Annotated in this window: 46 protein-coding genes and 1 tRNA gene; 20 read left to right on the top strand and 27 right to left on the bottom strand. The window is 58.1% G+C overall.

The features are described from left to right. A partial coding sequence (crtC, locus tag ACFDSS_RS01885) for a carotenoid 1,2-hydratase (protein ID WP_375254059.1) occupies window positions 1–787 on the top strand: 787 nt, incomplete at its 5' end. Here crtC and ACFDSS_RS01890 read toward each other — a convergent pair. The 5 genes from ACFDSS_RS01890 to ACFDSS_RS01910 all read right to left on the bottom strand — a co-directional run bounded on the left by ACFDSS_RS01890 (window position 771) and on the right by ACFDSS_RS01910 (window position 7089). Then, a complete protein-coding gene (locus ACFDSS_RS01890; RefSeq protein ID WP_375254060.1) occupies window positions 771–1403 on the bottom strand; it encodes an ATP-binding cassette domain-containing protein in 633 nt (210 codons plus the stop codon). The two genes, crtC and ACFDSS_RS01890, sit on opposite strands and share 17 nt — an antisense overlap. Further along, a complete protein-coding gene (locus ACFDSS_RS01895) occupies window positions 1396–3090 on the bottom strand; it encodes an ABC transporter permease (protein ID WP_375254061.1) in 1695 nt (564 codons plus the stop codon). Before ACFDSS_RS01895 ends, ACFDSS_RS01890 begins: the two co-directional genes overlap by 8 nt. Before the next feature lie 51 nt (window positions 3091–3141). Continuing rightward, window positions 3142–4341 carry an ABC transporter substrate-binding protein gene (locus ACFDSS_RS01900; protein WP_375254062.1) on the bottom strand — a complete coding sequence of 400 codons (1200 nt, stop codon included), beginning with the start codon at window positions 4339–4341 and terminating at the stop codon, window positions 3142–3144. A 12-nt stretch (window positions 4342–4353) separates the two neighbouring features. Next, window positions 4354–4962, bottom strand: a complete 609-nt coding sequence (locus ACFDSS_RS01905) for a CDP-alcohol phosphatidyltransferase family protein (protein ID WP_375254063.1) — start codon at window positions 4960–4962, stop codon at window positions 4354–4356. Window positions 4963–5082: 120 nt separating this feature from the next. Continuing rightward, window positions 5083–7089: a hydantoinase/oxoprolinase N-terminal domain-containing protein gene (locus tag ACFDSS_RS01910; protein ID WP_375254064.1), complete on the bottom strand. Its 2007-nt coding sequence runs from the start codon at window positions 7087–7089 to the stop codon at window positions 5083–5085. Window positions 7090–7259: 170 nt separating this feature from the next. On the opposite strand from ACFDSS_RS01910, the gene ACFDSS_RS01915 reads away from it, so the two are divergent. After that, the gene (locus tag ACFDSS_RS01915) at window positions 7260–7868 is read left to right on the top strand and encodes a class I SAM-dependent methyltransferase (protein ID WP_375254065.1); all 609 of its coding nucleotides are present in this window, start codon (window positions 7260–7262) and stop codon (window positions 7866–7868) included. Here the strand turns inward: ACFDSS_RS01915 and ACFDSS_RS01920 are convergent. Further along, window positions 7861–8244: a GtrA family protein gene (locus ACFDSS_RS01920; protein WP_375254066.1), complete on the bottom strand. Its 384-nt coding sequence runs from the start codon at window positions 8242–8244 to the stop codon at window positions 7861–7863. The genes ACFDSS_RS01915 and ACFDSS_RS01920 overlap by 8 nt on opposite strands. Continuing rightward, on the bottom strand, window positions 8241–10016 hold the full coding sequence (locus tag ACFDSS_RS01925; RefSeq protein ID WP_375254067.1) for a hypothetical protein: 1776 nt from the start codon (window positions 10014–10016) through the stop codon (window positions 8241–8243). Before ACFDSS_RS01925 ends, ACFDSS_RS01920 begins: the two co-directional genes overlap by 4 nt. A gap of 202 nt (window positions 10017–10218) precedes the next feature. Between ACFDSS_RS01925 and ACFDSS_RS01930 the strand changes: the two genes are divergently transcribed. From ACFDSS_RS01930 to ACFDSS_RS01940, 3 genes are read left to right on the top strand one after another with little or no spacing between them, the layout of a single operon-like run. Next, entirely contained in the window at window positions 10219–11385 is a 1167-nt protein-coding gene (locus tag ACFDSS_RS01930; RefSeq protein WP_375254068.1) for a glycosyltransferase family 2 protein, read from the top strand. 22 nt (window positions 11386–11407) lie between these two features. Then, a complete protein-coding gene (locus tag ACFDSS_RS01935; RefSeq protein WP_375254069.1) occupies window positions 11408–12715 on the top strand; it encodes an acetylornithine deacetylase/succinyl-diaminopimelate desuccinylase family protein in 1308 nt (435 codons plus the stop codon). A gap of 1 nt (window position 12716) precedes the next feature. Further along, on the top strand, window positions 12717–12914 hold the full coding sequence (locus ACFDSS_RS01940; protein ID WP_375254070.1) for a hypothetical protein: 198 nt from the start codon (window positions 12717–12719) through the stop codon (window positions 12912–12914). A gap of 7 nt (window positions 12915–12921) precedes the next feature. Here the strand turns inward: ACFDSS_RS01940 and panC are convergent, their stop codons facing one another. Further along, window positions 12922–13764, bottom strand: a complete 843-nt coding sequence (panC, locus tag ACFDSS_RS01945; protein WP_375254071.1) for a pantoate--beta-alanine ligase — start codon at window positions 13762–13764, stop codon at window positions 12922–12924. 191 nt (window positions 13765–13955) lie between these two features. Here panC and ACFDSS_RS01950 point away from each other — a divergent pair, with 191 nt between their 5' ends. The 7 genes from ACFDSS_RS01950 (at window position 13956) to ACFDSS_RS01980 (ending at window position 20855) form a co-directional block, all read left to right on the top strand. Next, entirely contained in the window at window positions 13956–15413 is a 1458-nt protein-coding gene (locus ACFDSS_RS01950) for an ABC transporter substrate-binding protein (protein ID WP_375254104.1), read from the top strand. Between the two features lie 85 nt (window positions 15414–15498). Then, on the top strand, window positions 15499–15759 hold the full coding sequence (locus ACFDSS_RS01955) for a hypothetical protein (protein ID WP_375254072.1): 261 nt from the start codon (window positions 15499–15501) through the stop codon (window positions 15757–15759). Then, complete coding sequence (locus ACFDSS_RS01960) at window positions 15756–16700, top strand: ABC transporter permease (protein WP_375254073.1); 945 nt, start codon at window positions 15756–15758, stop codon at window positions 16698–16700. Before ACFDSS_RS01955 ends, ACFDSS_RS01960 begins: the two co-directional genes overlap by 4 nt. Then, window positions 16697–17512 carry an ABC transporter permease gene (locus ACFDSS_RS01965; protein ID WP_375254074.1) on the top strand — a complete coding sequence of 272 codons (816 nt, stop codon included), beginning with the start codon at window positions 16697–16699 and terminating at the stop codon, window positions 17510–17512. Before ACFDSS_RS01960 ends, ACFDSS_RS01965 begins: the two co-directional genes overlap by 4 nt. Next, window positions 17509–19089 carry an ABC transporter ATP-binding protein gene (locus ACFDSS_RS01970; RefSeq protein WP_375254075.1) on the top strand — a complete coding sequence of 527 codons (1581 nt, stop codon included), beginning with the start codon at window positions 17509–17511 and terminating at the stop codon, window positions 19087–19089. The genes ACFDSS_RS01965 and ACFDSS_RS01970 overlap by 4 nt, the downstream gene beginning before the upstream one ends. A 16-nt stretch (window positions 19090–19105) precedes the next feature. After that, entirely contained in the window at window positions 19106–19843 is a 738-nt protein-coding gene (locus tag ACFDSS_RS01975) for a glucose 1-dehydrogenase (RefSeq protein ID WP_375254076.1), read from the top strand. Continuing rightward, window positions 19827–20855 (top strand): P1 family peptidase, encoded by a 1029-nt coding sequence (locus tag ACFDSS_RS01980; RefSeq protein ID WP_375254077.1) that lies wholly within the window; start codon window positions 19827–19829, stop codon window positions 20853–20855. Before ACFDSS_RS01975 ends, ACFDSS_RS01980 begins: the two co-directional genes overlap by 17 nt. Here ACFDSS_RS01980 and ACFDSS_RS01985 read toward each other — a convergent pair. From ACFDSS_RS01985 to araD, 3 genes are read right to left on the bottom strand one after another with little or no spacing between them, the layout of a single operon-like run. Then, entirely contained in the window at window positions 20852–22024 is a 1173-nt protein-coding gene (locus tag ACFDSS_RS01985) for an FAD-dependent oxidoreductase (RefSeq protein WP_375254078.1), read from the bottom strand. The genes ACFDSS_RS01980 and ACFDSS_RS01985 overlap by 4 nt on opposite strands. Next, a complete protein-coding gene (locus ACFDSS_RS01990) occupies window positions 22021–22929 on the bottom strand; it encodes a Gfo/Idh/MocA family protein (RefSeq protein WP_375254079.1) in 909 nt (302 codons plus the stop codon). Before ACFDSS_RS01990 ends, ACFDSS_RS01985 begins: the two co-directional genes overlap by 4 nt. Then, window positions 22929–24686 carry an L-arabinonate dehydratase gene (araD, locus tag ACFDSS_RS01995; RefSeq protein WP_375254080.1) on the bottom strand — a complete coding sequence of 586 codons (1758 nt, stop codon included), beginning with the start codon at window positions 24684–24686 and terminating at the stop codon, window positions 22929–22931. The genes ACFDSS_RS01990 and araD overlap by 1 nt, the downstream gene beginning before the upstream one ends. Window positions 24687–24757: 71 nt before the next feature. Between araD and ACFDSS_RS02000 the strand changes: the two genes are divergently transcribed. The 3 genes from ACFDSS_RS02000 (at window position 24758) to ACFDSS_RS02010 (ending at window position 27294) form a co-directional block, all read left to right on the top strand. Beyond that, complete coding sequence (locus ACFDSS_RS02000; RefSeq protein ID WP_375254081.1) at window positions 24758–25507, top strand: class II aldolase and adducin N-terminal domain-containing protein; 750 nt, start codon at window positions 24758–24760, stop codon at window positions 25505–25507. A 31-nt stretch (window positions 25508–25538) separates the two neighbouring features. Beyond that, window positions 25539–25991: a hypothetical protein gene (locus ACFDSS_RS02005; protein ID WP_375254082.1), complete on the top strand. Its 453-nt coding sequence runs from the start codon at window positions 25539–25541 to the stop codon at window positions 25989–25991. Between the two features lie 442 nt (window positions 25992–26433). Then, complete coding sequence (locus ACFDSS_RS02010; protein ID WP_375254083.1) at window positions 26434–27294, top strand: SDR family oxidoreductase; 861 nt, start codon at window positions 26434–26436, stop codon at window positions 27292–27294. On the opposite strand, the gene ACFDSS_RS02015 is transcribed toward ACFDSS_RS02010, so the two are convergent. The 7 genes from ACFDSS_RS02015 to ACFDSS_RS02045 all read right to left on the bottom strand — a co-directional run bounded on the left by ACFDSS_RS02015 (window position 27260) and on the right by ACFDSS_RS02045 (window position 33377). Then, window positions 27260–27916 carry a hypothetical protein gene (locus ACFDSS_RS02015; RefSeq protein WP_375254084.1) on the bottom strand — a complete coding sequence of 219 codons (657 nt, stop codon included), beginning with the start codon at window positions 27914–27916 and terminating at the stop codon, window positions 27260–27262. The two genes, ACFDSS_RS02010 and ACFDSS_RS02015, sit on opposite strands and share 35 nt — an antisense overlap. A gap of 187 nt (window positions 27917–28103) precedes the next feature. Next, window positions 28104–30017 carry a 1-deoxy-D-xylulose-5-phosphate synthase gene (dxs, locus tag ACFDSS_RS02020; RefSeq protein ID WP_375254085.1) on the bottom strand — a complete coding sequence of 638 codons (1914 nt, stop codon included), beginning with the start codon at window positions 30015–30017 and terminating at the stop codon, window positions 28104–28106. 12 nt (window positions 30018–30029) lie between these two features. After that, window positions 30030–30935, bottom strand: coding sequence for a polyprenyl synthetase family protein (locus tag ACFDSS_RS02025; protein WP_375254086.1), 906 nt, complete (start codon window positions 30933–30935; stop codon window positions 30030–30032). After that, window positions 30928–31161: an exodeoxyribonuclease VII small subunit gene (locus ACFDSS_RS02030; RefSeq protein WP_375254087.1), complete on the bottom strand. Its 234-nt coding sequence runs from the start codon at window positions 31159–31161 to the stop codon at window positions 30928–30930. The genes ACFDSS_RS02025 and ACFDSS_RS02030 overlap by 8 nt, the downstream gene beginning before the upstream one ends. Continuing rightward, window positions 31158–32081 carry a histone deacetylase family protein gene (locus tag ACFDSS_RS02035; RefSeq protein ID WP_375254088.1) on the bottom strand — a complete coding sequence of 308 codons (924 nt, stop codon included), beginning with the start codon at window positions 32079–32081 and terminating at the stop codon, window positions 31158–31160. Before ACFDSS_RS02035 ends, ACFDSS_RS02030 begins: the two co-directional genes overlap by 4 nt. Before the next feature lie 91 nt (window positions 32082–32172). Further along, a complete protein-coding gene (locus ACFDSS_RS02040) occupies window positions 32173–32874 on the bottom strand; it encodes a response regulator (protein ID WP_375254089.1) in 702 nt (233 codons plus the stop codon). After that, window positions 32871–33377 (bottom strand): MarR family winged helix-turn-helix transcriptional regulator, encoded by a 507-nt coding sequence (locus ACFDSS_RS02045; RefSeq protein WP_375254090.1) that lies wholly within the window; start codon window positions 33375–33377, stop codon window positions 32871–32873. The genes ACFDSS_RS02040 and ACFDSS_RS02045 overlap by 4 nt, the downstream gene beginning before the upstream one ends. Window positions 33378–33525: 148 nt before the next feature. On the opposite strand from ACFDSS_RS02045, the gene ACFDSS_RS02050 reads away from it, so the two are divergent. Beyond that, the gene (locus tag ACFDSS_RS02050; RefSeq protein ID WP_375254091.1) at window positions 33526–34395 is read left to right on the top strand and encodes a branched-chain amino acid aminotransferase; all 870 of its coding nucleotides are present in this window, start codon (window positions 33526–33528) and stop codon (window positions 34393–34395) included. 297 nt (window positions 34396–34692) lie between these two features. Continuing rightward, entirely contained in the window at window positions 34693–35319 is a 627-nt protein-coding gene (locus ACFDSS_RS02055; RefSeq protein WP_375254092.1) for a hypothetical protein, read from the top strand. Here the strand turns inward: ACFDSS_RS02055 and ACFDSS_RS02060 are convergent, their stop codons facing one another. Then, the gene (locus tag ACFDSS_RS02060) at window positions 35320–36240 is read right to left on the bottom strand and encodes a DMT family transporter (RefSeq protein ID WP_375254093.1); all 921 of its coding nucleotides are present in this window, start codon (window positions 36238–36240) and stop codon (window positions 35320–35322) included. It lies immediately after the preceding gene. A gap of 115 nt (window positions 36241–36355) precedes the next feature. On the opposite strand from ACFDSS_RS02060, the gene ACFDSS_RS02065 reads away from it, so the two are divergent. Further along, window positions 36356–37375, top strand: coding sequence for a fatty acid desaturase (locus ACFDSS_RS02065; protein WP_375254094.1), 1020 nt, complete (start codon window positions 36356–36358; stop codon window positions 37373–37375). Here ACFDSS_RS02065 and ACFDSS_RS02070 read toward each other — a convergent pair. From ACFDSS_RS02070 to ACFDSS_RS02100, 7 genes are all read right to left on the bottom strand, one after another. Next, entirely contained in the window at window positions 37372–38520 is a 1149-nt protein-coding gene (locus ACFDSS_RS02070; RefSeq protein ID WP_375254095.1) for a PQQ-dependent sugar dehydrogenase, read from the bottom strand. The genes ACFDSS_RS02065 and ACFDSS_RS02070 overlap by 4 nt on opposite strands. Window positions 38521–38524: 4 nt before the next feature. Then, a complete protein-coding gene (queG, locus tag ACFDSS_RS02075) occupies window positions 38525–39553 on the bottom strand; it encodes a tRNA epoxyqueuosine(34) reductase QueG (RefSeq protein WP_375254096.1) in 1029 nt (342 codons plus the stop codon). Window positions 39554–39610: 57 nt separating this feature from the next. Beyond that, window positions 39611–40276 (bottom strand): glutathione S-transferase family protein, encoded by a 666-nt coding sequence (locus ACFDSS_RS02080; RefSeq protein ID WP_375254097.1) that lies wholly within the window; start codon window positions 40274–40276, stop codon window positions 39611–39613. Window positions 40277–40338: 62 nt separating this feature from the next. Next, a complete protein-coding gene (mtgA, locus tag ACFDSS_RS02085; protein ID WP_375254098.1) occupies window positions 40339–41103 on the bottom strand; it encodes a monofunctional biosynthetic peptidoglycan transglycosylase in 765 nt (254 codons plus the stop codon). Between the two features lie 83 nt (window positions 41104–41186). After that, window positions 41187–45719: a glutamate synthase large subunit gene (gene gltB, locus ACFDSS_RS02090; RefSeq protein WP_375254099.1), complete on the bottom strand. Its 4533-nt coding sequence runs from the start codon at window positions 45717–45719 to the stop codon at window positions 41187–41189. Between the two features lie 78 nt (window positions 45720–45797). Further along, window positions 45798–46469, bottom strand: coding sequence for a hypothetical protein (locus ACFDSS_RS02095; protein ID WP_375254100.1), 672 nt, complete (start codon window positions 46467–46469; stop codon window positions 45798–45800). A 45-nt stretch (window positions 46470–46514) separates the two neighbouring features. Further along, entirely contained in the window at window positions 46515–47942 is a 1428-nt protein-coding gene (locus ACFDSS_RS02100; RefSeq protein ID WP_375254101.1) for an NAD(P)-dependent oxidoreductase, read from the bottom strand. A 218-nt stretch (window positions 47943–48160) separates the two neighbouring features. Between ACFDSS_RS02100 and ACFDSS_RS02105 the strand changes: the two genes are divergently transcribed. Next, entirely contained in the window at window positions 48161–48964 is an 804-nt protein-coding gene (locus ACFDSS_RS02105) for an undecaprenyl-diphosphate phosphatase (protein WP_375254102.1), read from the top strand. On the opposite strand, the gene ACFDSS_RS02110 is transcribed toward ACFDSS_RS02105, so the two are convergent. Next, window positions 48961–49941 (bottom strand): complex I NDUFA9 subunit family protein, encoded by a 981-nt coding sequence (locus ACFDSS_RS02110; RefSeq protein WP_375254103.1) that lies wholly within the window; start codon window positions 49939–49941, stop codon window positions 48961–48963. The genes ACFDSS_RS02105 and ACFDSS_RS02110 overlap by 4 nt on opposite strands. A gap of 150 nt (window positions 49942–50091) precedes the next feature. On the opposite strand from ACFDSS_RS02110, the gene ACFDSS_RS02115 reads away from it, so the two are divergent. After that, a tRNA-Leu gene (locus ACFDSS_RS02115) sits at window positions 50092–50178 on the top strand. Window positions 50179–50188 lie beyond the last annotated feature (10 nt).

Raw genomic sequence — 50188 nt, forward strand, 5'->3', positions numbered from 1 at the left:
GGCCAATCACTGCTGCATCAATGTCGCGACCTACGGCAATGGCGGGCGGTTCACAATGACGGACCGCGGTCGCGAAGCGCTGAACACGACCGCAGATACGTTCAACGTCGGCCCATCATCCATGCATTGGACTGGCCGTGAACTGGTCATCGACATCAATGAGATCAGCAGCCCGCCCCTCATCAGCCGTGTGCGCGGGCAAATCACGTTGACGCCACGAGCGATGACATCGGTTGAATTGCCGCTCACCCCGGATGGCGCGCATATCTGGCGGCCCTTCGCGCCTTCCTCGGACATCAAAGTCGATCTTGAGGCCAAGGGCTGGCAATGGTCCGGCCACGGGTACTTCGATAGCAATTTTGGAACACGATCGCTGGAGGAGGACTTCAGTTTCTGGACATGGGGCCGCTACCCGACCAAGGCGGGGGCGACCTGCATTTACGACGCCGTCAGACGCGATGGATCAACCTTGGATACGGCGATTGCCTTTGACAGCAATGGCAACGCCCAAACGGTTGATGCGCCGCCACGCACTCGGTTCAAGCGGTCGCTTTGGCAAGTGATGCGGGAAACGCGCGCTGACCCAGGCGTGACGCCCAGGCAAGTCCTTCCAATGCTCGATGCGCCGTTCTATTCACGCTCTGCGGTGCAAACCCAGATTGACGGGGAAGTCGTGACAGGGGTGCATGAGGCGCTTGATCTGGACAGGTTCCGCTCACCGCTGCTGAAACCGATGCTGGCGGTGCGTGTCCCCCGACGCAAAGGCTGGCCTAGCGCAGCTGAATAATCTCGCCGCCCGCCGCCTGCGCGTCGTCCGCGTCATGCGTGACCATCAGCACAGGCAAACCACGGGCCTTTGCACGGTCAAAGACCATGTCACGAACCTGCGCGCGCCGGGCGGCATCAAGCCGCGAAAACGGCTCATCCAGCAACAACGCGCAAGGCTCTGACAAAAGCATCCGCATCAGCGCGATCCGTGTCTTTTGTCCGCCCGAAAGCGTTGCGGGATCACGATCCTCAAAGCCTTCAAGACCGACCTCCGCCATTGCCTCTTTAATCTTGGCCTTCCGTTCGGCCATATTGCCACCGGCTTTCAAACCAAAGGCAAGGTTGGCCCCAACCGACAGATGCGGGAACAACAGATCATCCTGAAACAGAATGCCGACACGCCGCTGATGCGCCGGCGCGTGGGTGATGTCCTGCCCATCCAATGTCACCTGACCGGTCGCCTTGAAATCTGCCGCCAACGTGCCCGTCACAAAAGCAAGAAGCGTCGATTTCCCGACCCCCGACGGTCCCATGACCGTGAGAACCTCACCCGCCGCAATCGCGTGCGAAACCGATAGCAACGGCGCGCCGTCTTTGCTGATTGCAACGTCACGCAGGATCAATCCCCTATCCATGCCGCAGACCTCTTCTATTGCGCCAGACCAATGCCGGGATCAGCAACGCCAAGGCGAAGGGCACCAAGGCCGCCCCCGTCTGCATCAACCCATACACGCCAATCGCGCGCCGGTCACCGCCGGACGCGAGTGCGACCGCCTCCGTCGTGAGGGTCTCGACACGCCCGCCGCCGATCAGAAGTGTCGGCAGATACTGTCCCACAGAGACCGCAAAGCCAACAGCCAGTGCCGTCAACACAGGGCGCAACAACATCGGCAGGCGTACCCGCCACAAAATCCCGTCGGGGCCAGAGCCAAGGGCCGCCGCGACGACAGCCATCCGCCCATCCCATGCACGGAACGGATCCGCCAACGACAAGAATACATATGGCAGTACAAACACCAGATGCGCCATCATAACAGGCAACCGCCCGACATCCGCACCAAGCGTCAACATCAGGGTTTGCAAGCCCGGCAGGAACGCGGTTTGTGGGATCAAAAGCGGCAGATACAACAACCAGACCGCACGTTGGCTGAACGACAGCCCAAAGCGGTATTCGGCTTCCAGACACCCGATCGTCAGGATCAGGGCGACCAATGCTGCGGTGATCGCAATCAGCGCAGTTTCATAGAGCGCCTCAAGTGTGCCGGGGCCAAACCGCATCCAGTTGCGCAATGTAAAGCTGTCCGGCAAGGCATCAGGAAATCCCCAGAACCCTGCAAACGACCAGATCGTCAATACGGCAATCCCGACCAACACCATCAAAGCACAGGCACCACCCGCAAGAAGGGCTCCGGCGGCGACAACCCTATCGGCCTTTCCGCGCCCACCCCCCGCAATCCATTTGCGCGCCAACCGCGCCACGACAACCTCACCCAGTCGCCAAAAGATGAGCGCGGCGACAACGAGCCACAATTGCAAAAGCGCACCTGCCGCACCTTCCAGCCGCATCGCCAGATCAGGGTCAGACATCCACTTCACAATCTGAACCGAGAGAGGCGGCGGCGTATTCGGTCCCAAGATCACGGCCACATCAACTACGGACATGGAGTAAGCCAGCACGACATAGATCGGCGGCCTGACCTGGGCATAGACGCGCGGAAACACGGTCTTGAGCCACCCTGTCACCCGCCCGTAGCCCAGCGCTTGCGCGATCGTCACACTGCGCCGCGCGTCTGCTTGCCCAAGCGCTGCAAGCGTAATCAGCAACAAAAACGGAACTTCCTTGACGATCAGCCCCAGCGTCATCGTCAGTCCCCATGTGTCCTGCACGATCAGCAGGTCCGGCGGGCGCTCCCAACCTGTCAGGCCGGGCGAAATCAGGCGCGACACCCAGCCCGACGGCGCGATCAAAAACGCCAACCCGAAGGCCGCCGCAGCGTGGGGGACGGACAAGAGCGGTGACAGTAGTCTTTCAAGCGCGCGAAAAACCCGTGTGCCGGACCATCCTGCGGTCAGGAGCATCACAATTGCCAGTGAAATGCCGGTCGCCAACAGACCGGTCGTGATCGACAAAAGCACCGCGCGCGGCAGCCCAGCCCAACTGAACAGATATCGGAAAGGATCAAGCGACGGCCCGGTCAGACCTGCCGCTGGCAAGTGCCCGAATGCAGGAAGCAACGTGCCAAAAAGACCTGCGGCCACAGGCCCCAACATCACAAGAAGCGTGATGATCGGCAAAAGGGGAAGCGCGTTGCGGCGGGTCATTTTGTTTGATAACCGCGCGCCTTTTCATACGCACGCGATCGCATGTCTATGTCATTGCGCCACGCCGTAGCGGTCAGCCCAGTCATCCGCCAGACGTGTGGCCCAGCTTGGGTGCGGCTCTGCCTGAACGGTTCCCAACTCAGCCGGAGACAGCGTTGCGACACCAAGCGTCAACATATCGAAACGCGCGCGGTCGGCTGCCGTCAATGCAGCCATATCCAGCACAGTGCCGTAACCCAAAATCTCCGGGTCTTGGGCGCGGGCCTGGGCCTCTGGCGACATCAGGAAGTTGGCGACAACCATCGCGCCCTCGGATGAGCCTGAGTTGTACGGAATTGCCACAAAAGACGCGTTGCCGATGGTGCCTTTATCAAGAACAAAAGTCCGTGCCGTGGGCGGCAACTGGTTGTTTGCAATCGCGGCTGTCGCCTCACCGGGGCTGAACGAAATCGCCAGATCAACTTCACCATCAGCAATCAACTGCAACTGTGCGGGGCCGGTGGCAGGATAGGCACGGCCCTCGCGCCAAAGTGTCGGGGTCAGCGCATCAAGATAGGCCCAAAGCGGGGCGGTGACAGTATCATAAGTGGCATCCGTGGCTGGGTCGGCCAGCACGGATGTATCATCAAGCAGATCGATCAACGCCTGTTTGAGGAACGTCGTGCCCAGAAAATCCGGCGGCTGCGGATAGGTAAAACGCCCGGGGTTCGCGGTGGACCATTCAAGAATGGCCTGCACTGAGCCAAGGGGCTCTGCCAGATCGGCGGTGTCATGGATAAACACAACCTGCGCCATGGCCCAAGGGCTTTCATAACCGTCGGTCGGCACGGTGAAATCGGTTTGCACGGTCTTGCCTGCAACATCGACAACGGCCCAGTTCGGCAATTGCGAGGCATAGGGGCCAAACAGCAGATCAGCCTCTTTCATCGCGGCAAAGTTCGCGCCGTTGATCCAGATCATGTCAATGGCGCCGTCGTCGTTCTGTCCGGCCTGTTTTTCAGCCAGCACACGGGTGACCGCATCGGCAGTATCGGTGAGCTTCACATGCTCAAGCGTGACACCGTAGTCTTCGGCCACGCGGTCACCGACCCATGCGATGAAGGCGTTCGTTGTTGTCGAACCACCCCATGCATTCCAATACACCGTTTGTCCATCGGCGGCGGCAACAACCGCGTCCCAATTCGCGGGATCAGTGTCGGCCAAGGCGGGCAACGGGGTCAGAAGTGCGGCCAAAACAGCAAGATGTTTCATCGGTAAAATCCTTTACGAAGAGAAGATTTGTTTCGCGGCATAAATCCGCAGCGCGGCAGTCAAAAAGCACAAAGCGCCAAACGCCCATGCCAGTGGCGGGAAGTAGGTGGGCAGCAGGCAAAGGATCACGAAAAACACGATGGTTTCGGTGCCTTCCAGAATTCCGTTGGAGTAATAGAGCGATTTCTGGCCCTGCGCGTCGGTCTTGTGACCGTGTTTTTCAGCCAATATCGCATAGCCTAGAAAGCTGGTGCCATTGAAGTAAAACGCCGCGAGCAGGAACGCGCCTGCGGCCCCGTTTGTGGCAGGATCAGACAGAACGAATGCCATCGGGATCATGCCGTAGAAAAGAAAATCCGCCGCGATATCCAGATAGCCGCCAAAGTCCGTCTTGCGCGTGGCGCGCGCAACGGCACCATCCAATCCATCCGCAATCCGGCTTGCCAAAAGCGGCACCAGCGCCAGACCCGCGGCACCCAACGCAATGAGCAGCGCAGCCAGCAACCCCAAACCCAGCCCGACCAGTGTCATCCAATTGGCCGTGACGCCACGCGCTGCCAACCCGGAGCCGATACGGTTCAGAGGCGGATCAATGATTTGGCGTGCATAGCGGTCAAGCATGGGTCAGGTTCCAGAGTGGGAACCTTGTGGCGCATGCCGCGGGTTGACGCAATCAACCTGACGGGAAAGTGAGAGAAGGCGAGGGCTTTGACACAATTGCCGTTCCACCGATCATTTGCCTCACCCAGCACGCGCGATGCGCGGCCGTCCGCTGGCCTCGACCCGCAGTGTTGCCTCAATGAACATTACACGGTTTTCAATCTCAGCCTGCGAGATATCGCGGCTCACGCTGAACCGGACCTCCTCAACGCCAGAGGCGCGCGCGGCGACTTCGGCTTCTGCGTGCAAAGCGGCCTCCAATACGTCCAACGCCTGATCGCGATCCGCAAACACCTTCGGGCCATCCGGCAAATGGACGGCAAAAGCCCCCTCGCCTGCGCTGGTCACCGTACCAGTGGCGTGGACCCGTACCTGCCCGACAACCGCCCCGATCGCGTTTGCGACACCGCCATGCGCTGGTAGCACCATGCGGGTCCCCAACCGCTCTCCGACCGCACCGTAGTAGGTCGCAGCCGAGGCCCCCAATCCGATCACCGGCACGCCCAGCGACATTTGGATTTTGACAACGCCACGATGCTGTTCAAGCCCCGCATTGGTCAACTCATGCTGGGCAAGTGCCGCTGGATCAGACCACGCCCGATCATCCTCCGCGAAGCCCGCTTGCAGCAGACAATCCGCCGTTTGCGCGGTCAACTGGTCGATAATCTGGGTCGCCAGCCCGCTTGCATTGACGGCCAACGGCGTCCCCGCGCCAATCCGACGCCGTGCAAACAGCGTCAGCGCCTTTTCCGCCGCCTCTGCATCCCAAGCGGCGACCAGCCCCAGAGTATGCGCTGCATCCGAAGGCGTCGCACCCGCCAGAATGACCAGGCCACGCCCAACCAACCGCGCCAAAGCCGGGCTTTCCATCCGAGATTGGACGGCATGGCCCAACCGCAAAGGACCGCCCGCCAACCGATCCACAATCGTCTGTTCGCGCGCGTCCAAACCTGCTGGCGCGTCAGACCAGAGCGGGATCGCAAACTGACCGCCATCGGAGGCAGGCACATCCTGGGCCAAGGCACGATCAAGGGCGCCATGCACGAGCAGAGGATGATGCTTGGCCGCCAGCGAAATCGGCATCAGGCGGCGCGGACCAAGCCACAACCCGCCAACCAAACCCTCGCGCACATGGACTTCGCTATCACCGCCAAGACCCCAGGTGCGCATTGCAACCGCCTCTACCATGGTGCGAAACGGCCCCACCCTTGCGCCCTGCGGATCAATCTTGGGTCGCCCATCGCGTAGCAAACAAATATCCGTCGTCGTGCCCCCGATATCACTGACCAGCGCATCGGTTTCACCACTGAGCCAACTTGCGCCAGCGATCGAGGCGGCAGGCCCGCTCAGGATCGTCTCAATCGGTTTCTCACGCGCTACATTTGCAGATACCAAGGCCCCGTCACCGCGGACCACCATCAGGCGCGCGGTAATTCCCAAAGCTTCCAAATGGCCTTCGCATGCCGTAATCAGACGATCAAGCATTCCAATCAGCCGCGCATTCAGGATCGCCGTCAAAGCGCGCTTTGGCCCGCCAAGCGCTTGGCTCAGCTCATGCGAACAACTGACGGGCTTGCCTGTCAGGTCGCGGATCAGGTCGCGTGCCGCAATCTCATGGGTAGGATTTCGGGTTGCAAAACTGGCAGCGACAGAAAATCCCGTGATCCCGTCATCAACCCGCGCCAACGCCAAGCGCAGGGTCGCGAAATCAAGCTGCGTGACTTCGCCGCCCGCGTGGTTGTGCCCACCTGCAAGACGAATGACCGGGTCACCGCGCAGGGCCTCCGTCAATCCGGCGCGCTTGAGATCACCGTCATCGAAACCTATCGCCACAAATGCGATCCGCCCACCCTGCCCCTCGACCAGCGCATTGGTGGCCAGCGTTGTGGAAAGGGAAACCATCGCGACTTGGCGCGGATCAACGCCAGCGTCAGCGATCGCGGCATCAATCGCAGCGCCAACGCCAATCGCAAGGTCAGGCCGCGATGTCAGCGCCTTGGCAGAGCCGATAACCGCGTCTGCGGCCTCGTCAACGATGACCGCATCGGTATAGGTTCCGCCGGTATCAACGCCTAAAAGGTATGCCATTGCCAGTCATCCACGATTTCACTGGCGTCAGATAAGGCTCCAAAGATGTGAAAATGCAACGTCAATTCAACACAGTTCGGTCAAATCAGCGACCGATTGCACGGGCAACCTTTACGGCGACGGGAAGTTTTATCACTGTGCCCATGAAAATTGGCGCGAAAGGGCGCGGAATGCTTAAAAAATCAATTGGTCAGGCCCACGAAAAACTGGTCTTTAACCGCCGTGTGCGCGTGCTTGTTGAAGAAATTGGCGCGATGCTGCCGGCCGACGCGCAGATGCTTGATATCGGCACCGGCGATGGCCAGATCGCAAAAATGATTGGCGCACGCCAAACCGGGACGACGGTGCAGGGCATCGACATCATGCTGCGCGAAAAGATCCATATTCCCGTGACACTGTTTGATGGGAAAACCATTCCGATGCAGGACAACAGCGTCGACGTGGTCACATTTGTCGATGTGCTGCACCACACCGACGAGCCGCAAATCCTGATTAGCGAGGCCGCACGGGTTGCCCGCAAAACTGTTATCATCAAGGATCACCTGAGCGAAAACGCGCTCGATCAAGCGACTTTACGCCTGATGGATTGGGTCGGCAACGCGCCGCATGGAGTGGTTCTGCCCTATAACTACGCGCCACGCGCGGATTGGGACATGTGGTTTAACGCTGCCGGTTTGGCGACAGATGCGTTCAAAACCGATATTCCGCTTTATCCTGCGCCGCTTTCGTGGGTGTTTGGCAGGAAGCTGCACTTTATCGCGCGCCTGAACCCTACCTGAAGATCACGAAGCGGCAGATCAGATAGCTCAGCACCGCCGCAGTGCCCGCCGTGACAAGATACAGACCTGTATCCAATATCAGGTTCATCGTGACGTACCGGCTGGTAAAGGTCGCAACAAACACAAGACTTGCGACTTGCGTCGCGGTATAAAGAAATAGGGCTGACCGCCCCGTGCCGCGGGCCTGAAATGCAAAGTTCTTCTGGGCCGCAAACGCAAGCGGAATGCATATAAGATAGACCACGATGCTGGTTATCAATGGCGGGCTACCAGCCAGATTGATGAGCCCCGCCGTCACAATCGCATACCCGGCGGAAAAGCTCCCCCCCACGAGGATAAAACGCGCGAAGGCGCTCAGGTGGCTCGGCTTGCTCATTGAGGCAGAATCTCAAAAAGGAGCAGCGAGTCGTTGTCGAGCAGCACAGGTCTGAGCCAATCCACCTCTGCGCCAGCGGCGAGACCGGTTGCGAAGGCCCCATCATACCGTTGATCGCGGCAAAGCAGAAGGTGCGAGGCGCCCGATGCGCGCAGATAGTTTGCCATCTCATCCTCCTGCATACCGAAAGGAATTATTCCGTTCGACAAGGCGGCAGCACTCCGGTGATAGGGCGCTGAAAGCGCATCGTGCCGAGTTGCCCAAAGCAAGAGCGCACCCATATTGCCATGCGACAGGATTTGCGCTGGCGGGATTTCGTTGAGGCTTTGCAATGCCGCGTATGTCCGGCAATTCGCAGGTGTTCCACCGCCGCTGCGGTCTTTTTGCGGGATCACCGACTGCAATCCGACAGCAAGCAGGGTTGGGGCGACAAAGACAATTATCACCGCAAACATCAGCACTGCGCGCATCGCGTCGCGACTGGCAAGATAGCGTGTCACCAAAAAGGACATGACCGCACCACCGATCATCGGCACAACGGAAGCCACCATGATGACCGTTCGCATTTGGTAGAACACCAGCGCCAGGCCGAATGCACAGAAAACCAAAAGGGCTGTCAGGGCCCGCGATTGGTCAACATCCAAGACCTGCCATTGTGCCCACAAATAGCCGCCGCCCAATAACAGCGCCGCAATCACCGGGAGCAAGAAAATGAAGGCGGGCAAGGCATTGTATTGCGCATAGGCAATCGCCGGAAGCGCCTCGACAATGCTGGTGCTGATGTAGTCTTGCAGCTCTTGCGAGAGGTTGGCGTAAGGGCCATCCAGACAAGGGCCGAAAAGCGGCCAGATCACGGCAAGGCCAACAAGGGCCAGCGCGGTGGTCGCGCCAAGCAAGACAAACGGCTTCGGCGTCGGGCGCAACACGATAAGCGGCAGCGCCGCCGCCAAAGCGCCGACGGCAATCAAGCTCAGGATCGGGGTGCCGAGTTCGTCACAGACGGGCACAAGGCGCGTGGCGGGCGCCGCTTGCCCTAACCAAAACACGACACTGCCACCCATCAGGGTTGTGCAAAATGCGAACAGCCGCGCGCGATGCAACCCAAATGCCGCCTGGGTCACAAGGATGAGGCCCGCCACAACGATGAAGACAAGGTTCTCAAGACCAACGGCAAGCGAGAATGCGGCCGCCAGCCCTGCGACAATACCGGAGCGGCGCTCAGTTCCGGGCCAGATAACGCCGAAGACGACAAGCCCGACAAGCAGGAATTGGACGTTGTGGTGGTCAAAATTCCCCGGCGCCGCATGCACATCTGCCGTAAGCGGCCAGAACACCATGGAAAGTATTGCAAAACAGGCGGCCTGTGCCCCAAAAATCCTGCGGGTGCCCAACGCGACAATCAGCAGCGCAACCAGCAGGATCACTGTGGGCCAGACGGCGGCCGCGATCTGCTCTGCAAGCTCCATTTCAAAAACCCAGGAGAGCGGCAGGATCACGGCGGCAATACCGGCATCAATGTAGCGGGACCAATGCAGCGACAACCCTTCCGGCGGCAACATCCGGTATTGCACCATATCAAACCAGGATTGCCCCGCGATCAGGTCACGGACGACAACAAGACGCATGATATCGTCGCTGCCCATCGTCGCAAAATTTTCCTGCAAACCGGATCCAAGATAGATGGCCTTGCCCAGAACAAGAAGCGTGGCGCCGGCAAGCGTGAGCCAGAACAACTGTTCTCGACCAATTTTCAGGGCGGGTCCTTCACGCATGATGTGGGCTACCTCGGCTGTGTTGTCACTGCGGGATACCATTTGGGACAAGGCTGCAACACCAGAGGTTTTGTCGGATCACCCGTGATCCCAAAAACTGTTGCACAATGGTCGCGACACGCTCAATGTAGCCCGAAATTCAAACCGCCGTGCGCGACACGATCAACGTCCTGCGCTCTGTGCGATAGATTCACGGATAGATATGACAGAATTGACCATCCTGATGCCCTGCCTGAATGAGGCGGAGACGCTCGAAATCTGCATTGTCAAAGCACAGGACTATCTGAAGAAAAGCGGCATAGACGGGGAAGTCCTAATCGCGGACAACGGCTCTGACGATGGCAGCCAGGATATTGCGCGCCGACTGGGGGCGCGGGTCGTGGATGTGCCTGTCAAAGGATACGGGGCCGCACTTGGCGCCGGGATCGCTGCTGCCAAGGGCACATATGTCATCATGGGCGACAGCGATGATTCCTATGATTTCTCAAACCTTGACCCGTTTGTGGAGGAGTTGCGCAAGGGGGCCGATCTGGTGATGGGCAACCGCTTCAAAGGGGGAATTGCGAAAAACGCGATGCCTGCGCTGCACCGGTATTTGGGCAATCCGGTACTATCGATGATCGGCAGGATTTTCTACCGCACGCCGATCGGCGACTTTCATTGCGGGCTGCGGGGCTTCAACCGTGCATCAATTCAAGGACTGCATCTGAATACACCGGGAATGGAATTCGCGTCTGAGATGGTGATCCGCTCGACGCTTTTCGGATTGGATATCAGGGAAGTGCCCACAACCCTGAAACCGGATGGCCGCACACGGCCGCCGCATCTGCGCAGTTGGCGGGACGGGTGGTTGCATTTGAAGCTGCTGTTCACTTTCGCACCTTATTGGCTGTTCTATTACCCTGGCATGACCCTCTTTGGGTTTGGGGTCATCAGCTTTGTCGCGCTGTTATTTGGGCCGGTCGCGATTGGCGGGGTCACCTTTGACGTAGCCAGCCTCATTCTTGCCAGCGCGCTTGTGCTGACGGGCTTTCAGATGGTGTGCTTCTATGCGCTTTCGCGCTTGTTTGCTGTCAGATTTAACCTGCTACCGACCTCCGATAGATTCGAAAGTCTGCGCAGCCGGATCACAGTCGATAACGCCTGCATCCTTGGAGGGGTACTCCTGTTGGTGGCCCTATTTGCAACGCTTGCCGGTGTCTTTAGCTGGGGTGCCACAGGTTTCGGAGACCTCGACCCAAGTGCGATTGTGCGTCCCGCAGCGCTGGCCGTGGTCTGCGCCTCATTGGGGGTACAAGCGATAACCACCGGATTCTTGTCGTCCATGCTGCAACAACCGATCAGGCCCGGCGTCGGATCAACGGACTAGGGCTATTGCGGCTTGCCGACCCATGTCCGATAGTCCGGGCATGGATGAAAACACCGCCCTCTCCCAAGCCATCACCGCGCGCCGCGATGATCTGATTGCGCTGACCCAAGACCTGATCCGCATTCCGACGTTGAACCCACCGGGCAGCAATTACCGCGAGATTTGCGAATATCTCGACGTGCGACTGCGGATATCCGGGTTCGAAACCGAACTGATCCGCGCGCATGGCACCCCCGGCGACAGTGAAAAATATCCCCGTTGGAATATCGTGGCCCGCCGCACGGGCAGGCAAGATGGTGATTGTGTGCATTTCAACAGTCACACCGATGTCGTCGAAGTTGGCAACGGCTGGACCAAACACCCCTTTGGCGGTGAGCTGGCTGACGGCAGGATCTACGGGCGCGGCGCGTGCGACATGAAAGGCGGGCTTGCCGCGTCGATCATTGCCGCCGAAGCCTTCATCGCCACGCATCCTGATTTTGCAGGGGCGATCGAAATATCCGGCACGGCAGACGAGGAATCAGGCGGATACGGCGGTGTCGCCTATCTGGCGGAGCAGGGTTATTTTGACCCCAGGCGGGTGCAGCATGTGATTATTCCCGAACCTTTGAACAAGGACCGCGTTTGTCTGGGGCATCGCGGTGGCTGGTGGGCGGAAATTGAGACGTTCGGCGAAATCGCGCATGGCTCCATGCCGTTTCTGGGCGACTGTGCGGTGCGGCATATGGGTGCTGTCCTGACCGCATTTGAAGACAAGCTTTACCCCGCAATGGCCGCGCGCAGGACAGATATGCCTGTTGTCCCCGAAGGCGCGCGATCTTCAACGATGAACATCAACTCGATCCATGGCGGCCAGCCTGAGCAGGATGAGGATTACACCGGTCTGCCCGCCCATTGCGTCCCAGACAGCTGTCGGATCGTGATCGACCGTCGCTTTTTGGCAGAGGAAAATATCGACGATGTGCGCGGGGAAGTGAAAGCATTGCTTGACGATCTCAAAGCCAACCGCGACCGCTTTGACTATGACCTGCGTGAAATCAATGTGGTCCTGCCCAGCATGACCGACCGCGCGGCACCCGTTGTGCAGATCGTTGCCGCCGAAATCGAAAGAGTGCTTGGCGAACCGGCTGAGTTCGTCGCCTCCCCCGGCACTTATGACCAAAAACACATCGACCGGATCGGAAAATTGAAGAATTGCATCGCCTATGGGCCGGGCATTCTGGAATTGGCGCATAAGCCGGATGAATATGTCGGCGTGGATGATATGATCGACAGTGCGCAGGTTATGGCGGGCGCGTTGAAGAAAATCCTGAAGGTTGATAGGCCGTGACATGAGAGGCATCATTGCGAAAGTCTTGCGCACGGCAACTGAGTGGGTCGCGCTCATCTGTGTGTCGCTTCTGATGATGTTTCCCGGGTCGATGATATTTTCGTTCACGTTCCCTGAAATCTTGCTGCCAATCGCCGTTTTCGTGCTGCTCTACACTTTGTTTTATTGGCTGTTGAGCTTGCTATTCAAAGAAACCTGAGACTGCCCTAGACAGCTATGTTATCTATCAAACGCACACCAGCGAGCCATGCAGCTGCAAACAACCGCGCTTGCGGTTTTGCTTTTTGCAAAAGCGATAGATCAACCCCATCGCGCATTTCCAGATAGTCGATCTTGTTAAAGCCCGCCGCCATAATCCGCGCCTCACTCTCTGGATAAATGTCGCCCATTGCGGCCCCTGCCAACAGCTTCTCGCGAAGGCTCTCCATCACCTCCGCCAAGACTGGCGCGTAAACACGCGCACGGTCAGACAACAACAGATTGCGCGACGACATCGCCAATCCGTCTTCTTCGCGGATTGTCGGGCAACCGATCACCTCAATCGGGATATCCAGGTCCATCGCCATCCGGCGCACGATCTGAAGCTGCTGGTAGTCCTTTTCCCCGAAAAATGCGAAATCGGCAGAGGTTTGCGAGAATAGCTTTGAAACCACCGTGGCCACGCCGTCGAAATGACCGGGGCGCGCTTCACCGCACAGCATATCGGTCAAGCCAGACACTGAAACGGTGGTCGCAAACCCATGGGGATAAATCTGATCGGCATCAGGGACGTAGATCAGATCAACACCGATGCTTTCCAGCTTGCGCGCGTCCGCGTCTTCGGTGCGCGGATAGTTCCTGAGATCGTCGGGGTCGTTAAACTGCATCGGGTTCACGAAGATCGTGACAATGACACGGTCGCATTTTTTGCGCGCCGCACGCGCAAGCGACAAATGCCCCTGATGCAGCGCCCCCATCGTCGGAACAACGCCGATTGTCTCGTCTGCTTTGCGCCAAATCGCTGTCTGGGCGCGCAGATCAGCGCGGTTTCTGAGAATTGGTGCAATCATGTGTGGGCCCCATCCGCAAGGCATTGCAGGTTGGATTTCTTGGCAATGGCGCGCATGGTCGTTCCCTTTTGATGAGGCTGGCAATAACAGCCAAGACGCAGGCTTTCCAGCGCGAAGGGCTTGATTTGAAACGACGTTGCGACAAGACTGATCCCAGCCACAGGGAGAGAACCATGTTTCAGCTCAAGTCAATGACCACCGCGACCGCTATCATGCTCTGCGCAGGGGCTGCGTTGGCGCAAGACAGTATCACCGTCGCCATTCAGTTGGAGCCGCCAAATCTTGATCCGACCGGCGGTGCTGCGCAGGCCATCGACAGTGTGCTTTACGCGAATGTTTTCGAGGGCCTCACCCGGTTTGACGCTGATGGTGCGATTATTCGCGGTTTGGCGCAAAGTTGGGACATTTCCGATGACGGTCTGCTCTATACTTTCAACCTTGCCGCGGGAGTGACCTTCCATGACGGCACTACGATGGACGCGGAAGATGTGAAATTCAGCCTCGACCGCGCGCGCGCTGAGGATAGCACGAACGCGCAAAAGGGTCTTTTTGCAGGGATCACCGACGTAAGCGTAATTGACCCGCTGACGGTGCAGGTGACACTTGGCCAGCCAAACGGCAATTTCCTGTTCAACATGGCGTGGGGAGATGCCGTCATTGTCGCCCCCGAGAGCATCGCGAACATCGCTTCAAATCCGATCGGCACAGGCCCGTTCACCTTTACCGATTGGGTCCAGGGTGATCGTCTGGAAATGACCCGCAATGAAAACTACTGGGGAGAAGCGCCCGCGCTGGAAACTGCGACGTTCCGTTTCATTTCCGACCCGACGGCTGCCTTTGCCGCTGTAATGGCAGAGGATGTGGACGCATTTATCGGCTTCCCTGCACCGGAAAACCTGCCGCAGTTTGAAGCTGATCCGCGTTTCCAAGTGCTCGTCGGCAATACAGAAGGTGAGACGATCCTGTCCACCAACAACAAGATGCCACCATTCGACAACCCGCTGGTGCGCCAAGCGGTGGCCCATGCCATTGACCGACAAGCCATTATTGACGGCGCGATGTTTGGCCTCGGCACACCGATTGGCACACATTTCGCACCGCATAACCCCGACTATGTGGATTTGCTGTCAAAATCACCATATGACCCGGACAAAGCGCGCGCGCTACTCGCTGAAGCCGGGTTTGCAGATGGGTTTACGACAACGCTGAAACTGCCTCCGCCATCTTACGCACGTCGTGGTGGCGAGATCATCGCGTCGCAGCTGCGTGCCGTTGGCATTGAAACCGAAGTGACCAACCTTGAATGGGCACAGTGGATTGAAGAAGTCTTTAGCAACAAGGACTTCGGGCTTTCTATCGTGAGCCACACAGAGCCGATGGACATCGGAATTTACGCCAATCCTGAGTATTACTTCCAATACGACAACCCGGAATTTCAGACTTTGATGGAAACGCTCAACGCGACAACAGATCCGGCCCAGCGTAGCGTGCTGATGGCCAAGGCTCAGACGATCATCGCGGATGATTACGTGAACGGGTATCTGTTCCAACTGGCCGTCGCGACGGTTGCAAAGGCCGATATCCAAGGGCTTTGGGTGAACCAGCCGACGGCGGCCGTTGATCTGACCGGTGTATCTTGGGCCGAATGAGATCAAAACCATGCGAAGTAGCGCCCGGCATCGCCGGGCAGCCCCCGGCCCATGGAGGGGGCTTCACACCACCCTTGGCCTGCGCATGATCTCAGGCGTCATAATCAGGCCCGAGGCACCCCAAGACCACGCAGCCATTCATCACCTCGCCCGCGATGCATTCGCACCGATGCTCTTCGCAGACGGGCGCGTTCTTCTCGGCCATCCTGCTGTCCATAACGCCACGGGTTTTGTGTCAGGCGGGCGGCTCACCTTTGGATCGCTAAACACTGATTACATGATGTATCATGGGCTGACCGGCGAGATTACGTTCGTCGATGCGCTCCAAGCGGATCATCGTCCATGATCCGCTACGCCATCGAAAGGCTCACGTCGCTGGTTCTCAGCTTGATTGTCGCGTCCATCGTGATTTTCGCAGTGATAGAGGTGATCCCGGGCGACCCCGCGGCATTCATGCTTGGCGTGAACGCGCGTCCAGACACAATTGCGGCCTTAAGAGCAGAAATGGGGCTGGATAGATCACTTTTCACACGTTATTTTGATTGGTCGACTGGATTGCTCCGCGGTGATTTCGGCCAGTCATGGACCTATAAGACCCCCGTTTCAGATCTGATCGCGGATCGGGTCTGGGTCTCTCTTCCGTTGGCTATTTACGCGCTGATCCTTTCAACCCTTATCGCTTTTCCGGCTGGTATCTATGCCGCCAGCAGGCGCGGAGGCGCAGGTGACGTAACAATCATGGGGGCCACCCAACTCGGCGTCGCCATCCCGAATTTCTGGTTCGCGATGATCCTTGTGTTGATCTTCGCCATCAACCTGCGCTGGTTCAGCGCTGGCGGATTTCCGGGCTGGGATAGTCCCGGCCAAGCGATCAAGGCGCTCACCTTGCCCGCCATCGCACTCGCGCTGCCACAGGCGGCTATCCTCGCGCGGGTCATGCGCTCATCCCTGCTGGATATGCTCGGCGAAGATTTCATCCGCACCGCCCGCGCCAAGGGGTTAAGCCGCAGGCAGGCGCTGTGGCGGCATGCGGTCCGCAACGCCTTGATCCCGGTACTGACCATCATCGGCTTGCAATTTTCATTTCTGCTGGCGGGCGGCATCATCATTGAACAGATCTTCTTTCTGCCGGGCCTTGGCCGCCTGATCTTCCAATCCATCAGCGCGCGCGACCTGATCGTCGTGGAAAGCGTGGTGATGCTTCTGGTCTTTGTCGTGATCTTGGTGAACTTCCTCGTGGACATGGCCTATGCCACCGTTGACCCGCGCTTGAGGACAAGAACTTGAACCGCAATCTTGTCATCGGCGCAGTCCTGAGCGCGATTTTTGTGTTGCTGGCTGCTATTTCATTGGTCTGGACGCCATCTGATATCGAAACACTGGATATTCCCAACAGACTGCAAACGCCCAGCCGCGCAAACCTGTTGGGCACGGACCACTTCGGGCGCGATATCCTGTCGATGGTTATGATGGGCGCGCGCACCTCGATCGCTGTCGCCTTGGTGGCCGTGGGCATTGGCATGGCGCTTGGCATTCCCTTGGGATTGCTGGCAGCCGCGCGGCATGGATCACTGTTGGATGAGGTGATTATGCGCGGCAACGACCTCGTCTTTGCCTTTCCGTCGCTGGTCATCGCGATCCTCATCACCGCCGTGTTCGGAGCATCAGCCGTCAACGCCATCATCGCCATCGGTATCTTCAACATCCCCGTCTTCGCGCGCCTTGCGCGCGGCGCGGCCCTGCCCTTGTGGGAGCGTGACTTCATCTTGGCCGCCCGCGTCTGCGGCAAATCCGCGACACGCATATCAATCGAACATATCCTGCCCAACATGACCAACCTGATGATCGTCCAAGGCACCATCCAGTTCAGCCTGGGCATTCTGGCAGAGGCCGCCTTGTCCTACATCGGCCTTGGCGCGCAACCCCCCACGGCAAGCTGGGGCCGCATGTTGGCAGACGCGCAAACGCTGGTCAGCATCGCTCCGCATACGGCGCTTGTGCCGGGCTTCGCGATATTGCTCATGGTCTTGGGTCTGAACCTGATGGGTGACGGCTTGCGCGACTGGCTTGACCCACGGATCAGGGTGACGCGGACATGAGCTTGCTGCACATCAAAGACCTCTCTCTGCGGATCGGGCAGACGCAAATTCTGCATGACATCGATCTCGATCTGGACGCGGGCGAAATCGTCGCGATCACAGGCGAAAGCGGCTCCGGGAAATCCATGACAGCGCTGTCGATCATGGGGCTTTTGCCGCATGGGTCCGAGACGACCGGAACGATCCAATTAGCAGAGGCTGATATAATGCAGACCGCAGAGTCAGCGCTTTGCGGGATGCGCGGCAATACGATGGGTATGGTGTTTCAGGAACCGATGACCGCGCTGAACCCGGTGCAAACCATCGGCGCGCAAGTCGCGGAGACGATCCTGATCCATGAAAAAACCAGCAAGGCAGATGCCCATGCGCGCGCTGCCGCGATGTTGGAGCGTGTTGGGCTAAGAGTGCCCCCAACGCGCTACCCGCATCAGCTTTCAGGTGGCCAGCGGCAGCGCGTTGTCATTGCGATGGCGATTGCCCTGCGCCCAAAACTGTTGATCGCAGATGAGCCGACAACGGCGCTCGATGTGACGACACAGGCGCGAATTCTGGCGCTTCTTCAGGACTTGGTGCGCGCATTCGACATGGGGCTTCTAATTATCACGCACGATCTGGCCGTCGTCGCCGATATTGCCGACAAAATCGTCGTGATGCAGAACGGACGCGTGGTGGAAGCCGGTGCGACGGATCATCTGCTCCAGAACATGCAGCACCCCTATACCAAGGCCTTGTTCGAGGCCTCAAACCATGCCGTTGCCCTGCCCGATGCCGACACCGAACACCGACTTCTGGCGGTGACCGATGTGGCCCGGGATTATCCCATGGCCCGAAAATCACCACTCAGCGCGCGGCCCATGTTTCGCGCGCTTTCCGACATCACATTCCAGATCAACCGAGGCGAACGCGTCGGGCTTGTGGGGGAAAGCGGGTGCGGGAAATCCACCTTGACGCGGGCCATTCTGGGATTGGAGGACGTGCAGCACGGCGCGATCACGCTTGATGGTGCCCCCGTCTTCACCGACAAAAGACCAAACCTGACCGTGCGGCGCAAAATGCAGGTGGTGTTCCAAGACCCCTACAGCAGCTTCAACCCGCGTCACCGCGTTGATCGGTTAATCACGGAACCCTTCCATCTGCTGGAAAACCCGCCAACAGGCGCTGAACGCGACGCGGCCATTGTGCGGGCTCTGAAAGATGTCGGCCTTTCATCTGCCGATGCATCGAAATACATCCATGAATTCTCTGGCGGGCAGCGCCAGCGCATTGCCATCGCGCGTGCGCTGATTATTGAGCCCGCGCTGATTATTTTTGACGAAGCCGTATCAGCCCTCGATGTGTCGGTGCGCGCCCAGGTTCTTGATCTCATTGCTGATCTGTGCCGGAAGCGGCCACTTGCCTATCTGTTTATCAGTCATGATCTCAGCGTTGTACGCACGATCACCGACAGCGTCATGGTCATGCAAGCAGGCCGGATCGTGGAGCAAGGTATAACCGATGACGTGTTCACCAACCCGCAACACAGCTATACAAAGACACTGATTGCCGCGGCACCTCAACTGCCCAAGATAGCGGTCTAACAACAAAGGATCACCCATGCGACTGGCCGGAAAAACAGCGATCGTCACAGGCGGAGGTTCAGGCTTTGGCGCAGGCATCGCACGCAAGTTTGCCGCCGAAGGCGCCAAAGTTATCGTTGTTGATGTGAATTTTGAAGCGGCCGTCGCCATTGCGAAGGAAATCGGCGGCAATGCATGGCGTTGTGATGTGTCCGAAGGCAGAGCAGTGGACGCTTTGGCCAAGGATGTGCTGGCGCAAGGCCCCCTAGATATTCTGGTCAACAACGCGGGCGTCACCCATCTGCCCAGCGCAATGGAGGACGTGACCGAGGAAGACTTTGACCGTGTCTACAACGTCAATATGAAATCCGTCTTTCTGCTTGCTCGCGCCTTCGTTCCGCACTTCAAAGAACGCAAGGCAGGGGTCATCTTGAACGTCGCCTCAACCGCTGGCGTCTCACCGCGCCCGCGACTGAACTGGTACAACGCCTCAAAAGGTTGGATGATAACGGCCACCAAGACCATGGCGGTTGAGCTGGCCCCCGAAGGCATTCGCGTAAACGCGATCAATCCGGTCGCAGGGGATACGCCCCTGCTCAAATCCTTCATGGGAGAAGACACACCAGAGATCCGCGCGAAGTTCCTTGCGACGATCCCGCTGGGTCGTTTTTCAACCCCCGAGGACATGGGAAACGCCGCCTGTTTCCTTTGCTCGGACGAAGCCAGCATGGTCACCGGCGTCGCGATGGAGGTGGACGGTGGACGCTGTATCTAAGACAGGACCGCTGAACCTGATTACCGATGTTGCTGGCCTCAAGGTTGGCAACGCGCAGGATGACAAGATCAAGACCGGCAGCACGGTCTTGATCGGCGACAAGCCATTTACCGCCAGCGTGCATGTCATGGGCGGCGCGCCCGGCACCAAGGAAACGGATCTGCTGGCCCCCGACAAGACCGTGCAAGAAGTTGATGCGCTGGTGCTGTCTGGCGGATCGGCCTTTGGGCTTGATGCCTGCTCTGGCGTGATGGACGGGTTGCGCGCAATGGGGCGTGGGTTTGCAATTGGTCAAATGAACATCCCGGTTGTGCCCGGTGCCATCGTATTTGACCTCATCAATGGCGGCGATAAGGGCTGGGATGAAAACCCTTACCGCGCTTTGGGGAAACAAGCGCTCGACGCCGCGACATCTGATTTTCTCATTGGCAGCGCTGGGGCCGGGACAGGTGCCAACGCTGCGATGCAAAAAGGCGGACTTGGGTCGGCGTCTTTGGTTCTACCGGATGGCACGACGGTCGGTGCCTTGGTGGTGGTCAATGCACTGGGCAGTGTGACAACACCGGGGGATACCCATTTTTGGGCAGCGCCTTTTGAAATGGACGCGGAGTTCGGTGGCGCTGGCCCAGACCCGAAGGCAGGACAAGTCCAACCGCAACCTAGCCGCAAAGAACGCGCGATGATGTTGCAGGCGACCGCCGCGTCAAACACGACCATCGCGATTGTGGCCACGGATGCGACACTGACGAAAACGCAGTGCCATCGGCTCGCCGTGACGGCGCATGACGGGATGGCGCGCGCGATTGTACCAGCACATACGCCTTTGGATGGGGATTTGGTTTTTGGCGTGTCGACCGGAAAGGATGCGCCTGTCGATCAATCCCAGTTCCGCGATATCGCCGCCGCCACAGCGGTGTGTCTAAGCCGGGCAATCGCGCGCGGCGTCTATGCGGCGACACCCGCCGAGGGCGATCTATTGCCGACATATCAGGAAATGAACCCGAAACCTTAGGCGTCGAAGGCGCCGCTATAGATGTCGGAGGGGATCATTCCGCCTGACGCCACCAACGCGCCCAAACGCCCGAGTTCATCCGCGCATTTCGCACCTGCACCATTGCCTGCGGTCAGCGCCATCAAACGATCTGTCTGGTGGTAAATCAGCGGGTTTCCATGCGGCGTGAAGCAAGTTGCGCAGCTGCCCGTCGTGACAGCTTTGAATGACAGGTCGGGCATCAAGCCGGTCAAAAAATCCGCAAGAAACGCGCCAACTTCGGGGTCTCCGTCGGTGCGAAACCAGTCCTTCATTTCGGCCACGCTCTGCAATTCGTGGTCAACAGGATCACCACCGATCTTGATATAGGTCTTGCCATTGGGGTAGCGGACGGGGGGCAGAATATACGGATCCGTGACCAGATTGGGCGTTATGTAGACAACAGATGGCATATCACGCAAACGTGCGGCCTCTGCCTCGTCGAGCTCAAAGAAGGCAATCGTGCGCCCATAGACTTTCAGCGGCAAAGGCGCTGGCAAGAGGCCTTCGGCTTTGGAAAACGCGCCGCAGGCAACGATGGCTTTTGCGCCTGCGATGACTTGCCCGTCCGCGCAATGCGCCTGCACAGCCTGCGCGCTCTCGATCAGCCGCGTGACTTCAGTGCGATGAACCACCGCCCCGGCACGTGCCGCAAGTAACATCTCTGCTTCGACATGGGCACGGGGATCGATCCAACCCGCTTCTTCAGCCTCATAAAGCGCGAGGATGCCACCCGGGAAATCGAAATAGGGGAACCGCGCGCGCAAGGCATCGCCGCGCAAGGCATCATGTTTCACGCCATCCGCTAACGCGTTTTGCTGCGCCGTCTGGATAAAATCACTGCCCGCCCCAGCCTCTGGCCCCGCAATAATTGCCCCAACAGGTGCAAAGAACGACTGACCGCTTTGTTCTTCCAACTGCGCGTAGCGCCCAATGGCGGCTTGCGAAAAGCGGCCCCAGTTCTGACGGCGGTCTATCTTACGCGTAATCCGCGCGGCGTCGTAGTGGCTGGCAAAGACGCCGTCGTGATCGGACTTCAACGCGGGCTCCGCAGGGCCAATCAACGCCACGCGCGCCCCGTCCTCGGCCAGATGCCGGGCGGCGGCGCTGCCCATGAGACCGGCACCGATGACGATGACATCATAGATCAAAGAACGAATGGCTCCAGCATCACCCGTTTGCCCAGCGTCAACGCATCCGCGACGTGCAACATCGGCGATAGGTCCACCTCAGACTGACCCTGCTCTACTAGTTCCGCCATCCGCGCGTAAAGTGCGGGATATTCTGCACGAGGTCCGACCACAGCCTCAACACCGTCGATGACCAATCGCGCGCCGCCATCATGCAGGTTCAGTGTAGCCTGCGTCGTCTCGACAGTGATATCCCAGCTTTGCGGGCCTTCTTGCCGCCAGTCGAAATCCCCTGTCACGTTCTGTGTCCATTGCATTTGCGCCGCTATCGGCGTGTCGCAGTTGGAGGGGTAAAACAACTCCGCAGAGCGCAAATGGATCGGCATCGGCAAAATCTCGGTAATGATCGAAAGCGCGTTGCTGCCGGGGTCAAAGACCCCCATGCCGCCCGGTTCAAACACCCAGTTCTGACCCGGATGCCAGCGGCGCACGTCTTCTTTCCAACTGATGTGGGCGGCTGTGATCTCTTTGTCAGCAAGCCAAGCCTTCGCAGGCGCAACCCCTTCAGCCATCCGGCTATGCCACGTCGTATAAAGCGTCACGCCGGCCGCCTTCGCCATATCGGCAAGGGCATGCACCTCTGCCAAGGTCGCACCGGGGGGCTTTTCGAGCATCACATGCCGACCCGCCGCGATCGCCTTGGCCGCATAGCCGTAGCGCGGCACTGGCGGCAGGCAGAGTGAGATGACATTGACGTCTGGCCGCTCCGCCAGCATCTGCTCGAAATCAGTGTAGGCTGGGACCCCATCAACGGTTCCCGCACGGCTCACCGTTGCGGCAAGCTCCCATGCGTCGCTGCCATTGATTGCGGGCACGTGCTGATCGACAGCAATCTTGCCGATCCCAACCAGACAAATGGCAGTCATCAGTGTGCTTCCTTACCAACGGCATTGCCGCGGTGACCAACAAGGAAATCAAAATCAGCGCCAGTATCAGCCCCCATCACGCGATCATGGTAGAGCATTGCATAGCCGCTTTCAGGCCGCGGGTTCGCGCCTGATTTCTCGGCCGTCCAAGCGGCCATCCGCGACGCCAGTTCCTCATCCGTGATATCAAGATGGATACGGCGGCCAGCAACATCGAGCTCAATGATGTCCCCATCTTGGACAACCGCAAGCGGGCCACCAACCGCGGCCTCAGGCGAGGTATGCAAAACGACCGTACCAAAAGCCGTCCCGGACATACGCGCATCCGAAATCCGCACCATATCGGTGATCCCCTTCTTAAGGATCTTTGGGGGCAGGCCCATGTTGCCCACCTCTGCCATGCCCGGATAGCCGCGCGGACCGCAGTTTTTCAGGACCATCACGCAGGTCTCATCAATATCGAGATCATCGTCGTTGATACGCGCCTTGTAGTCGTCGATATCCTCAAACACGACGGCACGACCTGTGTGCTGCATCAACTCCGGTGTGGCTGCAGAAGGCTTAATCACCGCACCACCGGGCGCCAGATTACCGCGCAGCACAGCAATACCACCCGATTGGGTCAGCGCCTTTTCAACGGGCAGGATCACATCCTCATTCCAGTTCTTGACGTTCTTGACCTCATCCCACATGGACCCGCCCGACACGGTCAGAGCATCTTTGTGCAACAACCCAGCTTCGCCCAGCCGCTTAATCACGACGGGCAGACCGCCAGCATAGAAGAATTCCTCCATCAGGTATTTGCCGGACGGCATCAGGTTCACGATTGTGGGAACATCACGACCCAGACGATCCCAGTCATCGAGTGTCAGTTCCACACCTTTGGTCCGCCCTGCCATCGCGAGCAAGTGAATGACTGCATTGGTCGAGCCGCCAATCGCGGCATTCGTGCGGATCGCGTTTTCAAAAGCATCCTTGGTCATGATGTCGGATGGCTTCAGGTCATCCTTGACCATATCGACAATCCGGCGACCGGTCAGATGGGCCATCACGCGGCGGCGGCTATCAACCGCAGGGATCGCAGCATTGCCAGACAAGGCCATGCCCAGCGCCTCAGCCATAGAGGCCATCGTGCTCGCGGTGCCCATCGTGTTGCATGACCCCGGTGAGCGGGACATCGAGGCCTCAGCCTCAACAAATTCTTCCGCAGTCATTTCGCCTGCGCGCACGGCTTCTGAGAACTTCCAAAGGTGGGTGCCGGAACCCACACGCTCACCGCGGAACATGCCGTTCAGCATCGGCCCGCCTGAAACAACGATAGCGGGCAGATCAACCGAAGCAGCACCCATCAAGAGCGCGGGCGTCGTCTTGTCGCAGCCAGCAAGCAAAACCACGCCGTCCATGGACTTGCCGCGGATCGCCTCTTCGACGTCCATTGCGCATAGATTGCGATACATCATGGCGGTCGGGCGCAGACTGCTTTCGGCAGGTGAGAATACAGGAAACTCAACAGGAAACCCGCCCGCTTCATAAACGCCAAACTTCACCTTCTCGGCCAGGTCACGCAAATGCGCGTTACAGGGAGTTAACTCTGACCAGGTGTTGCAAATCCCAATCACAGGGCGGCCATCCAGCAAATCCGCCGGCAAACCTTGGTTCTTCATCCATGAGCGGTGATAGATCGCATCCTTGCTTGAACCCCCAAACCACTCTTGCGAACGCAATTTGCGGGGCCATTTGGCGGGCTTGAATGTCATATTCAGACTTCCTTTGAAGGTATGTTTGCGCCATCAATACCCCGCAGCCTCATCAATTCCAAGGAGCCGTCATGAATACGCATCCACAAAACATGACCCATTGGGCCGAACGCGTTGACCTTGCCGCGGCGTTTCGGTGGACCGCGCGGTTGAACATGCATGAAGGCGTCGCCAACCATATCAGTCTGGCGATCAATGATGATGGCACCAGGTTCCTGATGAACCCCAATCAGATGCATTTCAGCCGGATCAAGGCCAGTGATATGATCGTGGTGGACGCCAATGACCCCGATACGCTGAAAGGGCCAAATGCGCCTGATCCGACCGCTTGGGGGCTGCATGGCGGCATGCACCGACTGGTGCCACACGCACGCTGCGCGATGCATGTGCATTCCATCTTCGCGACTGTTCTGGCCTCGCTGAAAGACAGCCGCCTGCCGCCGATCGATCAAAACTGCTGTACGTTCTTCAATCGCTACGTGATCGACGAAGGCTATGAAGGGCTGGCATTTGAAGAGGAAGGCGAACGCTGCGCGTCCCACTTCACCGATCCAAGAAAGAAGGTGATGATCATGGGCAACCATGGGGTGCTCGTAATCGGGGATACCGTGGCAGAGACCTTCAACCGGATGTATTATTTTGAACGCGCCTGTGAAACCTACATCCGCGCATTGCAAACCGGGATGGAACTGCGTGTTCTGTCGGAAGAAATCGCCGAAAAGACCGCGCAGGAACTTGAAGGCTACCCTGAACAAGACCAGCGGCATCTGGCCGAACTCAAGGCTATTCTCGATGATGAGGGTGCAAATTATGCATCTTGATGAAATGATTGCGCAAACAAAGGATAAGTAAATGACCCCAACCTACGACGAATTGCTCAACCATAAATGGGGGTTGGTATCAATTGGCCTTGGCGCATGTGCACTGGTTGTGACAATGGTGGTGATGTTCGGTGGGCCTTTCGGACCGCAAGACAGCGTTGGAACGTCCATTGGAAAGATTATCGGTGAGATCAGTGTTTCCGCATTCAACACCGTACGTGGCAACGAATTGCCGCCACCGGAAGCGGCGGCATGGGATCTTGACCGTATCTTGTTGGTCACCGGTCCGATCTTAGCCATCTTGGCGATTGTCACCGCGATCGTTTCGGCCTTTTGCCGCGATCCCTGGCGGCTGCCAACCTACGGGGCCGTTCTGGGAATTGGCGCAATTGCGATCCAAGTCATCTGGTGGATCGTGCTGATTATCGCTGGCGCGCTCATTCTGGTGTCGATCATCGAAAACGGCCCCAGCTTTCTGGAATAGCGTCAAGCTTTTCTGAAGATCACAAGGCGGGCCATGTCGTTGCGGTGCCACTCATCCGCGCAGTCGTCATAGATGCGAGCGTCACGGGTTCTTTGCCATCTTGAAATGCTATCACAGGTTCACGCATTCTCAAGTGCTCAGGCGGCAAGCACCTTTGGCATGGCGACCTGATCCAACTGTCGGTCCAACAAAGGTTCGATGCCTTCGGCGAGGATATTTCCGGCCAAAAGAAGGTCACCCCTTTTCGCCACAACGGACAAAAAGGGGCTTCTTCCGGCATGGCCATCGGCGTCCCCGCCTGTACCACACAAACCAAGTTGCCACTTTGTGGTTAACAATTCATTGCTTCTTTTGGCCGGAAATATCCTCGCCGAAGGCACCCGACCGCCACAAAACGGACAAGGGCTTGCGTGGCACTATGTATTCCGCCAACAAGATGGCCATGACGCAGACACTCCTTTCATTCGGGCACGGTTACAGCGCACGTGCATTGTCCCGCATTCTGTTACCGCAGGATTGGCGGATCATCGGGACCACACGGTCAGAGGACAAAGCGCCACGTCTGATGAATGAGGGGGTAGAGCCGCGCATCTGGCCGGGTGCGGACATGATCCCGGCACTCAATGCGGCGACGCATCTTCTGATCTCTGCATCACCGGACGATGCCGGCGATCCGGTTCTGGCCGAACTACGCGCGCAGATTGCGAAACGCGCGGACCAGTTTACGTGGGTCGGATACCTGTCCACGACCGGCGTTTACGGCGACCATCAGGGGGGTTGGGTTGATGAAAACACGCCTCTGACGCCCAGCACAAGCCGCGGCATCGCGCGGGTGAAGGCCGAAGCGGACTGGGCCAGTATTGATGGCCTGCCGCTGCATATATTCCGACTGGCGGGCATTTACGGCCCCGGTCGGGGGCCATTTTCAAAGGTCCGCAATGGCACGGCACGCCGCATTATCAAAAGGGGTCAGGTTTTTAGCCGTACCCATGTGGCCGACATCGCGCGTATCCTTGCCGCCTCGATCGACAAGCCCAACCCCGGCGCAGCCTATAACGTTTGCGACAATGACCCTGCGCCTCCTGAGGACGTGATTGCCTATGCCGCAGAACTATTGGGGTTGCCGATCCCGGAAGCCGTCGATTTTGAAACCGCGGATATGTCCCCAATGGCGCGCAGCTTTTATGCGGAGAGCAAGAAGGTACGCAACGACCGGATCAAGGATGAACTGGGGATTGAATTGCTGTATCCCGATTATCGGAGCGGGCTCAGGGCGCTACTGGCGCAGGAAATCGGTGCCTGACACCCCAGGCAATCGCCGCATAGACCAGCAAGATGAAAAGTGCCGCGCCAAAGTAGGTGCCGTAGACCGTGATACGCTCTGCCAATTCCAGATTATTCAGGAACGGATAGGGCAAGCCGCTGGTGATTGACCCGGAAGGGCTGGTACCCAGAGGCTGTAAAACAAATTCCCCCCAGGCAATATACGCGCCAATCACACCAACCAGCCAAAGCGCAGCACGCCCCAGACTTCGGAAGCTGCGGTGAACGAAGACGGCATCGACGACCTGCAAGAGCGGTCCGAATAGATGCAAATAGATCTCAAGATGCCAAGCGGACAATGCGCCATCGTCGTTCACAGAAAACGGGTCGGCGAGGTAAAGCCGCCAGTACAAGATCACGACCATCGTGTTCACCACGGCCGTCATGCTGACAAGACCATCCCAGCGCCTCTCCGACCGGCCTTCTTCGATGGCCATCATGCGGCTGAACGCAAAGAAGCTGAAAAACAGCGCCCAGATCGTCAAGAAGCGGAACGGGCCTGCAAATTGATCCCAGCCCCCGAAAATCACCGTGCGAATGCAATAGCCGGCAGCAAGGAGAAAGGCTGTCCAACGAAAGATCAAACGCGGGTTAACTGTCATCAAGGGCTCACTTTTTGCGCATGATTTGCGCACAATCGATTGGCAACGCCAAGCATTGCCACGTAGCGGTCTCTTCACGTGCCGATGCGGCACAATCCGTCCATATCAAAGTCCTTGAAGCACCCAAGAACCATATCTCAAATTAGATATCGGGGGCAGCCACAAGGTGCGCGCGGGATTGCGCGTACTAGGCCCGCTTTTCCAGCGTCGCAACACCCATCACCTCCAGCACCTTCGCCTCAATATGTTCGGCATTCATGCCCGCCGCATCGTACATCGCCTGCGGGCTTGCCTGATCGATGAACGTATCCGGCAACACCATCGACCGGAACTTCAGCCCCTGATCGAAAACGCCTTCATCTGACAGAAGCTGGGCCACATGCGAACCAAAGCCGCCGACAGCGCCCTCCTCAACAGTGATAAGCGCATCGTGGTCTGCGGCCAATTTCAGGATCATGTCGCGATCCAGCGGCTTGGCAAAACGAGCATCAGCAACAGTTGGCCGGATGCCCTTCGCCGCCAGCGCCTCACAAGCCTTTGTGACTTCTTGCAAGCGCGTGCCAAACGATAAAATGGCCACCTGTGCGCCTTCGCGGATCATCCGACCTTTGCCGATTTCCAGCAATTCGGGGTTTTCCGGCATCTCAACACCAACGCCTTCACCGCGCGGGAAGCGGAAAGCAATCGGACCCTCATCATAGGCGGCAGCGGTGGCGACCATGCACACCAGTTCTGCCTCATCGGCAGCGGCCATCACCACGAAGCCGGGCAGGTTGGCCAAAAATCCGATATCGAAAGACCCCGCATGGGTCGCCCCGTCAGCACCTACCAGCCCCGCGCGGTCAATCGCAAATCGAACAGGCAGGCGCTGGATTGCCACGTCATGCACAACCTGATCGTAGCCGCGCTGCAAAAACGTCGAGTATAGCGCGCAGAACGGTCGCATCCCCCCCGCCGCAAGCCCCGCGCTAAAGGTCACGGCATGTTGCTCTGCGATGCCCACATCAAAGCAACGGCTGGTATAACGCTGCATGAATTTCGCCAGACCAGTGCCGTCGGGCATCGCGGCGGTTACGGCACAAATCTTGCTGTCCGCAGCGGCCAGCGTGCAAAGAGTCTCAGAAAACACAGAGGTATAAGACGGCGCATTGCTCGGTGCTTTTTTCTGCTCGCCTGTGATGACATCAAACTTCGCAGTCGCATGGCCCTTGTCACTGGCGGTTTCAGCCGGGCCGTATCCCTTGCCCTTCTTCGTAATCGCATGAATTAAAATCGGACCGTCCGCACGCGTCTTGACAGTGCGCAGGACCGAAAGCAGCTGCGCCATGTCATGCCCGTCAATCGGGCCGAGATAGGAAAATCCAAGCTCTTCGAAAAGCGTCCCGCCGACCGTCATATGCTTGAGAACATCTTTGGCGCGCTTGGCGCCTTCGCGGAAGGGTTCCGGCAAAAGCGACACGGCACCTTTGGCGGCGGCTTTGAATTCCTGAAATGGCTCCCCCGCATAAAGACGGGACAGATAGGTGGACATCGCACCGGTTGGCGGGGCAATCGACATTTCATTGTCGTTCAGGATCACGATCAGCCGCTTGCCCAGATGGCCCGCGTTATTCATCGCCTCATACGCCATGCCCGCAGACATCGCGCCATCCCCGATCACGGCAATCGCGTCGCCACCTTCACCCCCCAAATCACGGGCCACCGCAAAGCCCAGCGCTGCCGATATTGAGGTGCTTGAATGCGCCGCCCCAAACGGATCATAGGGGCTTTCAGAGCGTTTGGTAAAACCACTCAACCCGCCTTCCATACGCAGCGTGCGGATACGGTCACGCCGACCGGTCAAAATCTTGTGCGGGTAACACTGGTGCGAGACATCCCAGATGATCTTGTCCTTGGGCGCATCAAAGACGGCGTGCAAGGCAACGGTCATTTCCACCACGCCAAGACCGGCCCCCAAATGGCCACCGGTCTTGGACACGGCCGCGATCGTCTCAGCCCGCAATTCATGCGCGAGCTGGCTCAGCTCCGCATCAGACATGAATTTCATATCATCAGGCGTGGTCACGCGGTCAAGGGTCGGCGTATGGGGTTGGTCTGACATGGTCGACCCTTCTTAATGTGTCCGCGCAATGACAAAACGCGCAGCTTCTTTCAATGTCTCGGCATCATCGCCGTAGGGAGATAGCGCATCGCAGGCCTCCTCCACCAGTGACGCTGCGCGGTTTTTCGCCCCATCCAGCCCCAAAAGGGAAACAAAAGTGGCCTTGCCAGCCGCGTGATCCTTGCCAACGGCCTTGCCGACGACCGACGCATCGCCTGTCACGTCAAGCACATCATCGGCAATCTGAAAGGCAAGACCCAATGCATTGCCGTATGTCGTCAGCGGTTCGCGCTCTGCTTCGGCCATGCGTGGGCCAACAAGCGCCGACCAGGAAATCAGCGCACCAGTCTTGCCAGCCTGAAGGGCAATGATCTGATCCAGACTAAGCGGTTCTTTCGCGGTCTCTGCGGCCATATCAGCCGCCTGCCCGCCGACCATGCCGCGCACGCCTGCTGCATTGGCAAGGGTTATGACCAAGTTCAGCTTGGGGCGCAGCGGACATTCTGCCTGCGCCAGCAATTCAAAGGCCAGCGCCTGCAAACCATCGCCAGCAAGCACGGCGGTCGCCTCGTCCCACTTCTTGTGCACGGTCGGCTGGCCACGGCGCAATGCATCATCATCCATACATGGCATATCATCATGCGCCAAAGAATAGGCGTGGATGCATTCAATCGCGGCAGCAGCACCGGCGACAGCAACAGGATCGATCTTATGGAGGCGCGCGGTTTCCAGAACCAGGAATGCACGCAAGGCCTTGCCACCAGCGACGGCATAGAGCATCGCCTCAGGCACATCGCCTTCCAACCCCGAAAGCGCAAACCCGATCCGCGCTTCGGCAACGCGGCCCGCATATGCCAATGCATCCTTCAACGGTCGGCGCTGCGGCACAGTCAGGGTCTTGCCGCCCGCGTCAGCCATCCAAAGGCGCCGTACCCTTGGGCGCACCACCCTCACCCAAAGTAATCTTGGCCACCTTCTCTTCGGCTTCCTTCAACTTGGCTTCGCAACGGGCTTTCAAGGCCGCACCCCGTTCATAGAGGGCAATGCTATCGTCCAAAGCGACATCACCGCGCTCCAACTGACCAACGACAGTTTCCAACTCTTTGATCGCGTCTTCAAAACTCATCTTCTTTACGTCAGTCATCGGCCTCTTTCCTCCAATACGTGTACATGGGCCGCCGCAGAGGCGCCAAGTGCGGTCAAGTCATACCCCCCTTCAAGGCTCGATACCAGCCGACCCTGACAATGCTGATCGGCCAAATCACACAAGCGGGCGGTGACCCAGGCAAAGTCCTCCGTGGTCAGGTTCATACCTGCAAGTGGATCAGCCTCATGGGCGTCAAACCCAGCGGAGATGATAATCATTTGCGGGGAAAACGCATCAAGCCGGGGTAGTATAATTCGGTCATACACATCGCGAAATGATTTGCTGCCCGTCCCCTCAGGCAAGGGGACGTTCAAGACATTGTCAACGCCCACTTCATGGGCAGCACCCGTACCGGGATAGAGCGGTGACTGATGGGTGGAACAGAACAGGATGCGCGGGTCGTCCTCCACCAGGTCTTGCGTACCATTGCCGTGATGCACATCGAAATCGACAATCGCGACGCGGTCCAACCCGAAATGGTCCAATGCGTGCTTGGCACCAACAACGACGGACCCAAAGAAACAAAAGCCCATCGCGGTCTGGCGCTCTGCATGGTGACCGGGTGGGCGCACAGCTGCAAACGCATTGCTGACTTCACCACCCAGAACCATATCCACAGCGCGCACGACCGCACCGGCAGCACGGTAGGCCGCAGTCAACGTGCCGGGCGACATATGCGTATCGGCATCCAACGACCGCCAGCCAGCTTCCGGAGCAGCCGCAGTGATTGCATCAATATGCGCTTTGGGATGGGCGCGCAGCAAATCATCCGCCGCCACCAAAGGGGCTTTCACACGCTGCAAATCCATCCCCTCAAGGGCATTCAAAACAGCATCAAGGCGGGCCACTTGCTCCGGATGACCGGGCGGGGTCACGTGGTCAAAGCAATCTTCATGGGTAATCAAAGCAGTTGTCATGAGGTCAATGAACCCGTTTCAGCGTCGCACCACAACCTTCTTCGGAGCATAAATATCCCCGCCGGAGGCACAAAAGTCAGCGCGCAGCGCTTTACTCAGGCGCCAACATATACCCGGCGCCACGAACAGTCTGCAAATAACGGGGTTGCTTGGGATCAACCTCAATCTTGCGGCGTAAACGGGTGATCTGCACATCCACCGCACGTTCCTGCGTTTGCCCGCCAGAGCGGCTGAGTTCTTCAACCAATCGCGCCCGGGTCACTGCCTCGCCGGGGCAACCAGAGAAGATCCGCATCAATTGGCTTTCGGTCGCTGTCAAACGCACCAGCTCTTCGCCCTGCCACATCTCGCCGCGCGCGATGTCATAGCGCACCGGCCCCATATTCAGGACCTTGGGCAAGACCACAGCAGGCTCAGTCGCAGGAACGCGGCGCAGGATGGCGTTGATACGCAACAGCAATTCCTTGGGCTCAAACGGCTTGGCCAGATAGTCATCCGCACCTGCCTCCAGGCCCGTAATCCGATCATCGGTGTCGCCCTTGGCCGTCAGTAACATAATTGGCGTCGTGATCGTTTGGCGCAGGTCACGGCAAAGCGACATCCCGTCCTCACCCGGCATCATCACGTCAAGGACGATCAGGTCAAATTCCAGCCCGGACAAAATCCGGCGCGCATGTGCCGCGTCGCGCGCAGTCGAGACCAGAAAGCCCGAACGCATCAGGAATTTCTGCAAAAGCCCGCGAATACGCTCATCATCATCAACAATCAGGAGGTGGGCGTCATCACTGTTCATTCCGGTCTGTCCTTCATGGCCTCATAGTGGCGGCGGGCTTCTTCATTCATCATAGCCTCCAAAACCTGACGAAAGCCAGCAACGGCAGCAGGCCCGGCCGCGCGATAGGCCGCGCGCATACGATCACGTTGTGCGTCTGACAAGGCACGCTCCAACGCCGCACCCTCTGGCGTCAGATGCAAATGGCGTTCACGCTTGTCACGCTGTCCCACGGTGCTGTCCACCAAACCGTCTTCGATCAGTGTGCGCAACACACGATTAAGCGATTGTTTTGTAACGCCAAGGATCGAGAGCAGGTTATTGACCGTCGTGCCCGGACTGCGGTGGATAAAGTGGATCGCACGGTGGTGCGCCCGTCCGTAGGATTTCTCGGCCAGAATGCGATCAGGATCAGCGGTAAACCCGCGATAGGCAAAGAACATCGCCTCAATACCCTTGCGCAACTGCTCATCCGTCAAAAACAACAGGCTTTGGCCTGTCTGCGGCGGCACAGTGTCACTCATCCTCGTCCTCCCGTGGTCTTGCCACGACAATACGTCAGCTTTGTTGACATTCCAAGAATCAATGCTTAGAGAAAACCACAATCTACGCAATAATATGTCCGAAACGGACCTACTTACGTAACAAATGCAAATATCGACGGAGACTGACATGGCTGGCGCATATGACGATAGAGACGGGAAAATCTGGATGGACGGCCAGTTGGTCGAGTGGCGCGACGCCAAAGTCCATATCCTCACACATGCCATGCACTATGCGTCATCCGTATTTGAGGGCGAACGGTGTTATTCCGGCAAGATCTTCAAATCGCGTGCGCATTCCGAACGCCTTATCAAGTCCGGCCAGCTCATCGATTTTGACATTCCCTACACGGTTGATGAAATCGAAACCGCCAAGCAAGCCGCGCTCGATGCCAACGGTCTGACGGACGCCTACGTCCGTCCGGTTGCATGGCGCGGTGCAGGCGAAGACATGGGCGTCGCCTCCGCCAGGAACCCTGTTCATCTCGCCGTCGCGGTTTGGGAATGGGGCAATTATTATGGCGACGCAAAGATGAAGGGCGCCAAGCTCGACATCGCGAAATGGAAGCGCCCTAGCCCTGAAACCGCACCATCACAGGCAAAAGCGGCTGGTCTTTACATGATTGCAACGATGTCCAAGCACGCAGCCGAGGCCAAAGGGTGTTCTGACGCGATGATGTTCGACTATCGCGGCTATGTCGCCGAAGCGACCGGTGCCAACATATTCTTCGTCAAAGACGGCGAAGTGCATACACCGAAAGCTGATGCTTTCCTGAACGGCATCACCCGCCAGACCGTTATCGGCATGTTGCGTGACAAGGGCCTGCAGGTGCATGAGCGCGTGATTATGCCCGAAGAGCTCGAAGGATTTGAGCAATGCTGGCTGACAGGCACCGCGGCTGAGGTCACGCCGGTCGGTCAAATTGGCGACTACAACTTCGAGGTCGGCACAATCACCCGCGAAATTTCAGAAGATTACGAGAAGCTGGTTCGCGCGTAATCCTATCCAAGATCAAGACATACAGGGGCGCCTCGGCGCCCCTTTTGGCAGGCGGGATCGAATCTTCCATCCCTGAATTGTGGCCCTAACGTGCCATAATCTTTGCTTCTTTCGCCAACTCGTGCCACATTTGGTTGATCGTTTTGTCTGGGCGATCAATGGGATGGTTTTTGGGGTAAGCGTTTCCAATAGCGTGCCAATAAAAACGCGATCAAGGCGGACCTCAACAAAGTTCGGTCCTGTTTGCTTGGCAACCTGTGTCTGTAGTGAGTTAGTATTGGCTGTACCCAAAAGAGCATGATTACATCGAACAACAAAAACGCACCGCCACGTGCACACCGGGCAAATGTGTCCGAGAGCGAGGTGAAGCTGCGTCGTCTTTTGCGCGATGCCCCGCAAGATCTCTGGCTTGATACCATTCGCCGAACACGCAGCGATGCGCATAATGGCCTGATCTACTGGATGCTGAACCAGCCTGAATGCGACTTTGCTATCGCAGCCCATGCGTTTTACCGCGCCAATCCCGCCTTGCAACTCGAAAACCCCAAACCGCTTTCCGTGCGCCCAGGCCCGGACAATCTTTTTGCGGTTGTCTTGGTGAATTGGGATACAGGGTTTTTTCGCGGGCATACGCTCAAGGTGGAACCGGTCGATGCGCACCCCCGTGTGGTGGCCCGGCTGAACGAAAAGATCAACCTCACGCCGCGGGCCGAATTGCCCTACACTATTCCGCGCAAGCTGCTCCATCCCGAAGGGGGGGAGCCTGCGCATCTGTCCCAGCACCTGTCCCCTGATGATGTGCCCTATCTCTGGGCGCTCTACGCTGATCTTGGATTGCGCGTGCCTGACACTGCGCCGGGGTTCCCGCGCAAGGTTGGAAAAGCAAAGGGCCTTTGGAAACGGGTCGGGTTCGGGACGCGGTAATCAGCCGCCGATATTGCCTGTCGCCTTGCGTTGCTGGGCGCGCTGCAACCCCAGCTTTCTTTCGCGCCAAATAATCAGCACCCCCGCCAAAATCACGATCGCTGCACCGATCAGCATCGTGGTCGTCGGGACTTCATCAAAGATGAAATAGCCGATCAACAGCGCGAGGATCATTGACGTATAGTCGAACGGTGCAACCAGTGAGGCATCGGCGAAACGGTAGCTTGATGTGAGCAAAATCTGTCCGATCCCGCCCAGCAACCCCGCCATTACCAACATCAGTGCAACCTGCCACTGTGGCATGACCCAGCCCCAAGGCAGCGTAAACAGCGCCATCACCGACGAGGTGACCGTGAACCAGAACACGATCGCCGCCGTGCCTTCTGTCGCGACCAGCTTGCGCACAAAAACCTGCGCCAAGGCGGCCAGAACCGCACCCATCAGCACCACAATCGCTCCGAGCGTTTCAGACGTGTCCAAGCCGCTACCAACCGAAAGTCTTGGCGACAGAACGATTAAAACCCCCACCATGCCCAACGCAACCGCCGACAATCGAAATGCACGCACGTCCTCGTTCAGAAACATCGCGGCAAAGATCACCACCAACAAAGGCGCCGCATAGCCAATCGCCGTGACTTCTGGCAGAGGCAGCAATCCAAGACCTGTAAAGCCAAGCCCCATCGCCGATGTCCCAATCAGCCCGCGCCAGAAATGCCCCATCGGATTCCTGGTTTTCCACCCATCCCGCAGTTCATGCCGGATCGCGAGCCAGCCCAGAATGATGGGCAAGGCAAAGAACGACCGAAAGAACACCGCCTGCCCGGGTGGCACATCGGCAGAGGCTGCCTTGACCAGACTGGCCATGCCCATGAACATGCAAACCGACAACACTTTGAAAACGATGCCCCGGAGTGGTTGCATAATGATCCCCTTTGCCCGGCAACCTATGCCTCAAATGAAAATGACTAAAGGTCTTTTCACTTGCTTATGGCTGGCGTTAGGGTATGCGAAATAAACAGCAGGTAAGAAAAGCTATATGCCAGATACAGATCACGCCACCGCAAACATGAAGCCCCGCGATTGGGTCCAGATCCTGGCAAAATACCGCGAGCCAAGCAATTGGCGCAGCAGCTTTGAACTGGCGATCTCTCTGATCCCGTTCGTTGTGCTTTGGGCGCTGGCCTATTGGGTCGCGCAATATAGTTATTTTGGTGCTTTTGTGATCTCCGCCGCCAATGGGCTGTTCTTGTTGCGGTTGTTTTGGATCCAGCATGATTGCGGGCACGGGTCATTTTATGGCAACCGCAATGTATCCGACTGGGTCGGGCGGGCTTTGGGTGTCATGACGCTCACGCCATATGACGTGTGGCGGCGCACGCATTCGATCCATCACAGCCATGCGGGCGATCTTGACCAGCGCGGCATTGGAGACGTGATGACGCTGACGGTTGAAGAATACCATCAACGGACGCGTTTCGGGCGCCTGCTCTACCGCGCTTATCGGCATCCGCTGGTGATGTTCGGCCTTGGCCCGACATATATCTTCATGCTGCAAAACCGGGTTCCGTTGGGCTTGTCGGGCGGCAAATACTGGCTCAGCGCGATGGGTACGAATGCTGCAATCGCGGCGATCCTGGGGATCATTGTCTATTTTGGCGGCTTTCAGGCCCTGTTTCTGATTTTCCTGCCGACAACGCTGATTGCTGCATCAATCGGTGTTTGGCTGTTCTACGTCCAGCACCAGTTTGAGACGACCCAGTGGGATGTGAAAGAAGACTGGCAACTGCATGACGCAGCGCTGCATGGCAGCTCTCACTACGATCTGCCACCGATCCTGCGCTGGTTCACAGCCAACATCGGCATTCACCACGTGCATCACCTCTATAGCCGGATCCCGTTCTATCGCCTGACAGAGGTTCTGCGCGATCACAACGAACTGGTTGAGGTGAGCCGCATGACAATCGGGCAAAGCATCAAATGCGCGAGCCTTGATCTCTGGGATGAAAAATCGCGCCGTCTGGTGTCTTTCGCAACGGCACGAAAACTGGCGGCCTAGCCTGGTTGCACCCGCAAAATCTGCCCGGCGTCGAGCAAAACCAGCACGGCGCCATCATCCAGCACTTCAACATCACGAATGCGACCGACATCGGTGAGCATGCGTTCTTCCCCAACAACAAGACCGTTTTCAAACTTCAGCCGCACCAGACCGCCGGGGTTAAGCGACCCGATCAGTAAATCCCCCTGCCAGGGGGCGTATGTGCCATCATAAAACATCATGCCACCGGGCGCGATCACCGGATCCCAGTAATAGACAGGCTCCTCAAAGCCCGCTTCACGCGCAGCACCATCGCCGACATCAGAGCCCCGATAATTGATCCCGTAGCTGACCACCGGCCAGCCATAGTTCAGTCCCGCCTGCGGTTGGTTCAGCTCATCTCCGCCTCGCGGCCCATGTTCAATCGTCCACAAACCACCCGGCCCAAGCGCCGCCCCCTGCATGTTGCGATGGCCCAATGACCAAACCTGATCGGCCCCGTCGCGCCCTACGAACGGGTTGTCGGCAGGCACAGTACCATCTGCATTCACCCGAATAACCTTGCCGTGGGTACTGTTGATATCCTGCACCAACCTTCCGCTGTCACCGGCACCGCGATCGCCGGTCGTGATCCAGACCGTGCCATCGTCCATCGGGATAATCCGGCTGCCAAAGTGACGCGCGCCACGCGATGGATCACTCTGGACAAAAATGTCGGCGACATTGGTCAGGCGACCATCAGCCATCAACGTGCCGCGGGCAGCCGCCGTGACCACACCACCACGCACGGACTTCGCATAGGTCCAGAAGATCGTGCGATTACTGTCAAAGCGTGGTGAAACGGCCACATCCAGCAACCCGCCCTGTCCCCGCGCGGCGACATCGGGCAGACCTGAGACGGGGCGGCTGATCCCGCCATCGGCGTTCAGGACCCGCAGATTGCCGGCCCGCTCTGTCACCAGAAACTGCCCTCGTCCGAGCGGCGCAATTCCCCAGGGCTGGTCCAGACCGTCAGCGAAAACCGTCACCGATATCGCGCTGGCCGGCAGCGCCGGCGCGCGGGTCTGCTCGGCAAAAGCAGGGGAAAAATCAGCATTGGCAGGCCCTTGAGCAACTTGCGCCTGGGCGGCAATGGGCAGCATGAGCAAAGCAATAACACGGATCATTGGGCTAATCCTCCTTCAGTCGGGACATAGCCCAATGCGCGGCATCGGCCACTGCCGGATCGGGATCATCAAGCAAAGGTGAAACCGCCGCGATCAAGCGCGGGTCACCGGAATTGCCAATTGCATAAGCGACATTTCTCACGAAACGATCCCGGCCTATGCGCTTGATCGGTGAGCCTGAAAACCGGGCGCGAAATCCCGCATCATCCAATGCCGCCAGTTCCGCCAGCGGCGGGGCGATCAAATCATCACGCGCCGCCAGGCGGGCATCACGTCCCGCCACAGCAAATTTATTCCACGGACAAACGGCAAGGCAGTCATCGCAGCCATAAATCCGGTTGCCCATGCGGGCACGTAAGTCAGGATCAACGGGCCCCCTATGCTCAATCGTCAGATAGGAAATACAACGCCGGGCATCCAAACGGTAGGGCAACGGAAAAGCACCGGTCGGACAAACATCGAGACACGCGGTGCAAGACCCGCAATGGCTGACTTGGGGTGCATCCGGCTCAAAATCGAGGGTGGTAAAAATCGCGCCAAGAAAGAACCAGTTCCCAAGATCGCGGCTCAGCAAATTGGTGTGCTTGCCCTGCCATCCCAGACCTGCCGCCTGCGCGAGCGGTTTTTCCATCACCGGGGCAGTATCCACAAAGACCTTGATCTCAGCTTCGGGGGCCTGTTCAATCAACCATCTGCCAACCTTCTTGAGACGCTTTTTCACGACGTCATGGTAGTCTTTGTTCTGCGCATAAACGCTGATCGCCGCGCGGTCCGGTTCTGCCAAAACTGCCATGGGGTCATGCTGCGGCGTATAGGTTTCGGCCAGCATAATCACCGATTTCGCCTCGGGCCAAAGAGCGGCCGGATCGGCGCGCCAATGCATACGATCCGCCAACCAACCCATTTGGCCATGCATTCCAGCATCAATGAACGTGCGCAAACGGTCGGGCAATTCAGGCACTGCGTCAGGGCGACAAATCCCCATGGATGCAAAGCCCGCCTCAATCGCGTAGGCCTCAAGCCGCGCCTTCATCCTTCTTCCGAGCACAAATATCCCGGGGGTGTCCCGCAGGGACGGGGGCTGGCCCCCTTAGAAATCCAGATCAGCATAGTGGGACGCAGGCTGAAATCCGGGTACCTCATCGGCCAAAATCGACCGGAAGGCGGGACGGGACTTGATCTTGGCGTACCAGTCTTTGAGACTTTCATGGCGGTTCCAATCAACATCGCTGGTATAATCCAGGCATGACAATTGCGCGGCAGCCGCGAAATCGGCAAGGGTCATTTCATTGCCCGCAAGCCAACGACGCGCCTCCAGCAGACCAGCCATATAATCAAGATGATATTTGATCGCCTTGGCACCGGCTTTGACGTTCGTACTGTCAGGATAACCCGTGCCCATCACTTTGCGGTAGACACGTTCACCCGTCAGCTTGGCGGTGACCTCGTGATAGAATTTATCATCAAACCAGCCCACCAAGCGGCGCGCCTCATAGCGCGCATCAGGCGATTGCGGCAAAAGCGCGGGCGAGGGCTGCGCCTCTTCGAGATACTCGCAAATGGCGGTGCTGTCCGACATGGTCAATCCGCCCATTTTCAGGACCGGCACCTTGCCCGCAGGGTTGCGGCGCACAAATTCCGGGTCTTTCTCCCAATAGCGTTCCTCAACCAACGCGACTTCGATTTTCTTTTCGCCCAATGACAGGCGGACTTTGCGCGAAAACGGTGACAACGGATAATGGTACAAAGTGTTCATTGGACGCTCATTCATAAACTTATCTCTCAATGCCCCATGGACGCGTGCGGATCAATGGCTGCTCAACTTTCAAAGCAATCCGAACGCCCGTCAGCGGCAATGGTCGCCGCCCCGCCTAGGATCGCCTGAGCGCGCGCGCGCGTAAAGGAACTGGGGTTGCTGGCAGAACGGTTTTTGGGCGACGGCAGGATCGCCGCCAGGCGCCCTGCCTGCGTGGGTGACAGGTTGGCGGCATCGACACCAAAATAATGCCGTGCCGCAGCCTGGACACCAAATACGCCTTCCGCAAATTCCGCCACATTCAAGTAGATCTCAACAATCCGGCGTTTGGTCCAGATCGCTTCCGCCAAAGGTGTCCAAACGGCCTCAAGCGCCTTGCGAGACCAGCTGCGACCTTGCCAGAGAAAGACATTCTTCACCACCTGCTGCGATATGGTGGATGCCCCGCCTCGACCGCGATCAACCGCGTCGCGGATCGCATTCAAATCCAGCCCCCAATGCAGGCAAAAATTTGCATCTTCTGCCGCAACAACCGCGCGGGCCATGATCGGTGCGATCTCCTCTATCGGGACCCAGTCTTGCGACACGCCCTGCAGGCGGACCCCCTCAGCGCGCATGTAGGGTGTCGTGGGTGGGTTGATGACGGTGTAAAGCAGCGTCCAGATCACAACCACTGAAGCCACAGCCAAGCCACCCCAGAGAACCACCCGCCGAACAAACCGCCGAAACCGCGCAGCAAGGCTCAGTTTCTCGTGTTTCTTCGCAGATTTCTTCTTGGTGGCCGGCTTTTTCGCCGTGCGCTTTTTCGCTGTACTGCTCTCTGCCATCACACACTATAAGCCACGCCCAAGGCAACAAGGTCAATAAGAGCGACCGCCCCCGCACCTATTTTGGCGCAGGGGCGTGGTATTTATTCCGCAGGGATCGCGGTTTCCTCGACGCTCAGCGGATGTGGCAGATGCACGAGCATTTCCTTTGGGCAAACCTGCACAAAATTCGTTTTCTCGATATCCCAGTGCTGCAACAGATCAGCGGCTTTGCGGCTGCCTGTCTCTGCGGCGTGGCGTTCGATCAGACCCTTCAGCTGGTCCTCCCAATGCGCCACCGTCACAGGGCAGATCACCAGTGTTTCCATGTTAATCAGCTCGCCAGCCTCGCCCTTGGGATCATGGATATAGGACATCCCGCCAGTCATACCGGCCCCGAAGTTGGCCCCGATCGCGCCAAGGATCACGGCCACACCGCCAGTCATGTATTCACACCCGTTGGTCCCGCAGCCCTCAATCACGACCTTCGCGCCAGAGTTGCGCACCGCAAAACGCTCACCCGCGCGGCCCGCTGCAAAAAGATAGCCGTCGGTGGCACCATAAAGCACCGTGTTGCCGATAATGGTGTTTTCGGATGCTTCAAGCGGGCTGACCATAGGTGGGCGCACGACAATCGTGCCCCCGGACAGGCCTTTGCCGACATAGTCGTTGGCGTCACCTGATACCTCCAGCTTCAGTCCCGGTGCCGCAAAAGCGCCCAGCGACTGACCCGCAGACCCGCGCAACTTGACCGTCAGGTGATCCGGCTGCAACGCGTTGCGCATCCCGAATTGCTGGACGATATGGCTGGATGTCCGCGTCCCGATTGTCCGCAGCGTATTCTGCACGGCGTAGTCAAGCTGCATCTTCTCACCATCATTCAAGAAACGCGCGGCGTCCTGCACGATTTGCGCATCCAGCGTGTCATCGACAGCGTTGCGCGGCTTGTTGCGGTCATAGGTGATCTTGTTTGCGCCATCGACCGTGATCAGGAGCGGGTTCAGGTCCAGATCATCCAGATGCGCAGACCCACGTGACACCTGCGTCAGCAGATCAGCACGGCCAATCACATCGTCCAAAGACCGCGCGCCAATGCTGGCGAGGATTTCACGCACTTCGGTTGCATAGAACGTAATCAGGTTGACTACCTTTTCGGCATTGCCGGTGAACTTCTCGCGCAGGGCTTCGTCCTGTGTACACACACCCACAGGGCAGGTGTTCGACTGACACTGACGGACCATGATACAGCCCATCGCAATCAGGGCAGCAGTGCCGATACCGTATTCTTCAGCACCCATCATCGCGGCCATGACGATGTCACGCCCGGTGCGTAAACCGCCATCGGTGCGCAGCGTGATGCGTTCACGCAGGTTGTTCATCGCAAGCACCTGATGCGCTTCGGTCAGGCCCATTTCCCATGGCAAACCGGCGTATTTGATCGACGTGCCGGGGCTGGCACCAGTGCCGCCGTTGTGACCGGAAATCAGGATCACATCGGCCTTGGCCTTCGCCACGCCAGCCGCAATTGTACCGACACCCGACGACGACACCAGCTTGACCGTCACTTTGCAGCGTGGGTTGATCTGCTTGAGGTCGTAGATCAGCTGCGCGAGATCCTCGATCGAATAGATATCGTGGTGCGGCGGCGGTGAAATCAGCGTTACGCCTTTGGTCGAATGACGCAGGCGGGCAATCAGGTCAGTGACCTTCATACCGGGCAACTGGCCACCCTCGCCGGGCTTTGCACCTTGGGCGACCTTGATCTCAAGCTCTTCACAGGCGTTCAGATATTCCGCCGTGACGCCAAAGCGACCTGAGGCCACCTGCTTGATCTTCGCAGACGGGTTGTCGCCATTGGGTTCAGGATGGAAATGTGCGGGATCTTCGCCGCCCTCACCGCTGTCGGACTTCGCACCAATGCGGTTCATTGCGACGTTCAGCGTCTTGTGTGCCTCAGGGCTCAGCGCGCCCAAAGACATTCCGGGTGTCACGAAACGCTTGCGGATCGCAGTGATGCTTTCAACCTCTTCGATTGGCACAGGCGTGCCCAACGGCTTGATCGCCAACAGATCACGCAGATGGATCGGAGGATTTGCCTGCATCGACTTGGAATACTGCGTCCACAAGGCATAGCTCGCGTTGTTGCAGGCCGCTTGCAGCATATGCATCGTCTGCGCTTCCCACGCGTGCTTTTCACCGGAGCGGCGGGCCTTGTAGAAACCACCAATGGGCAGCATGTCGGTGGCACCTTTCCAGCCGCGCGCGTGGATCTCTTCGACTTTGGTCTGAATGCCGGATGTACCGATGCCGGAAATGCGGCTGTGCATGCCGGGGAAGTATTCCGCGACCATCGCACGCGACAGGCCCACGGCCTCAAAGTTCAGACCACCGCGATAGGATGACAGGACCGAGATCCCCATCTTGGACATGATCTTCAACAGTCCGGCATCAATCGCCGCGCGGTAACGGTTCATTGCATCGGTCAAAGTGCCGTCAATCAGGCCACGCCGCTGACGGTCCGCGATGGAATCCTGTGCCAGATAAGCGTTCACAGTCGTCGCACCACAACCGATGAGGACCGCAAAATAATGCGGATCAATGCATTCCGCAGACCGTGCATTGATGGAGCAGAAGGTGCGCAGACCCTTGGCGGTCAGGCCCGAATGCACCGCAGATGTCGCAAGGATCATCGGCATCGCAATACGGTCTTCGGACTGATGCTGATCGGTCAGAACGATGTGCCCGGCACCGGACCGCACGGCATCTTCGGCCTCAGAGCGGATACGGGCCAAACCATCGTTCAGCGCACCACGGCCGGCCTCAAAAGTACAGTCGATATGCGCAACGCTATCGCCAAATTGCCCGACCATTTGATCGAACTCTTCATTGGCAACAAACGGGCTATCGAGCAGCAAAATTGCGGTTTGGGAAGAATCCTCATCCAGCACGTTCTTGAGGTTACCAAAGCGCGTTTTCAGTGACATCACGCGGCTTTCGCGAAGTGAATCAATCGGCGGATTTGTCACCTGAGAAAAGTTCTGCCGAAAGAAATGCGACAGCGGGCGGTAGGTCTTGGACAAAACCGCAGACGGCGTATCATCACCCATTGAGGCGATCATTTCCTTGCCGTCCTCAGCCATAGGGGCAAGTACCTGCTCCAACTCTTCGATGCTGTAACCGGCGGCAACCTGACGCTTGCGCAATTCAGCGCCTTCAAACAGGGCTTTTTCAGGCACGTCGCGCATGATATCGCTCAGGTCAGTGATCCGCGCGACCCATTCGCCAAACGGCTGGGCCGCAGCGAGCGTGTCTTTGAGTTCTTCATCGTGGTACAAACGGCCTTCGGTCATATCGACGGCAATCATCTGGCCGGGACCAAGCGCGCCCTTTTCGACAACGGTCGCTTCATCCACGGGGACCATGCCAACCTCGGACCCTGCAACAAGCAGGCCATCGCCGGTCACGACATAGCGCAGCGGACGCAGGCCGTTGCGGTCCAGACCGCCGCATACCCAGCGACCGTCAGTCATGGCAAGGGCGGCGGGGCCGTCCCACGGCTCCATCACGGCGTTGCAATAGCCGTACATGTCTTGCCAAGCGGCGGGCATTTCAACCGCCTGCTTTGACCATGCTTCCGGCACCATCATGGTCTTTGCCATCGGCGCATTGCGGCCCGCGCGGACGAGGACCTCAAACACCGCATCCAAAGCAGAGCTGTCAGAGGTACCTGAGGGGATAATCGGCTTGATATCCTCCGCCTTGTCACCGAACGCGCCAGAGGCCATGCGGATTTCATGGCTTTTCATCCAGTTGACGTTGCCTTTAAGCGTGTTGATCTCACCGTTGTGCGCCAACATGCGGAACGGCTGGGCCAGCGACCACTGCGGGAAGGTATTGGTGGAATAACGCTGGTGATAGATCGCAAAGGCGCTTTCAAAACGTGCATCCATCAGGTCAGGGTAGAATTCTGCGACCTGCTCGGCCAGCATCATGCCTTTGTAGATGATGGAGCGGCAAGACAGCGAACACATATACATACCGCCGATACCAGCCGCAGTCGCCGCCTTCTCGATCCGGCGACGGATGATGTAGAGTTCACGCTCAAATTTCTCATCATCAAGACCCTTTTCGTTGCGGATCAGGATCTGTTCGATCTCGGGACGGGTGGCGTTGGCTTTGTCTCCCAAAACGTCCGTATTCACCGGCACATGGCGCCAGCCATAGATATAGTGGCCCATGCGCAGGACTTCGGTCTCGACGATTGTGCGACACTGTTCTTGTGCCGCGAAATCGGTGCGCGGCAAGAAGATCTGACCGACGGCAATCAGCTTGTCGTGCTGTGGCTCGTGGCCCGTCCGCTGGATCTGGTCATAAAAGAACGGAACCGGAATTTGCACATGAATGCCTGCGCCGTCACCTGTCTTGCCGTCCGCATCAACAGCACCACGGTGCCAAACGGCCTTGAGTGCGTTGATCCCTTTTTCAACAACATCGCGCGACGCGGTGCCGTCAATCGCGACAACAAGACCAACACCGCAGGACGCATGTTCGTCGTCATCCTTATACAGACCGTTTTCAGCCAGCCACTGACGCCTGGCTTTTTCTGCAGCAACCCATGCTTGGTCAAATTTTGTCATCGTCGTTCCTTTCAAAGGCGCGGCCACCCGGTGGGGTGGGCTGTCTTGTGTCGCGAGGGGGCGAGGGGGCGAGGTGATCTAGGGCCGATAAGTGGATTCAATCACGTTGCATTCAAATTTCGGGCTGTCTGAGAAGAAGCCCGGCTCACCGGGATAGATGAATTCCACGGGAGACAGGTCAATGACGTCATTGGGTGTCGCGTCGTCCCATGCTTCACCGAACAGGAACAGGCGATGCGCTTCGCTGACATACTGACGACCGGAGCCCGCTTCGATCTCATTGCCGTCGGCATCAAGCGTGCGGCCCTGAAATTGCGTGTTCAGGAGGGGTTCACCGTCGATCGTGGTCGTTTCACCGGTCAGCATATCAAAGCCCACGTGACGCTCTTCGCCGGTTTCGGTTTCAAGCGTGAAGTCCCAAGTGTCGATCTGGCTGTCAAAGAGTTCCGTCAATGAAGCGGGGTCCTGGGCCGGCTGCAATAGACGTTCATTGCCAGTGACCTTGTAGTTTTCGAGCCACTGGAATTCATCGTCGACCTTCTGGATGCTGAACACACCGGCTTGGGTCAACAACGCAATCCACTGATCCCCTGGATCATCGGCGTCGCACTGCCAGACATTAATCATGATGCAGCCTTTATGCTGCACGGTCAGCTTTGCAGTGCAGCCCTGCGGTGCGGCAAAACTTTGCTGGGCAACCGCAGGGGCCGCCAGTGTGAGTGCGGCCAGTATCGTCAAAGACTTCATCATGTTCGTCCCTTTCATATCAGGGTGGAAAATATATCGGATCGCGGATTATTCCGCCGCCACAGGCGCCGCTTGACCAAGGTAATCGAGCATGGCCTGCGCGCAATCACGCCCATCACGGATCGCCCAGACAACCAAGGATGCACCACGGACGATATCACCGGCGGCAAACACACCATCAAGACTGGTGGCGCCGGTGCCAAAATCCGCCTTGATCGTGCCCCAACGGGTCACTTCCAACCCATCGACACCCCAAAGTTTCGGCAGGTTCTCAGGCTCGAACCCAAGCGCTTTGATGACGATATCGGTACCTTCGATGTAGTCTGCACCCGCAATTACCTCAGGGGCCTGGCGTCCGGTCGCATCCGGCGCGCCGAGACGCATTTTCTGCACCTTTACGCCAGTGACGGGATCACCCTCGAAACCATTCGGCGCCGAGAGCCATACGAACTCCACACCTTCTTCCTCGGCATTTTGAACTTCACGCTGAGATCCCGGCATGTTGGCGCGGTCACGGCGGTAAAGACATTTCACGCTTTGCGCGCCCTGTCGGGTCGCTGTGCGGACGCAGTCCATCGCCGTATCGCCGCCGCCGATGACGACAACGCGCTTGCCTTCAGCATTCAATTCGCCGCTGTCAAAATCAGGGACGTCGTCCCCAAAGCTCTTGCGGTTGCTGGCGGTCAGGTAGTCAATCGCATCGACGATACCATCGGCATCGGTGTCCGGCAGATCGCGGGTCTTGTAGACGCCGGTCGCGATCAATACAGCATCATGCTTTCCGCGGATCGCATCAAAAGACAGGTCATCGCCCACGTTGCAATTCAGCACGAACTGCACGCCGCCATCCTCAAGCTGTGCCATGCGCTGCATGACAATGTCTTTTTCAAGCTTGAATCCGGGAATGCCGTAGGTCAGCAAGCCGCCGCCACGATCATATCGGTCATAGACCGTCACCTGCACACCTTGACGGCGCAGCATATCAGCGGCCGCCAAACCGCCGGGCCCGGCCCCAATGATACCAACGCTTTCAGACCGCTCCGCATGTGGGCGGATCGGTTTGACCCAGCCTTCTTCAAAGGCGGTATCGGTAATGTATTTCTCGACGGAGCCGATCGTCACAGTGCCATGACCGGACTGTTCGATCACACAGTTGCCTTCACACAGGCGGTCTTGCGGGCAGATACGGCCGCAGATTTCGGGGAAGGTGTTGGTGGCCTGGCTCAGCTCATAGGCCTCTTCCAAGCGCCCTTCAGCGGTCAGACGCAACCAATCGGGGATGTTGTTATGTAGCGGACAATGGGTCTGGCAATAAGGCACGCCACATTGGCTGCACCGGCTGGCTTGCTCGGCGGCCTTGTCGCGGGCGTACTCTGCATAGATTTCGCCAAAGTCTTCTTTGCGCAGGTTCGGCGGACGCTTTTCTGGCATCTCGCGGTCCACTTGGGTAAATTTCAACATTTTCTGGCCAGCCATGCGCCATCCTCCCGAAAATTCAGAGCGAGCGATCTTTTAGAACAGACCTCGGGGAATGAAAAGGCAGTACTTCTGACCTATAACTAAGAATTTCCGACTGCACTGCGACCTCAAAGCTGCCAAACAGGAATTATTAGGTCCGATATGTTACCTATATCCTCTCTTTCCCCGATTTCACAGTTGTTTAGGTTGAACAAAACGAATCAAAGTCTGGCCGCATGACTACATTTAACCTTCTCCTTATTGCTCTGATCCAGGGATTGACCGAGTTCTTGCCGGTTTCGTCGTCGGCACATCTGATCTTGTTGCCGTCATTGTCCAATTTGGCGGATCAAGGGTTGGTTGTTGATGTGGCAGCGCATCTGGGAACCTTGAGTGCGGTGATCCTGTATTTCTGGACGGACGTGCGGCAGGCGTTGGCGGGCACTTTGCGCCTGATGCGGGGGAAGGTCGACACCAGGGGCGCGTTTCTGGCACTCTGCCTGTTGATCGCCACGATCCCTGTTGTGATTGTCGGCTTCATCTTGAAGGTCACCGGACTGTCAGATGCAATGCGCGGGATTGCGGTGATCGGATGGGCGATGATTATCTTCGGGATTGTGCTTTATTGGGCCGACCAAAAGGGACCGGTCGAACGCGTCGCAGAGAACTGGACCCTCCGTCACGCGGTGATCATGGGACTGTGGCAAGCTGTTGCGCTGATCCCCGGCACGTCGCGATCCGGTATCACAATCACGGCAGGGCGGTTTTTGGGGTACACACGCAGCGATGCGGCGCGGTTGTCGATGTTGATGTCGATCCCGACGATTATCGCCTCTGCCGCACTGCTTGGCCTTGATCTCATCGGGACAGCAGACCCGAGCGCCCTGCGTGACATCGGCATCGTCACGGCGATGTCATTTGTCGCTGCGCTTTTTGCTCTGACGCTGATGATGCGCTTGTTGAAATCAGTAAGCTTCACGCCCTACGTCATCTATCGGCTTGCGCTGGGCAGCGTCCTCTTGTGGATCGCCTACAGCTAGGCTTTCAGGTTCTTCGCCGATTCTTTGATCGCGTCGTACTGACCTGACGGACGGAAGCGCCACAGGTAATCCGGCAAAACCGCTTCCATCGCAGTGGGTTGCATTCCAAGGGCCGCGAACCCTTGGGCGTCTACTGGCACAACATTGTCAACGGCGAGGTTGATGACCTGATCCTTTGTCACCGGACCTTTCATCAGACCAAGCGAAAGAGCCCGCATAATTGCAAACCCTGCGGCCATCGCACGAGCCGCCCAAAACGGCATGTTCAGGATAAGCCGACGACGGTGGATCACGCCGAGCATCAGCTGCATCAATTCACGCAAGCTATGCACATCCGGACCGCCCAATTCATAGATGCCCGCGGGCACTTTTCCAATCGCCGCATTTGCAGCAACAGCAGCCACATCATCAACAAAAACAGGCTGGAATTTCGTATCGGCACCAATCACAGGCAGAATTGGGCCAAAGCGGCTCATGCCCGCGAAACGATTGAAAAACTGATCCTCGGCGCCAAAAATAATCGAAGGGCGCAGAATGACGGCATTAGGCATATGCGCAAGAACGCCAGCCTCACCGTCTGCCTTGGTCCGCGAATACATGGCGTCGGCCTCATCATCCGCGCCGATGGCTGAGATATGAACCATCTGCGTCACGCCATGCTCTGCTGCGATGCGGGCAATGCGCGCGGCACCTTCGGCCTGCACGGCGGCAAATGTGTTCTTGCCGATTTCATCAAGCACGCCAACACAGTTCACAACGGCATCCACACCCTGCGTCACCGCAGCAACGCTGGAATCATCGCGGATGTTGCAAAAGACGGGCTCCACCTGGCCGACAACACCGTAGGGGCGCACAAATGCGGCCGTGTTCACATCACGGACCGCGACACGCACGCGCCAACCTTCTTTCGCCAAACGGCGCGCTATATAGCGCCCCACAAAACCGGATCCGCCGAATATGGTGACAAGCTTAGACATAAGATGGCCTCTTTGATCGATAGCTTGGTTTACCCCCACGTGGAACCTCAGACAAGGCGCAAAGGTTGGAATCACAAACGCCGCGCGCATTTGTCTGCGTTAAGCGTTGACAGCACCTCTTGGCGCGCGTAAATCGCGGCCACGTGACCTGCCCAGGTGGCGGAATTGGTAGACGCGCCAGCTTCAGGTGCTGGTGTCTGTATGGACGTGGAGGTTCGAGTCCTCTCCTGGGCACCACCAAACCCCC

Origin of the sequence: Yoonia sp., from assembly GCF_042093035.1 — a bacterium.
In the GTDB taxonomy this organism is placed as follows: domain Bacteria; phylum Pseudomonadota; class Alphaproteobacteria; order Rhodobacterales; family Rhodobacteraceae; genus Yoonia.

Coding starts and splice junctions, on each gene's coding strand:
- ACFDSS_RS02105 (WP_375254102.1), top strand. CDS start 48,161: ATGACTACATTTAACCTTCTCCTTATTGCTCTGATCCAGGGATTGACC.
- ACFDSS_RS01940 (WP_375254070.1), top strand. CDS start 12,717: ATGAGAGGCATCATTGCGAAAGTCTTGCGCACGGCAACTGAGTGGGTC.
- ACFDSS_RS02065 (WP_375254094.1), top strand. CDS start 36,356: ATGCCAGATACAGATCACGCCACCGCAAACATGAAGCCCCGCGATTGG.
- ACFDSS_RS01935 (WP_375254069.1), top strand. CDS start 11,408: ATGTCCGATAGTCCGGGCATGGATGAAAACACCGCCCTCTCCCAAGCC.
- ACFDSS_RS01955 (WP_375254072.1), top strand. CDS start 15,499: ATGATCTCAGGCGTCATAATCAGGCCCGAGGCACCCCAAGACCACGCA.
- mtgA (WP_375254098.1), bottom strand. CDS start 41,103: ATGGCAGAGAGCAGTACAGCGAAAAAGCGCACGGCGAAAAAGCCGGCC.
- ACFDSS_RS02010 (WP_375254083.1), top strand. CDS start 26,434: ATGACGCAGACACTCCTTTCATTCGGGCACGGTTACAGCGCACGTGCA.
- ACFDSS_RS02045 (WP_375254090.1), bottom strand. CDS start 33,377: ATGAGTGACACTGTGCCGCCGCAGACAGGCCAAAGCCTGTTGTTTTTG.
- ACFDSS_RS02005 (WP_375254082.1), top strand. CDS start 25,539: ATGACCCCAACCTACGACGAATTGCTCAACCATAAATGGGGGTTGGTA.
- ACFDSS_RS01960 (WP_375254073.1), top strand. CDS start 15,756: ATGATCCGCTACGCCATCGAAAGGCTCACGTCGCTGGTTCTCAGCTTG.
- ACFDSS_RS01930 (WP_375254068.1), top strand. CDS start 10,219: ATGACAGAATTGACCATCCTGATGCCCTGCCTGAATGAGGCGGAGACG.
- araD (WP_375254080.1), bottom strand. CDS start 24,686: ATGACATTCAAGCCCGCCAAATGGCCCCGCAAATTGCGTTCGCAAGAG.
- queG (WP_375254096.1), bottom strand. CDS start 39,553: ATGAAGGCGCGGCTTGAGGCCTACGCGATTGAGGCGGGCTTTGCATCC.
- ACFDSS_RS02060 (WP_375254093.1), bottom strand. CDS start 36,240: ATGCAACCACTCCGGGGCATCGTTTTCAAAGTGTTGTCGGTTTGCATG.
- ACFDSS_RS01915 (WP_375254065.1), top strand. CDS start 7,260: ATGCTTAAAAAATCAATTGGTCAGGCCCACGAAAAACTGGTCTTTAAC.
- ACFDSS_RS01950 (WP_375254104.1), top strand. CDS start 13,956: ATGACCACCGCGACCGCTATCATGCTCTGCGCAGGGGCTGCGTTGGCG.
- ACFDSS_RS01910 (WP_375254064.1), bottom strand. CDS start 7,089: ATGGCATACCTTTTAGGCGTTGATACCGGCGGAACCTATACCGATGCG.
- ACFDSS_RS01890 (WP_375254060.1), bottom strand. CDS start 1,403: ATGGATAGGGGATTGATCCTGCGTGACGTTGCAATCAGCAAAGACGGC.
- ACFDSS_RS01905 (WP_375254063.1), bottom strand. CDS start 4,962: ATGCTTGACCGCTATGCACGCCAAATCATTGATCCGCCTCTGAACCGT.
- ACFDSS_RS01925 (WP_375254067.1), bottom strand. CDS start 10,016: ATGCGTGAAGGACCCGCCCTGAAAATTGGTCGAGAACAGTTGTTCTGG.
- ACFDSS_RS02025 (WP_375254086.1), bottom strand. CDS start 30,935: ATGGCTGACGCGGGCGGCAAGACCCTGACTGTGCCGCAGCGCCGACCG.
- ACFDSS_RS01970 (WP_375254075.1), top strand. CDS start 17,509: ATGAGCTTGCTGCACATCAAAGACCTCTCTCTGCGGATCGGGCAGACG.
- panC (WP_375254071.1), bottom strand. CDS start 13,764: ATGATTGCACCAATTCTCAGAAACCGCGCTGATCTGCGCGCCCAGACA.
- ACFDSS_RS02100 (WP_375254101.1), bottom strand. CDS start 47,942: ATGGCTGGCCAGAAAATGTTGAAATTTACCCAAGTGGACCGCGAGATG.
- ACFDSS_RS02110 (WP_375254103.1), bottom strand. CDS start 49,941: ATGTCTAAGCTTGTCACCATATTCGGCGGATCCGGTTTTGTGGGGCGC.
- ACFDSS_RS02015 (WP_375254084.1), bottom strand. CDS start 27,916: ATGACAGTTAACCCGCGTTTGATCTTTCGTTGGACAGCCTTTCTCCTT.
- ACFDSS_RS02050 (WP_375254091.1), top strand. CDS start 33,526: ATGGCTGGCGCATATGACGATAGAGACGGGAAAATCTGGATGGACGGC.
- ACFDSS_RS01920 (WP_375254066.1), bottom strand. CDS start 8,244: ATGAGCAAGCCGAGCCACCTGAGCGCCTTCGCGCGTTTTATCCTCGTG.
- ACFDSS_RS02095 (WP_375254100.1), bottom strand. CDS start 46,469: ATGATGAAGTCTTTGACGATACTGGCCGCACTCACACTGGCGGCCCCT.
- ACFDSS_RS02080 (WP_375254097.1), bottom strand. CDS start 40,276: ATGAACACTTTGTACCATTATCCGTTGTCACCGTTTTCGCGCAAAGTC.
- ACFDSS_RS02040 (WP_375254089.1), bottom strand. CDS start 32,874: ATGAACAGTGATGACGCCCACCTCCTGATTGTTGATGATGATGAGCGT.
- ACFDSS_RS02000 (WP_375254081.1), top strand. CDS start 24,758: ATGAATACGCATCCACAAAACATGACCCATTGGGCCGAACGCGTTGAC.
- ACFDSS_RS02035 (WP_375254088.1), bottom strand. CDS start 32,081: ATGACAACTGCTTTGATTACCCATGAAGATTGCTTTGACCACGTGACC.
- ACFDSS_RS01895 (WP_375254061.1), bottom strand. CDS start 3,090: ATGACCCGCCGCAACGCGCTTCCCCTTTTGCCGATCATCACGCTTCTT.
- ACFDSS_RS01975 (WP_375254076.1), top strand. CDS start 19,106: ATGCGACTGGCCGGAAAAACAGCGATCGTCACAGGCGGAGGTTCAGGC.
- ACFDSS_RS02030 (WP_375254087.1), bottom strand. CDS start 31,161: ATGACTGACGTAAAGAAGATGAGTTTTGAAGACGCGATCAAAGAGTTG.
- ACFDSS_RS01990 (WP_375254079.1), bottom strand. CDS start 22,929: ATGACTGCCATTTGTCTGGTTGGGATCGGCAAGATTGCTGTCGATCAG.
- ACFDSS_RS02070 (WP_375254095.1), bottom strand. CDS start 38,520: ATGATCCGTGTTATTGCTTTGCTCATGCTGCCCATTGCCGCCCAGGCG.
- dxs (WP_375254085.1), bottom strand. CDS start 30,017: ATGTCAGACCAACCCCATACGCCGACCCTTGACCGCGTGACCACGCCT.
- gltB (WP_375254099.1), bottom strand. CDS start 45,719: ATGACAAAATTTGACCAAGCATGGGTTGCTGCAGAAAAAGCCAGGCGT.
- ACFDSS_RS02055 (WP_375254092.1), top strand. CDS start 34,693: ATGATTACATCGAACAACAAAAACGCACCGCCACGTGCACACCGGGCA.
- ACFDSS_RS01900 (WP_375254062.1), bottom strand. CDS start 4,341: ATGAAACATCTTGCTGTTTTGGCCGCACTTCTGACCCCGTTGCCCGCC.